Origin of the sequence: Amycolatopsis sp. NPDC051106 (assembly GCF_040682775.1) — a bacterium.
Lineage (GTDB): Bacteria > Actinomycetota > Actinomycetes > Mycobacteriales > Pseudonocardiaceae > Amycolatopsis.
In genome coordinates this window covers 1-46,520 of sequence record NZ_JBFBBQ010000068.1, presented here as the reverse complement: position 1 = coordinate 46,520, position 46,520 = coordinate 1, and the positions used below count along the sequence as shown (strand labels likewise).

Genomic DNA, 46,520 nt, shown 5'->3' with positions numbered 1-46,520 from the left:
CCCGTGCCGGTTTCGCCTGCCTGGGGCCGCCGGCCGGGTTCCGTTTGTGGGCGCCCGGTCCGCGCCCCACTGTGGCTTTGGGTGCGTCACCCGCACCCAAAGCCACATTGGGTGCGTCTGACGCACCCAATGTGGCATTGGGGCGCTGGCAACCGGCCAACAGCACGGCACCAGCGCAGCGACAAGTCCGACACCATGAGCTGATATGTCTGACATATCATGCTACCGTCGGCGGCATGGAGACCACCGCCGGACTCCGGATCGCCGTCGAGATGCGAGCTCGCGTCGACGACGGGCGCTGGCCCGTCGGCACCATCCTGCCCACCGAACTGGAACTCGCCCGCGAGTTCGAGGTCAGCCGGCCGTCGGTGCGCGAAGCCCTCAGCGCGCTCCAGTTCGCCGGCTACGTCGAAGCGCGGCGCCGGCGCGGCACCGTCGTGCTCGGGAGGTCGCCGGTCCCCGGGGCCGCCCGGCACGTCCGCGCCGCGCGGACCTTCGAAGAGGTCGTCGACCTCCTCGAAGCGCGGCTGGTCCTCGAACCGGCCGTGCTGACCCTCGCCGCCGCCGATCCGGATCCCGCCGCGCTCGACCTGGCGCACGAGGCCGTCGCCGGGATGGCCCTGGTCACCGGCGGCGACGCGATCCCCGCCGACACCGACCACCGGCTGCACGCCGCGATCGCCGGGGTCTGCCGGAACCCGGACCTGCGCGAGCAGGTCGCCACCCTGCTCGAACGGGCCTCCGGGCCGGTCTGGCGGGAAACGCAGGCGACGGCGTGGGTATCGGACACCAAGAGCCGGTGGACCGACGACCACCGCGAGATCGTCGCCGCGCTCGCCCGGGGCGACGGCCCGGCCGCGGCCGCCGTCTCGCGACGGCACCTGCTGTCCGCTGTGGACAATGCCGCCGGCTGCGCCGCCGTTCCCCCGTCGCAGCTTCGGCGGCTGCACCGGCTTCGCGAGCACTTCGGCCCGTGTTAGCCGTCCTGCTGCTGGCGGTGCCGGTCGGCGTCTTCATCGGGGCGATCGGCATCGGCGGCGTCCTCCTGCCGCCTGCGCTGACCTGGCTCGCCGGGCTCGACATCCACGCGGCGGCGGGCACCAGCAGCTTGTGCTTCCTGTTCACCGGCATCGTCGGCACCGTCGCCTACGCGCGCCACCAGGCGATGCCGTGGCGCTTCGGCGGCTGGCTCACCCTCGGCGCGGCACCCGCCGCGGCAGCCGGCGCGCTGGTGAACAGCGTCGTCCCGGCGACCGTCCTCTGGCTGTTCCTGGCCACCGTGACCGCCGGCTCCGGCGCCTTCAACCTCTGGGCACGGCCCCGCGAAGCACGCGAACTGCCCGCGCCCGCCGCCGTCGCGGTCGGGGCGGCCGTCGGGTTCGGCTCGGCGCTGACCGGCACGGGCGGGCCGGTGCTGCTCGTCCCCGTGCTGCTGGCCCTCGGCGTGCCGGCGTTGACGACGATCGCGGCCGGGCAGCTGATCCAGCTCCCGCTCGTCGGCTTCGCGACGCTGGGCTACGCGGCGCAGGGCTCCGTCCACTTCGGACTCGGCAGCGTCCTGGGCGTGCTGGCCGGCGCCGGCACCCTGCTCGGCACGCGACTGGCCCGGAAACTGCGCGGGCGCCACCTCCACCGCGTCGCCTCGGGCGCCCTCGTCGGCTTCGGCGCCTTCCTCTTCGTCCTCCCGTTCCTCCCGCGCTAGAAGGGAAAGACATGGACCTGGCCGCCCGGCTCGAGCGGTTCCCCCGCGAAGACCTCGCCCTCACCCCCACGCCGCTCGACGTCCTCGCCCGGCTCGGCGAGCGGCTCGGCCCCCGCGTCCTCCTCAAGCGCGACGACCTCACCGGCCTCGCCCTCGGCGGCGACAAACCCCGCAAGCTCGAGTACGAACTGGCGCGGGCCCGCCAGGCGGACGCGGACGTCGTCGTCACGTGCGGGTCGATGCAGAGCAACCACGCCCGCCTCACCACCGCGGCCGCGCGCCGGCTCGGGATGGACTGCACGGTCGTGCTCAGCCGGGACGCCTACGACGAGTTCCAGGGCAACCTCCTCACCGTGCGGCTGCTCGGCGCCGACGTCCGGGTGGTCGACGTCGAGGACCACTGGGCCCTCGGCGAGCACGTCCGCGCGGTGTGCGACGAGCTGCGCGCGGCGGGGCGCCGGCCGCACGCCGTGCCGATCAGCGGCACCACGCCGCACAGCTGCCTCGGCTACGTGCGGGCCGGGCTGGAGCTCGCCGCGCAGCTGCGGGAATCCGGCGACCGGCCCGACGCCGTCTACCTGCCGTTCGGCACCGGCGGGATCTTCACCGCCCTGACGCTCGCTTTGCGGGACCAGGGGTTCGGCTGCCCGATCATCGGCATCAGCGTCAACGAGGACCGCACCGGCTGCCAGGCTGGGTACCGCCACTGGTGGGCCGAGCTGACCCGGCTGCTCGGGCTCGGCGGCGAGCCGCCGGAGGTCGAGCTCCACGACGAGTTCGTCGGGCGCGAGTACGGCGACCCGACCGAGGAGTGCCTCGACGCGATCCTGCTGCTGGCCCGCACCGAAGGCGTCCTGCTCGACCCGGTCTACAGCGGGAAGACCTTCGCCGGGTTCCTTTCCCACCACGCGGCCGGGCGCTGGACCGCCGGGCACCGCGTCGTGGTGCTGCACAGCGGCGGCGTCCCCGCGCTGTTCGCCTACCACGACGCGCTGGCCGCGCACCTGGCCCGGCGCGGCTGAGCTCAAGCGGGCGCGAGGCGCACGCAGCAGAACCCGGGTTGCGGGTCCAGCCGGGCACGCAGCCGGCCCTCGCCCACACCGTCGACCAGCCCTTCGACCAGCCCGAGGTTCATTTCGCAGACCAGCCGGGTGTGCGTGCGGGCCAGCCGCTGGAACGGGCAGTTGCCGAGCAGCACCCCGTCGCCCTCGACGCGCGGTTCGAACCCGTGCTCCTCGAGCGCGGCGACGATGTCCGGCGCACCGGCGGCCACCTCGGCCCCGTGGTCGCGGGCGCGGCGGCCCAGAATCTCGCGCGCCGAGCCGCCGGTCTCGTCGGCTTCCTCGATCGCCGACGCGAGCAGCCCGCCGGCCAGCTCGTAGTGCCGCTCGGGCACCGAGACGCTCACCTGCCGGTCGGACCGGCGGTAGAGCTTGGCCGGGCGGCCCGCGCCCGGCCCGGTGCGGCCGCTGCGGCGCTCGTACTCGACCACCAGGAGCTGCTCCTCCACCAGGCGGTCCAGGTGGAAGGCGACGGTCGCGCGGGGCACGCCGAGGGCCGAGGCGACGTCGTCGCGGCTCACCGGCGCCGGGCGCCGGACGACGTACTCGTACAGCCGCCGGCGCGTCGGCTCGTCGAGGGCCGCGACCGCGGCCAGCGCACCGGCCTGGGACTTGTGCATCTCCGCACTCTAAAACAAATAATCGTTGACGAAAACCCGCGCGGGCTTCTAACGTCGGCTCGACTTGGTTTTAGAAGGAGGCCTCCGTGACCGTCGATCCCGTCCGCGACCCGGTGCCGCTGCGGCACCTGGGTGTCGTCCACGACCGCGACACCATGGACCTGCGCGCGGCGGAGCGCGCGGTCGCCGACCTGCTGCGTGCCCTGGGCAAGGACCCGTCGTCCGAGCACCTGGGCGACACGCCGCGGCGGGTCGCCAACGCCTACGCGGAAATGCTGCGCCCGCGCGACTTCAAGCTGACGACGTTCCCGAACGACGAGGGCTACGACGAGCTGGTGCTGGCGAAGAGCATCCCGGTGCAGTCGCTGTGCGAGCACCACCTGCTCCCCTTCCGCGGTGTCGCGCACGTCGGCTACCTCCCCGGCGAGCGGATCCTCGGCCTGTCGAAGCTCGCCCGCGTCGTCGAGCTGTTCGCGCGCGACCTGCAGGTGCAGGAACGGCTGACCAAGCAGGTCGCGGACTGGCTGCAGGAGCACCTGGCGCCGAAGGGAGTCGGCGTCGTCATCGAAGCCGAGCACCTGTGCATGTCGCTGCGCGGGGTGCGGGCGACCGGCGCGCTCACCGTGACGTCGGCCCTGCACGGGGTGCTGCGCGAGGAACCCAAGTCGCGGCAGGAGTTCTTCGCGCTGACCGGTGTGATCTCCTGATGGACACCCACGTCGTCGTCGGCGGCGGGCTCACCGGCGCGAAGGCCGCGGAAACACTGCGCGCGGAAGGGTTCACCGGCCGCGTCGTCCTCGTCGGCGCGGAGCCGGACCTGCCGTACGAACGGCCGCCGCTGTCAAAAGGCTACCTGCTCGGCCAGGACGACCGGGCGTCGGTCTTCGTCCACGACGAGAAGTGGTACGCCGAGCAGGACATCGAGGTGCTGACCGGCCGGCGCGTCACGGCGCTGGACCGCGCCGCCCACGAGATCGAGCTGGCCGGCGGCGAACGCCTCGGCTACACGAAGCTGCTGCTGGCGACCGGGGCGTCGCCGCGGCGGCTGCGGGTGCCCGGCAACGACCTGAAGGGCGTCCACTACCTGCGCCGGCTCGCGCACGCGGACCGGCTGCGCGAGGCGCTGGCTTCAGGCGGCCGGGTCGTCGTGGCGGGCGCGGGCTGGATCGGCCTGGAAACCGCGGCGGCGGCGCGGACCTACGGCTGCGAGGTGACGATCGTCGAGCCCGCTCCCTCCCCGCTGCACACGACGCTCGGGCCGGAACTGGGCGAGTACTTCGCGAACCTGCACCGCCGGCACGGCGTCGACCTGCGGCTCGGCACCGGTGTCACGGGCTTCGCCGGCGACACCGCGGTCACGGCGGTGACGACGGACGCGGGCGACATCCCGGCCGACGTGGTCGTCGTCGGGATCGGCGCCCGGCCGGAGACCCAGCTGGCGTCGGACGCGGGCCTGGCCGTCGACGACGGCGTCTGCGTGGACGCGGCCCTGCGCACGGAGGACCCGGACGTGTTCGCGGCGGGCGACGTCGCGAGCGCGTGGCACCCGGGCTACGACCGCCGCATCCGCGTCGAGCACTGGGCGGCGGCGACGAACGGCGGCCCGGCGGCGGCGCGGTCGATGCTCGGCCACGAAGTGGTCCACGACGAGCTGCCGTACTTCTTCTCGGACCAGTACGACATGGGCATGGAGTTCACGGGCTGGTTCCCGCCCGGCGGCTACGACCGCGTGGTGAAGCGCGGCGACGACGAGGCGTTCCACGCGTTCTGGCTGGCGGGCGGCCGGGTGGTCGCCGGGCTGCACGTCAACCGGTGGGACGAAGGCCTCGACGCGGTCCGCGAGCTGATCCGCGGTGGACGGACGGTGGACCCGGACGCGCTGGCGGACCCCGCGCGTCCCCTCACGAGCTAGCCGCGCCGGCTGATGCAGTGAATGACTCATTCCTGGCGTCCGGCGCCAGGAATGAGTCATTCACTGCATCGTCGAAGAGCCGTCCGATCGGGACCGGCCGTCAGTTGTCCCGGCGGTGCCGTCCGCCGCGTGCCCCGGCGATTGCCCGCACCCGCAGCGCCAAGTCGCCCCGGCGGGCGCGGCGCGCGTACTCCAGCAGCGCCTCCACCTGCTCCTGCGGCAGCCACCCCTGGTCCGCCCCGGCTTCCAGCCGCAGCAGGTGGGTCACCAGTTCCCGCGAGTCCTCGTCGTGCTCGCCGGCCAGTTCCGCGAACCGGCAGGCCGCGTCCGCCTCGCCGTCGCACCACGCCGTCATCGCCAGGAGCGTCGCCGTCGCCGTCAGGATGTCGCCGCGGTGGATGCCCCCTTCCGCCGCCAGGTGCTCGGCCAGCTGGAAGCTGTGCGTGCCGAGGCCGCCGGCACCTTCCCGGCGCACGGCTCTGGCCAGCGCCTTGATCTGCTGCGTGACGTAGTCCCCGCTCGACAACCCCGACATGCTGTCCCCTCTGCCGCGCACGACAGCTCGTGCGTCACCCGACAGGTGTATCGCATGGGGGACCAGATACGTCGGATGCCGCACGGGTTTCCGCCGAGTGGGCGCGTGATCAGGTCGAACGGCCGCCGTCGGCGCGTCGCTGCGACACGTACACCGCCGCCGAGGTGCGCCGCTCGACCCCGAGCTTGTGCAGCACCGACGACACGTAGTTCTTCACGGTCTTCTCCGCCAGGAACAGCCGCTCCGCGATCTGCCGGTTGGTCAGGCCTTCGGCGACCAGGTCCAGCACCCGCCGCTCCTGCGGGCTGAGCTGCTCGTACCGGGGGTCCGGGGCCGCGACGTCCTCGCCGCGCAGCTTGTTCATCACCGACGCGGTCAGCGTGGCGTCCAGCAGCGAGCCGCCGACGGCGACCGTGCGGACCGCGTCGACCAGCGACCGGCCGGACACCTGCTTGAGCATGTACCCGGCCGCGCCCGCCATGATCGCGCCGAAGAGCGCGTCGTCGTCCGAATAGGACGTGAGCATCAGGCAGGCCGGCGCCGGCTCGACGGTCGAGCGGATTTCGCGGCACACCTCGACACCCTGGCCGTCCGGCAGCCGGACGTCGAGGATCGCGACGTCCGGGCGGGCCTGCGGGATCCGGACCAGCGCCTCCGCCACCGTCCCCGCCTCGCCGACCACCTCGATGTCCTCTTCGGACTCGAAGACGGTCTTCAGGCCGGTGCGGACCAGCTCGTGGTCGTCCAGCAGGAACACCGAGATCGTCATCGTCCACTCCCCTGCTCGCCGGCCCGGGCCGGCAGCTCCACGGTCCATTCCAGCCGGGAGCCGCCGCCCTCGGCGGCCACCAGCTCGCAGGTCCCGCCCCACCGGGCCGCGCGGGCGGCCAGGTTGACGAGCCCGCTGACGCGCTCGCGTTCCGGCGGCGGGCCGGTCCCGTCGTCGCGCACGAGGAGGCTCAGCCGCCGGCCGGCCCCGTCCACGGTGACCTCGACCGAGGACGACGTCGCCCCGGCGTGGCGCGCCACGTTCGTCAGCGCCTCGCGCAGCGACGCGATCAGGTCGGACCGGACGGCGTCCGGCACCGCCGCGTCGAGCGGCCCGTCGAAGCCGACTCGCGGCTCGAAGCCCAGCGTGTCCCGCGCGTCGACGGCGACTCGCAGCAGTTCGGCGCGCAGGCTTCCCTGCGCCTGCGCGGGCGCCTGCAGCGAAAAGATGCTGTTGCGGATCTCGCGGATCGTGCCGTCGAGGTCCTGGGCGAAGCCGGCGACGCGCCCGCCGACGGCCGGATCGGCGATCAGCCGGCTGACGCCCTCCAGCCCGAGCCCCGTCGCGAACAGCCGCTGGATCACCAGGTCGTGCAGGTCGCGGGCGATCCGGTCGCGGTCCTCGAACACCGCCAGCTGCTGGCGCGCCTCCTGCGCCCGGGAGAACTCGACGGCGAGCGCTGCGTGCCCGGCGAAGGTCTCGGCCATCTGGACCTCGGCTTCGGTGAACGGCGTCTTGTCCCGGAACTTCGCGACGACCAGCACGCCCAGCGTCTCGTCGCCGACGAGCAGCGGTACCGAGATCGCCGAGTCCAGGTCCTTGATCATCGCCGGCATCGGCCCGGCGCGGTCTCGCTGTTCCTCCTGCACGTGGTCGCCGTAGTCGCGCACGACGACCGGACGGCGGGTGGTGAACGCCATCCCGGTGGCGGTGCCTTCGGTCGGGACGGTCAGCCCGGCGAGCCGGTCGGCGTCCTCCCCCGGCGGCTCGACGACGTCGAAGACCAGCTGTCCCGGACCGGCCGGCAGCGCGATCGCGCCCCCGGTGCCGCCGGCCACCACGCGAGCGCGTTCGGCGATCAACCGCAGGGTGGCGCGCAGGTCCTGGGCGCCGAGCAGCGCCCGCGTGACGTCGTAGGACGCTTGCAGCCAGCGTTCGCGGCGGCGCATCCCGTCGACGAGCACGGCCTTGTCGACGGCCATCGCGGTCGCGGCGACGAGCGCACCCAGCACCTCCCGCTCGCGGCGGCCGAACTCGCGACCGGGAGCGGGCTCGACCTCGAACCGGCCGATCGTCTCCGGCCCGGCCCGCATCGGCAGCTCGACCACCCCGTTGCCGGCGGCCCGGCCGTACTCGGCGACGGCGCCTTCGGGACCGGTCAGCTCGACGCGGCCGTGCCGGGCGCCGACCAGTTCGCACACCGCCGTGACCCCGGCGGCCAGTACCGCCGGCACCTCCAGCTCACGCGCGATCCCGGCCACCGCGGCCAGGATCGCCGGCATGCCGATTTCGTCCGCCACTTCCCGCCGACCCCACGTGAGCCCGATCCCGGGGTGGTCCCCGGGCCGTCAAGGGTCCCACAGGCGACTGCCCGTGTCGGCCCAATCCGGTTCGTCCATCCGGTGGGTCGATCGGCGGAGCGGCTTCGTTACCCGGCGTGGCAGGCGATGCGGTGACCGGTCACGGCCTCGACCGGAATCCGCAGGAAGCGGCGGCCGGCGAGCGAGGGGCACGGGCACAGGCAGGCGATCGCGGCGTCGTCGCCCGGGGACTCGGCGGCCCGGCCCAGGATGCTGACGTACCACCCGGCGCCGAAGTCCGCGGAGAAGTCGTCGGCCTCGAACGCGACGACGGCGTCGCGCACGCCCGCGTACAGAGGACTGCCGGTCGGGACGGCGAACACGACGGCCTCGCCGACGACGGTGAAGCGCACCGGCCGGACGGCCGGCATGGCCCGGTGGGTGAAGATCACCCGGCCGAGGCTCGCCGTCCGCAGCAGGGTCAGGCACTGCTGCCGGTCGAGCAGCAGCCCGAAGCCCACGTCGTCCACCATCGCGTCCCTGCGTTTCTGCCCGTGAAAAATCCCGATCGCCAGCGTGAGTGGTGGGCCGAGGCGGCCGGTAGGGCCGTTCGGCCCGGCCCGGCCGGGGGGTCCCGGCAGGCACGCCGCGTGGTCTCGCGCCAGGGCCGGAAGACCCGGGCCGCGGCGGCCGCCCGGCCGGTGTGGCGGCCACGCGGTGTCACCTAGCGTCGTGACCGTCAGTCGCCGAGGAGAGGTGAGACCCGATGCCGCCGCAGTCCGCCACGGGTGAACCCGCTCCCACGGCGACGTTCAGCCTCGACCCGGAGCTGGTCCGGTCCGCGATCGCCGGCCACCGCGCCGGGATAGCGGGTGTGCTGCGCGCCCTGCGGCCGACGGTGTTCCGCTACTGCCTCGGCCGGCTCGGCACGTGGCAGGACGGCTCGTCGGACGCCGAGGACTGCGCGCAGGAGGTGCTCCTGGCGGTCGTCGGCGCGCTGCCGGGCTACCGCTACGAGGCCGACAGTTTCCTGGCGTTCGTGTTCGGCATCGCGGCGCACAAGGTTTCCGACTTCCACCGCCGCCGGGCCCGCGACCGCACGAGCCCGGTGGCCGATCCCCCGGCCGAGCGCGGGACGGGCGGCGACCCGACGGGTGAAGAGGTCGAGCGCGCCGCGGGCCTGGACTGGTCGGCGGACTTGCTCGACACGCTTCCGCCGCGGCAGCGGGAGATTCTGGTGCTGCGCATCATCTTGGGCCTTTCGGCCGAGGAGACGGCGGCGGCGGTGGGGCTGGGCAGCGCGGGAGCGGTCCGCGTCGCCCAGCACCGGGCACTGACCACCCTGCGGCGCGGCTTGGTGGCCCAGAAGCGGGCGGCCTCCTGACGAGGCAGCCGCATCGAGGGACTTGGCCTCTTCCGATGCGGCGTTCCCGGCCGCGCGGCATCCCGTGCCCGCCGCGACCCGGTTCGCTCCACCGGCCACCGATCCGCCGCCCGCACCAGCCATGCGCCGCACCGCCACCGGTCCGGCTGCGACCGCTTTCGCTCCCCCCGGACCGCGTGACATCCCGCACCGGCCACGACCGGCTTGATCTGTCGGGCACAACCGATCCGCCGCCGGCCCCCAGCCGGGGCCGCGCGGCCGCGCCGTCTCTCCGCCGCCGCGGCGTGCGATCATGCGGCCGTGCCTCCGCTGCTGATCGTCGTCGGCGGGCTGCCCGCCACCGGGAAGACCACCGTCGCCACGGAACTGGCCCGGCGCACCGGGTTCTCCTTCCTGCGGGTCGACACCGTCGAACAGGCCATCGTCCGCGCCACTCCGCTGGTACAGCCGCTCGGGCCCGTCGGCTACGTCGTCGCGCGGGAGGTCGCCGCCGATCTGCTGCGGACCGGGGTCAGCGTGATCGCCGAGTGCGTCAACCCGCTGGCCGTCACCCGCGATGCCTGGCGGGACACCGGTCTCGGCCACGGCGCGCGGGTGCTCGAAACCGAAATCGTCTGCTCGGACCCCGCCGAACACCGGCGCCGCGCGGAAACGCGCGACGTCGGCATCCGGGATCTCGTGCCGCCGACGTGGCAGCAGATCGTGAGCCGGGAGTACGAGCCGTGGACCCGCGACCGCCTCGTCGTCGACACCGCCCGGTTGCCGGTCGGCGAGGCCGTCGCGGTCATCGAAGCGGCGGCGCGGCCTCGTCGTTGACGCTCTCCAGGCGGCGGCCGGTCGTGCGCGGGCCGAGCACCGCGATGTCCACCGCCACCACCACCAGCGCTCCGGCCACGACCAGGAACAGCGCCGTCGGGCCGCTCGAGTTCAGCAGCGGCACCAGCACGAACGGCATCGCGCCGCTCGCCAGCCGCGAAAGCGAATAGGTGCCGCTCGACGCCGTCGAGCGCAACGCCGTCGGGAAGATTTCGGCCTGGTAGATGTGGTAGGCGTTCGAAAACACGTTGCTGGTCGCGGTGTAGAGGAAGCCGAACACGAGGATCAGCGCCATCGAACCCGAGTAGCCGAACGCGATGCCGAACACCGCCATCGCCAGCACCGAGGCGACCACGAGGTACTTGCGCTCGAAGCGTTCCACGAGCGGCAGCGACAACGCCGAGCCGACCGGGTAACCGAGGTAGGTCAGCGCGGCGAACAGCAGCGACTGCGAAAGCGCGTACCCCTTGGCGGCCAGCACGAGCGGCACCAGCGTGCCGAAGCCGTAGTAGCCGAGCGTCTGCAGGATCTGGAACACGACCATCATCCAGGTGCGGCGGCGCAGCGCAGGGCCGAACAGTTCCCGCACCGGCGCGGCGGCGCGCCTGCGGGTGGTGCCGCGCGGCGGGGCGGGATTCTCATTGACGCCGCCGCGTGCCTCGGCTTCGAGCCCGGCCACCAGGTGCTCGGCCTCGTCGGTGCGGCCGACGGACTCCAGCCACCGCGGCGACTCGGGCAGGCCGCGCCGCAGCAGGAACACCGCGCCCGCGCCGAGCGCGCCGATCACGAACAGCCAGCGCCAGCCGGCGATGCCGAGGATCTCGTGTTCGGTCAGGCCGCGGGCGAGGAAGCCGACGACCGGGAAGCCGCAGAACGCGAGCGTGTACGCCCAGGCGATGAACCGGCCGCGCTTGCGCGCCGGGAGCAGGTCGGTGAGGTAGGTGTCGGCCAGCGGCGGCTCCGCGCCCAGCCCGATGCCCGCGAAGAACCGCGTCACCAGCAGCATCAGCGCGCTGCCGCTGAACGCGCCGAGCAGCGAGAAGAGCGAGTAGAGCCCGAGGTTCAGCAGGAACGCGCCGCGGCGGCCGAACCGGTCGGCGAGCCGGCCGAGCAGCAGGGCGCCGAAGAACATGCCGACGAACGTCGACGCCAGCAGCGGCGGCAGCTCCGCCTTCGTGAGGGAGAACTCCTCGACGAGCACCGAGCTGAGCACGCCGGTGAGGAAGACCTCGTAGAAGTCGAAGAACAGGCCGAGCCCGACGGCGACGGTGGCCCGGCGGTGCGTGCGGGTGATGGGCAGCCGGTCGAGCCGGCCCGCGATCGTGCCGGTGTCCGGCACGGCGGCGTCGGGGATGTTCGCCATCCGTCGTCTCCTTTGACTTCTCCACCATGTGGTTGGCCGACCCATAATGTGACGGCGATGGCGCAGAGTCAAGGACACGCGGGACACACCCAGGATCCGTTAACGGGCAACGAGCCGCAGGCCGGGACGAACCGGGCACGACGAGGCGCCCGCGAGACTCAGAGCCCGGCGACCTGCTCGACACCCGGCCGGTACCCGAGCCGCTCCGAGGCGCGCCGGCTCGCTTCGACCACGATCGGCGCCAGCCGCGGCACGTCCGCCGGCGTCATGCGCTGGGTCGGCGCGCCGATCCCGATCGCCGCGCTGACCTCGCCGTTCAGGCCGAACACCGGAGCACTCAGCGACGCCGCGCCGAGGTCTCGCTCCTCGAAGCTGACCGCGTACCCCGCCTCGCGGATTTGGCCGAGCTGCTCGGTGAGCAGGTCGATGTCGACCGTCGTGCGCGGGGTGAACCGGGCCAGGCCGTGGCCGATCGCGTCCTTGACCGCCAGCTTGTCCCAGGCCAGGAACACCTTCCCGGCCGAGCCCGCGTGCAGCGGCATCACCATGCCGACCACGAACAGCCGCACCACCGGGTGCCGGGACTCCGCCAGCGAAATCACCGTCCGGTACGCGCCGTCGCGGACGTACAGGCAGGCCGTCTCGCCCGTTTCGTCCCGCAGCTGCTGCAGCACCGGCCGGGTCAGCCGGACCAGGTCGAGGCCGAATGTGCCCGGCGCCGCCCAGCGGACCAGGCCGAGCCCGACGCGGTAGGTGTCGTCGTAGCGGTCAAGGAAGCCTTCGCGCACCAGGTTGTGCACCAGCCGCTGGCACGTGCTCGCCGGCAGCCCGGTCGAGCGGGTGATCTGCTGCAGCGTGAGCTCGGGGTCGTCGATCGTGAACGACTCGAGGATCTGCTTGAACTTGCGCAGTACGAGCACCGGCGTCGTGCCGCTGCGTTCTTCCTCTGCCATCGCCCCGCCCCGTGCCCGTGGTGTGCCGCACAGTCTATCCACGCTCGACGCCGTTGACTCCGCGACACTCACCCGTATTCTGGGTATACAACTCACATCGTGGTTTGGAGTCGGGCATGAGTCAGCAAACCGGGCCCCTGGCGGGCATCCGGGTGGTCGAACTGGGGAACTTCATCGCCGCGCCGACCGCGGGCCGGCTCCTGGCCGACTTCGGCGCCGACGTCGTCAAGGTCGAACGCCCGGGCACCGGGGACGAGCTCCGGCGCTGGCGGCTGCACGACGGCGACACATCACTGCTGTTCCGCACGCTCGGCCGCAACAAGCGCTCGGTGACCGTCGACCTGCGCCGCCCCGAAGGCCAGGAGCTCGTCCGCGCGCTCGCCGCCCGCAGCGACGTCCTCCTGGAGAACTTCCGCCCCGGCACCCTCGAACGCTGGGGTCTCGGCCCCGGCGAGCTGCGCGCGCTCAACCCGCGGCTGGTCGTCGTCCGCGTCTCCGGGTACGGCCAGACCGGCCCGTACCGCGACCGGCCGGGCTTCGGCGGCGTCGCCGAGGCGATCGGCGGCCTGCGCGCGCTCACCGGCTACCCCGACCGGCCGCCCACGCGCGTCGGGGTCAGCCTCGCCGACTCCGTCGCCGGGCTCTACGCGGTGATCGGCGCGCTGATGGGCCTGCTTCGGCGCGACCGCGAGCCGGGCGCCACCCCGGGTGAAGTCGTCGACGTCGCGCTGTACGAAGCCGTCTATTCGCTGATGGAGTCGCTGCTCCCGGACTTCGAGGTGTCCGGCGTCGAGCGCGCCCCGGCCGGCTCCGCGCTGCCCGGGGTCGCGCCGTCCAACACCTACCGCTGCGCCGACGGCAAGTACATCGTGGTCAGCGGCAACGGTGACGCGATCTTCCGCCGGCTCATGCGCGCCATCGGGCGCGACGACCTCGCCGGCGACCCGCGGCTCGCGGACAACGCCGGCCGGGTCGAGCACGCCGGGCTGCTCGACGACGCGATCGGCGCGTGGACCGCGACGCTCACCCAGGAAGCCGCCGAAGCCGTGCTGCGCGGGGCGTCCGTCCCGTGTGGACCGATCCTGACCGCCGCGGACATCGCGAAGGACCCGCACTTCGAGGCCCGCGGCATGCACGAGCGGCACCGCGTACCCGGCCACGACGGCGAAGTCACGTTCCCCGGCATCGTGCCGACGCTGACCGAGCGCCCCGGCCGCACCCGCGCGCTCGGGCCGGAGCTCGGCGAACACACCGAGGCCGTGCTCGCCGAGCTCGGCGTCACCGGCGAGGCGGTCGCCCGCCTCCGCGAGAACGGAGTGATCTGACCATGACCGAAGTGCTCCTCACCGAGGTCGTGCTGCGCGACGGCCTGCAGGACGAGGCCGTCACCCTGCCGACGCACGAAAAGGTCCGGCTCGCGCGCGGCCTCATCGACGCGGGCGTGCGATCCCTCGAAGTCGGGTCGTTCGTCTCCGCGCGCCGGGTGCCGCAGATGGCCGGCACCGGCGAGGTGCTGAAGACGCTGCTGGACGCGCCGGCGGCGCTGCACACGCTGGTGTTCACCGAACGCGGGGCGCGGCAGGCGATCGACGCGGGCGCCCGGACGGTGCGGCTGGTCGTGTCCGCGAGCGACGGGCACAGCGTCGCCAACGCGGGCGTGCCGACGGCCGCGGCGCTCGACCGGCTGGCCGGGTGCGCTTCGCTGCTCACGGAGGCGGGAGTGGCCATCGAAGCTTCGGTGGCGACGGCGTTCGTCTGCCCGTTCGACGGCGACACGGACCCGGACCGCACCGCCGACGTCGCCGCGCGGCTGGGCCGGCTGGGCGCCCGCGTGGTCCACCTCGCCGACACGATCGGCGCGGCTCGGCCGAGCCAGTTGCGCACGGTCGTGTCGGCGGTCCGCGACGAGCTGCCGGACGTCCCGCTCGGCCTGCACCTGCACAACACGTACGGGCTGGCACTGGCGAACGCGTGGGAAGGGCTGGGCCTGGGCATCCGCCGGTTCGACGCGGCCCTGGGCGGCCTCGGCGGCTGCCCGTTCGCGCCGGGCGCGTCCGGCAACGTGGCGACGGACGACTTGGTCGACTTCTTCCACCGTGAAGGCATCGCGACGGGCCTCGACGTGGTGAAGCTGGCCGAGCTGCGCGATCAGATCGGGCTCGCGGTGGGCCACCGCCTGGGCTCGGCTCTGTCCGCGATTCCGGCGGTCCCGGCCGCGCTGCGCTGACCCGGATGTCATGAACGGGTCGTTCACCGCGCCGGACGAGGTGAATGAGTCGTTCATGGCTTTTCGGGGCGGCGGTCACGGGCACGGATTCTCCCGCGTCGGCGGGTATTCGACCGGCGGGCATTCGGAAGGCCTCACTCTGGTATACGGATGCGGGTTCAGGTCGGTTCAAAGTTTTTCGCCACACCCGCCGAAGCTGGACAACGCCCCGGTCAGCGGCCCAGGATGGGCGCACACCCGAGTACGCCGGAGAGGGACACGCGCGGCAACCCAGCGTGATCCAGGTGCGGGCCGTCGCGCCCGCGTTTTTCGCGTACGCCATTCTTCCGCTATTTCCGGCGCCTTTTCGCGAGCACTCGCGACTACGGAAACGGAACCCCGGCCTGACGGTTGGTAATTGCCGATAATTTCTTCTTGCCCGGTGTCAAACCCCGGTGTAGCTTCCATCACGGAACGATAACCAGCCGGTTGACGGCGCGGCCACGGGCAGGTGGCGGCGCACCCACTGATGTCGGGTCAGTGGCCGGCCGGGAATCGTCCGTCCCGCCGACGCTGCTTTCGAATGTCTCAGTCTGGTGAGCACGAGCCTGGGCTCGTGCCGCCAGTGTCGCGCATTCCCGCCAGCCCGACACCCCGGAGGATCCACCCATGTCCCGCACCCAAGGGCGCCATCGCATTTCCCGCAGAACGAAGATCGCGACCGGCGGCCTCGCCCTCGCGGTCGCGGTCGGCGGTATCGTCGTCGCGACGACCACCGGCAACACCGGTGAGGCGAGCGCCGACGAGGCCAACCCCGCGTTCTTCGTCGACATCCTCACGGTTCAGCCGAACCAGTTCGACCCGCGCCCGGTCTACGGCGCGTCGACCGGCACGTTCACCGTCGACTGCGGCCGCAACGAGAACGGCCACTTCAACCCCGACAACTTCATCGCGCAGCCCGGCGTCCGCAACGGCGCGCAGCACCTGCACGACTACGTCGGCAACCTCTCGACGAACGCCGACTCGAACAACAAGAGCCTCGTCAAGGCCGGCACCACGTGCCGCAACGGCGACAAGTCCGCCTACTTCTGGCCCGTCGTGCGCATCGACACCGGCGAGGAAGAGAAGAACGAGCCCGCCAAGGCGCCAGACAACGAACGGGCGCAGGCCGACCAGGAGGCCAAGACCGTCCAGGTCGCGTGCCCGGACGTCGCCAGCAAGCTCACCGACGTCCCCGACCCGGCTATGGCCGAGGTCGGCGACAACCTCGACCAGCTCGACACGCAGACCGACGAGGCCAACAAGCGCGTCGCGCAGACGCAGGGCCAAGGCGGCGCGAACTTCGTGCAGAACGCCATCCTCGGCCCGCTGAAGGACCGGCGCGCCGCGATCCTCGAGCGGATCGCCACCATCATCGCCCGGTTCGCGCCGAAACCGAAGGACCTCGGCGGCCTCGCGCCGTGCGCGCCGAAGCCGGGCAAGGACACCGGGACGCCCACCCCGCCGCCGAGCAGCACCGCGGGCGGCGCGCTCCCCGGGCAGGACGAGAACAACGAGCTGCCGGGCAACGACGGCGAGATCCTGCGCCCGCAGAAGGTGCAGATCACCTTCCGCGGCAGCCCGGCCGGCAAGGTCGTGGCGATGCCGAAGTTCCTGCGCGTGCTCTACGGCGACGCGAAGGTGTCGACCAACGGGCCGGCCAACGCCCGCGCGAGCTGGACGTGCAGCGGGTTCGAGAACCGCGTCACGGACAAGTACCCGATCTGCCCGCAGAACAGCAAGGTCAAGCGGATCCACACGTTCCCGAGCTGCTGGGACGGGCAGAACACCGACAGCGCGAACCACCGCACGCACATCGTGTTCCCGGACCAGTTCGGCCGGTGCGCCAAGGGGTTCAAGGCCGTCCCGCAGCTGCAGATCTCGCTGACCTACGACATTCCGCACGACATCCAGGTCAAGAAGCAGTACAAAGTGGACGCTTTCCCGCAGGAGAAGCACAACCCGGGTTCCGACCACGACGACTTCGCCAACGTGATGTCGCAGCGGATCATGAGCGGGCTCGTCAACTGCGTGAACCGCGGTAAGACCTGCCGGGCGTGACACTCCCGGGAATCGGCGGCGCGGAGCACCCCGCGCCGCCGGTTCCTGCGGTTGAATGACCGGCATGGTCACCGGTGACGAGGTCCGCGCGTTCGCCTTGACGCTCCCCCGCGCCTACGAGGCGGTCGTGCGCGACCGGGCCAAATTCCGCGTCGGGCAGATCGTGTTCGTCGCGCTCTCGCGGGACGAGACCGAGATGGGCTTCGGTTTTCCCCGCGACCAGCGGGAAGCGCTGGTCGCGGGCGAACCGGAGAAGTTCCTCATGCCCGAGCCGTCGGATCTGCGCTACCAGTGGGTGCGCTGCCGCCTCGCGGCGATCGACGCGGACGAGATGCGCGAGCTCGTCCTGGACGCCTGGCGGATGTGCGTGCCGAAGAAGGTCTGGGCGGCCTACGCGGAGACCCACCCGCTCTGATCCCGCTCGGCGGCGGCGAGCGCGTCTTCGGTGATGACGAGCAGGCCCGCGAGCACGGCGAAGGCCGGCACCGCCATGAGCACGAACACCGCGTGCAGCCCGAAAGCCTGCGCGATCACGCCTCCCGCGAGCGCCCCGAGGGACTTGGTCCCCCACGCCACGAGCCGGTAGCTGCTGTTGAGCCGGCCCAGCAACCCGTCCGGGGTGAGCCGCTGGCGCAGCGAGACCATGACGACGTTGGACACCATGACGCCCGCGCCGCCGACGAAGAAGCCACCCGCGACGGCGTACGGGTTCGCGGTCACCGCGAGCGTGCCGACCGAAAGCCCGCCGGTGAGCCAGGAGATCCAGAGCGTGCGGACGCGGCCCAACCGGCGTTCCACCACCTCGGCGACCAGCGACCCGGCCAGCCCGCCCGCGGCGCTCGTGGCCATCAGCAGCCCGAAGGCCGGTGCGGACAGGCCCATCGGCGAACCCGGGCCCACCGCGTAGAGGACCACGACGGCGAAGGTCGCGCCGGTGGCGAAGTTGAACGTGCCGACCATGGCCGAGAACGTCCGCAACACCCTATGGCGCAGCAGGAAACGCACGCCTTCGGCGATGTCCGCACGCAGGGTGGTGTGCTTCTCGCGCGGGATCCGGTACTCGCCGCGCACGAGCAGCAGCGCCGCGACCGCGACGGCCCACAGCGCCACCGGCGTGCCGAGCGCGGCGACGACCCCGGCCGCGGCCAGCACGCCGGCGAGGGGCGGGCCGGCGAACTCGTTGGCCGTCTGCTCGGCGGCGAACATGCGGCCGTTGGCGCGGGCCAGCTGCTCCCGCCCGACGACCTGCGGAACGATCGACTGCGCGGCGGTGTCGTAGATCGTCTCGGCACACCCGACGCCCACGGCGGCGACGTACAGCACCCAGATCGATCCCCCGCCGAACACGGTCAGCAGCGTGACGCCGGCGAGCAGCGCGCCGCGCACGAGGTTGGCGACGAGCATCGCGCGTCGGCGGTCGAGCCGGTCGACCAGCGCGCCGGCGGGCAGCGCGAACAGCAGCCACGGCACGCTGAAGGCGAAGGCGAGCCCGGCGATGAGGGCGGGCTCCCGGGTGTAGCCGACCGCGACCAGCGGCAACGCGACCTTGAGGACGCCGTCGGCGAGGCTGGACAGGCCGGCGGCGGACCACAACCGCCAGAACACGGAGTTCATTGGTGGAGGATCGCACATCGATGGGCTTTTCTCCATCGATGTGACCCGATTCCATCGATGGACTACGCTCCGCTCATGACGGAACCCCGCCGCCGGCGCCCGGCGACGCCGGAGGAGGCCAAGGCCCTCGGCCACCCGCTGCGGCTGCGCATCATGCGGATGTGCCTGGTCGAGGAGCTGACGAACAAGCAGCTGGCCGACCGCCTCGGCCGCGACCCCGGCACGGTCCTGCACCACGTCCGCCAGCTGGTGTCGGCGGGGTTGCTGGAGCAGGCGCCGGTCCGCACGGGAGCGAGCGGCGCGCTGGAGAAGCCGTACAAGTCGAACAACGAGACGTGGTGGTTGGACGGTCCCCTGGCCGAAGCCGACGCCGAGACGCGGTTCGCGCCGATCGAGATCTTCCAGGAGGAGATCCAAGCGGCGGGACCGGAGTCGGTGGCGGTGCACGAGAAGTTCCTGCTGCACCTGTCCCCCGACGAGATCGAGGAGCTGGACCGGCGGATCCTGGCGGTGCTGGACGAGTACGTGGCAACCGACCACGAACGGTCGGACCGCCCGGCGGTGGGCGGGATTTTCGTACTGCACCACGTGAAGCGCGAGGCCTCCGAACGCAGTGAATGACTCATTCCTGGCGTCCGGCGCCAGGAATGAGTCATTCACTGCAGCGGCCCACCCGCGGCGAGCCCCAGTGCGGTCAAGGCCAGGGCACGCGCGAAGGCCCCCTGCCCGGGGGAGGTGGGCAGGGGGCCGGCTCGCTCGCCCCGGCCGGGGATGGTGGCCGGGGCCGCGGTGACGCTGTGGCCGCCGAGCCGGGGATCGCTGCCGGTCCCGCCGGAGTGGCGGGGCTTGGCCCTGCCACTCGGGAGTCCCCGCGCAGCCGAAGAGAGACATCCCTCTCGGCTCGCCGAGCGGGATCCACCGCTCGGCGAAGTGGTCTCCGACCGGCGCGGTTCTCGCCCACCCCCAGGGCCGGCGAGAGCCGCGTCGGTGATGCGTCAGTGGTTCACCTTGAACCACGGCTGCGACCAGCCGAGGTAGGTCTGGCCCCACTTGCTCTTGATCTGCGCGATCGTCGTCTCGGTGTACGTGCCCGCGCCATTGATGTCGTTCGACAGGAACTTGCCGCCGCCGATGGAGATCATCGTGTGGCCCGCGCCGCCGTTGGAGAAGAACGCCAGCCCGCCCGCCGGGACGTCCGTGCTGTTCGGGTGCTTGTACGCGCTGGGAATCTGCGTCCAGTGCACGTACGCCGTGGTCGAGCCGCTCGCGGAGAAGCCGTAGTTCTGGGCGTTGATGCGGTCGCACCAGCCGTCGTAGGACGAGTCGTAGTTCGTGTGGACCCGCGACTTCGCCTTGGTGACCGCCTGGGCGCAGGTGTTCAGGTCGCCCAGCCCGGAGGTGCTGCAGGTCGCGGCCGGCGGGGTCGGCACGTCGGTGCAGTCCGGCGCGATCCGGCCGTCGGAACCGGTGTAGACGTAGGTGTCGGTGATGTAGCCGCCCGGCACGTGGTCCCAAATGTTGCTGGTGCCGTACTTGCCGGTGACCGTCTCGCCGGTGGTCTGGCAGTCGATGTCCACGGCGGCGCCGTCGGCGACCGTGCCGGCCGAGCTCGCGCCGGTGCTCGGGGCCGAGCGCACGGTCAGCGGCGCGCCCGAGTCGGTGTGCACCGTGCCGGTGGCCGCCAGGGCCGGGGTGGCGCCGGCGAGCACGATCGCCACGGCGATGCCGGCCACGCCGGCCGCCCGCTTCCCGATCCGAATTCTCATTTGTCCGTCCCTCCGGGATTCGTTGTGGGGACAGCATGGCGACCGCCGGTACAAGGCCCGTACAAACGCGCGAACGCGCTGTGAAGATGCGGCGAAAAGGACGAAGCCCCGCCGGAACACCGGCGGGGCTTCACCACGGGGAACTCAGGCCAGGTACTCGGCCGCCGCGCGCAGGCTGACGTAGGAGCCGCTGAACGTGTCGATTCGCGGGCCGTCGCCGTCCGCGGGGCCCGGCACGCCGGTCTCCACCCGGATGTAGTCCACAGTGGACAGCGCGCTGAGCAGCTCGCGCACCCGCGGGTGCCGGTGCGCCTCCCGGGTCACCACGACGACACTGCGGAAGTCCCGGGCCGCTTCGAGGACCGCGTCGGCGTCGCCGGGTGTCGCGGTGAGCGTCCGCGTGCCCGGCACCAGCTCGGCCAGGTGCGCGCCGAGGCCCCACGGCATCGGGCCGGCCGCGATGGTCGGCTCGGTCTGGACGTCGACGACCAGCGGCGGCCCGTCCAACCGCGGCTCGCCCTGCACCCGAAGCGCCTTGCGGGCCGCCTCCAGGCCGAGCCGCCGGTCCACCGGGCCCACCGAAGCCGGCGCCGGGTCGGTGCCCAGCGCCGCCGTCCGCGACGCAGCCTCCGCCAGCCGCTCCAGGGGCAGCTCCCCCGCCGCGACCGCGGCCACGATCGCCGCGACGCACGCGTCCAGGTGCTCGGCCTCGAACGCCGCGCCCCCGAGGCAGAGCGCGTCCGCGCCCGCGGCCAGGGCCCGCACGGCCGAGCGGCCGAGGCCGTCGTGCTTGCCGTACGCGCCCGAAACCGCACCCATCTCCAGGGCGTCGGTGATCACCGCGCCGGTGAAGCCGAGCTCGCCGCGCAGGACGTCGGTGAGAGCTGTCCGGTTGAGCGTCGCCGGCTCGTCGCCCCAGGCCCGCACGACCAGGTGGCCCGACATCACCGACCGCACCCCGGCCCGGATCGCCGCGGCGAACGGGACCAGCTCGATCTCCCGCAGCTCTTCGACGGTCCGCGGCAGCACCGGCAGCGCGACGTGCGAGTCCTCGGTCGCCGCGCCGTGGCCCGGGAAGTGCTTCGCGCACGCCGCGACACCGTACTTCTGCAGGCCGGTCACGTAGGCCGCGACGTGCGGCGACGCCTTCGCCGGGTCGGATCCGAACGCCCGGACGCCGATGATCGGGTCCTCGGCTGCCAGGGTCAGGTCCGCGCACGGCGCGAGGTTCAGCGTCACCCCGCACGCAGCCAGCCGCTCGCCGAGCGCGGCGGCGACCGCCGTGGTCAGCTCCGGGTCGTCGGCCGCGCCGAGCGCCAGCGGGCCCGGCACGAACGACCCGGTGTTGACGTCGAGGCGGGTGACGTCGCCACCCTCTTCGTCGATCCCGACCACGACGCCGTCCCGCTCGCCCCGCAGCTGGGCGGTGAGCGCGGCGACCTGCTCGTCGTCGACGACGTTGCGGCCGAACAGCACCACCCCGCCCAGGCCGCCGGCGATCCGGCGGCGCAGCCAGTCCGGCGCGGTGGTCCCGGCGAACCCGGGCAGGAGGACTGCCTCGGCGAGCTTTGCCACATCCGAAGACAACGGCTACCCCTTCACGGCGCCGGCGGTCGCGCCGGACACGAGCTTGCGTTGCACGAGCAGGAAGAACACCAGCGCCGGGATCGCGTAGATGACCGACGCGGCCATGACGCCACCCCAGTCGGTGGCGAACGCCGTGCGGAAGGACGCCAGCCACACCGGCAGCGTCTCCTTCGGCTTGTCCCGGATGAACACCAGGGCGAACAGGTACTCGTTCCACGCGGTGATGAAGCTGAACACCGACGTGGTGACCAGGCCCGGGCCGAGCAGCGGCAGCGTCACCCGGCGGAACGCGCCGGTCTGGCTGCAGCCGTCGATCATCGCGGCTTCTTCCAGCTCGTACGGGATCCCGTTGACGAAGCCGTAGAGCATCCAGACCGTGAACGGCAGCGTGGTGGCGAAGTAGATCAGCAGCAGCGACGGCAGCGTGTTGAGCAGCCCCGCGTCCCGCATCAGCAGGAACAGCGGGATGAACAGCGCCGACACCGGCGCCAGCTGCGCCACCATGACCAGCACCAGGAAGCCCTTGCGGCCGGTGAAGCGCAGCCGCGACAGCGGGATCGCCGCCAGGGTCCCGGCGACCAGCGCGCACAGCACCGAGCCGACCGTGACGATCAGGCTGTTGAGCAGGTACGTCGGGAAGTTGTCCTTGCCCAGCGCCGTGGCGAAGTTGCCGAACGAGAAGGACGTCGGGATCAGGTCGTACTTCGGCGAGAGGATCTCGCCGGGCGTCCGCAGCGACGTGACGAACATCCAGTACGTCGGGAAGACGATCGCCAGTGCCACGAGCACGCCGACCACCGAGAGCACGATCCGCTGCGAGAGCGACTTCTTCACGACAGATCACCTTCCCGGGTCCGGGTGAGCAGCTGGATGTACCGGCCCGTGATGAGCGCGAGCACGATCAGCATCAGCGTCGCGATCGCGGCCGCCGCGCCGAAGTGGTTGCCCGCGATGCCCTTGAGGTAGAGCACGACGGCCAGGGTGGTGCTTCCGCCGTCGGGGCCGCCTTCGCGGATCGCCCAGATCTGGGCGAACGCGTTGAAGTCCCACAGCACGGACAGGAAGGTGACCATGGTGGTGATCGGCTTGATCGCGGGCCAGGTGACCGCGCGGAACGTCTGCCACGCGCTGGCGCCGTCGATGCCGGCGGCCTCGTACTGCTCGCGCGAGACGCCGATGATGCCCGCGTACAGCGAGAACGTCACGAACGGCACGGCCTGCCACACGATGAGCAGCCCGATCACCGACAGCGTGCTGGCGCCGCTGGAGAACCACGAGAAGCCGATGAAGCCGTGGAAGCCGAGGCGGTCGAGGGTCTTGTTGAGGATCCCGTACTGCTCGTCGAAGATCCACTGGAACACCGTGGTCGTCGCGATCACCGGCGTCGCCCACGCCAGGACCAGCGTGACCTGCACGATGATCCGCACGACCGGGCCGAGGTGGCGCATGAGCACCGCCAGCAGCAGGCCGCCGAGGATGGTGGCGGCCACGATGGCGGCGGTGAAGACCAGGGTCCGGAAGGTGACCGTCCAGAACTCCGGGTCCGAGAGCGTGTTCGTGTAGTTGTCGAACCCGATCCAGACGGTCTTGCCGGAGACCAGCTGGCCGATGTCGAGCTTGCGGAAGCTGATCGCGAGCACCTGGACCAGCGGCCAGGCGAGCAGGACCAGGATCGCGGCGAGCGCGGGAAGCAGCAGCAGGTACGGGAGCACCCGGTCGCCGAACCGGCCCCGCCTGCGCTTCTTGGCCCGCGTGTCGCGCGGCGATGCCGGCGGGGTCGCCCCCGCCGGCATCGTCACATTGGCGGTCGCTGTCATCCGCCGATGAGCTTGTTCAGCGCTGCGTTGGCGTCGGCGGTCGCCTGGTCGAGCGTCTTCTTGCCGGTCAGGTACGCGGTCAGCATGTCCTTGACCGGGTTCTGGCCGGACTCCACGTCACCCCACTGCGGGCTGGCCGGCACGGCCTTGCCGTTGGTGGAGGCCTTCGCCATCACGCTGCCCAGCGGGTCCTTGTCCAGGCCGGTGAGGTCGGTCGACGTGCCGGGCACGACGCCGGCGGCGGCGAGCTGGCTCTGGTACTTCGGGCTGGAGAGCAGCTTGATGTACTCCTTGGCGGCGGCCACGTTCTTGCTGTTGGCCGGGATCGCCAGGTTGGAGCCGCCCAGGAAGACCGGGGCGGTCTGGCCGGCGGTCTTGCTCGGGATCGCGAACGCGCCGGTCTTGGCGGTCAGGCTCGGGTCCGTCTTGGCGGCCGTCGGCAGCTCCCACGGGAGACCGATCATCATGGCCACCTTGCCGCCGCCGTAGACGGTCGCCTGCTGCGGCTTGGCCTCGTCGGCGTCCTTCGGCGCCTTGGTGCCGGAGGTGTCGACGAGCTTCTTGTAGAACTCGAGGCCCGCCTTCGCGCCGGCGCTGTCCAGCGTCGCCTTGAACTTCTTGCCGTCGGGCTGGGCGATGTCACCACCGTTGTCCCAGATGAACGACAGCAGCGAGTACCAGTTCTGACCCGGCATGTAGAGGGCCTGGAAGTCCGGGTCGGAGCCGAACTTCGTCTTCAGCTTGGTGATCGCGTCGATCCACTCGTCGTTCGACGTCGGCGTCTTGGTGATGCCGGCCTGCTCGAACATGTCCTTGCGGTAGATGACCTCGCGGTTCGCCGCGTAGAACGGGACGCCGTAGACCTTGCCTTCGTAGGTGCCCGAGTCCGCGAGCCCCTTCAGCCACTGCGCGCCGTTGAAGCTGTCCTTGTCGGCGGTCAGGTCGGTCAGCACGCCTTCGTTCGAGGCGAACGCCGCGGTCTGCGTGTTGCCGATCTCGATGACGTCCGGCGGGGTCCCGCCGGCGAGCGCGGTGGTCAGCTTCTGCTGGATGCCGTCCCACTGCTGGATTTCGTACTTGACCTTGACGCCCGGGTGGGCGGCTTCGAACTCCTTGTTGAGCGCGTCGGTCAGCGTGGCCGGCGCGGAGCCGGTCATCAGCCAGACCGTGACGTCGCCGGTGATCGGCGCGGGAGCACCGCTCGACGAAGCGGCCGTGTCGGTGCCGCTGGAGCCCGCGCAGCCTGCGGTCGCGAGGGTGACTGCGGCGGCGCCCGCCGCCAGCTTGAGCCAGCGTTTCACTCGATGCCGTCCTTTCCATGCCCGGCCACCGTGGCCAGGCGCCCCAAATGGTGTAGACCAATGTTGGGGTTAGAGTGGTACGTACCACAGGCCCTGTCAAGGCGGTTGCCGGAACGTTGTAAACGCACCGGGGAGTCTGACGCGGAGTAGCCGGACGGTCACCGGCCTCGCCGCGACCTGCGGGGGAAGTCGTCCGAATAGGAGGGTGTCCGGAACGTTTTTCACCGGTGGCCACGCGCGATTCACCCCACGGCCACCCGGTCGGCGCAACGAAATCCGCCCTGGGAACGGCTCCCCCGGGCGGCGGTCTTGCGCGAAGTCGCGGTTCGGCCAGCCTCCACCGCGGCCGGATTCGAACGTCTTGAATGAGTCATTCAGGTCTTGGGAGGTCCTGAATGACTCATTCAAGACGTCTGACCGGGGCACCACGCCCGTCGGCCGGTGCCGGGGCGGCCAGGTCGGCTTACTCCGCCGGAACCCGCGGGTTGTGGACGGCAGCGGCCGCTGGGCGCCTTCGGACGGGGGCGCCCGACGGACCGCCTGTCCAGAGGCGGTGAGTTCGCGCGGAATCACCTCGAGCGGAAGCGGCGTGGCCGCGCCTTCCGCCGGCGGGCGAGCACGACGCCGAGCACCGTCACCAGCAGGCCCGCCGCCAGCAGGGCGGCACCGAACTCCGGCCCGGCGCCGAAGTGCCGCAGCACCCGCACCGCCCCGAGCGCGAAGCCGGTCACGACCAGGACCGGCCCGAGCACCAGCGCGACGGTACCCGTCCGCTCCGCGGGGACGACCTCGAACACCGGCCGCTCTTCGCCGGCCGCGCCGACGTCCGAAAACACGGTGGTGATCGGCCCGAAGGACACGCGGTCGCCGTCGTGCAGCAGCCGCGCCTGCCTCGGGGCCAGCGCCTCGCCGTTGACGAGCGTGCCGGCGCGCGAGCCCGCGTCGGACACCCAGGTGCCGCGCGCGTCCCGCCGGAGCCACGCGTGCCGCGGGCTCACCCGGTCCGAATACAGCTTCAGGTCCGCCTCGGGGGCGCGCCCGACCAGCCACGAGCCCCGCCGCACCTCCAGTCGCGCGACCGCGCCGCCGAGCGTCTCGATCGTCGCTGTTCCCCGCTGCCCCATCGCCCCTCCCACCACGTCCCGACTCCGGACAGAGCCGCGCCGCGGCGGAAAGATGCGCCCCGAACGGGTGAACCGGGCGGCTTTCGGGCGACGATCATCCTCCCTCGACCGACTGGGTGCGTAAGCCGATCCGGCCCCAGAAACCGGGAGAACGATGAAGTCAGCTTGGCAAGTCCGCGCGGGCAGGCAGGGCGAGCGCGACCAGGAGTCCCTCGCCGAAGGTCTCGCGATCGTCGGCTGGGGCGGCGTCCCCGCTCTCGGCGGGTTCGCCACCCGGGAAGCGCTCAAGGCCGGGCTTCGGGAGTGCTACCCGCAGCGGTCGGACTACGTGGTCGGGAACTGGGCCGGGCAGCTGTGGCGCTTCTACCGGGAAATGAGCGAGGGCGACCTCGTCGTCATGCCGCTCAAGAACGTCCGGCGGTTCGCCATCGGGGAGGTCACCGGGTCGTACCACTTCCGCCCCGGCGCGACGCCGGACTGCCGGCACGCACGGCCGGTCCGGTGGCTCCGGACCGACGTCGACCCCGGCGAGTTCGGCCCCGACCTGCGCGGCAGCCTCGGTTCCCTGCTCACGGTGTGTCGGCTGAGCCGCCACGAGGCCGCCCGGCGGATCGGGGAAATCGCGGCCGCACGGTCGGACCCGGGCTGGCGGCACGCCGCGGCGAACCTCGATCCCGACGCCACCCAGGCCGACCTGTGGGAAGCCGTCGAGACCGGCACGGCACCGGTGAAGCTGACCGTCCGGGCCCTGCTGTCCCTGTGGGGCTACCGGCGGCGCACCGCGACGTCCCTGGTGACCGTTCAATCCGAGCTGGCCGAGCACGGCGTCACGACCAAGCCGGCCTTCACCACGTCCCGGATGGACGCGGTCGTCGAACTGGTCCCGGTCGCCGACGAGCCGGGCACGACGGACTCCGAAGCGGATCCACCCGAGGTCGAGGCGCTGGACGACCTGCCGGCCAAGTGGATGGTGCGGGCGGTCCTGCCGGACCAGCCCGCCATCGTGGCCGTCACGGCCGGGAAGCCGCTCTCCACCGCGGTGACGCTCATGCTGGCCAAGAACTACTCCCAGCTGGCGGTGACGGATGAGGACGGCTTCTGCGTCGGCGCGGTCAGCTGGGAATCGATCGGCCGGGCCCGCTTGACGAACGCCGAGCCGACGTTGCGGGACGCCACCACCCAGGTCCGGGTCATCGACTTCGATGACGAGCTGTTCGCGCAGATCGACGAGATCTACCGGCACGGTTACGTCTTCGTCCGCGGAGAAGACCGCCGGAGGCTCATCGGGGTCGTGACCGCCAACGATCTCGCCCGCCAGTTCGGCGCGCTGGCCCGCCCGTTCTCCCTGCTCGAAGAGGCGGAGCTGCGGCTGCGCCGACAGACCAAGCGCAGCCTGCCCGAGGACCTGCTCGACCGCGTCGCGCCCAAGTGGGCGAACGGGAACCCGACGTTCGGCAACTACGTGCGCCTCTTCGAGGAGCAGCACCACTTCGATCTGCTGGACTGGCCGCTCGACCACGGGGCGTTCCTCGACCTGCTCAAGGAAGCGCGCCGGATCAGGAACGACCTCATGCACTTCTCCGGCGACGAGGTCCCGGAGCAGGACCTCGCCGCCATCGAAGGGTTCTGCGCGACGATCAAGGCCGTCGACCAGTGAGCGTCAGGGTTTCGGCGCCGGCGCCTTCACCCGCTCCAGCAGCAGCTGCGCCACATCGCGGACGTCGACGTTCTCGGCCTTCTGCTCGCTCTGCCGCTGCACCAGCCCATCGGTCAGCATCACCCGGCAGAACGGGCAGCCCGTCACGATCGTCTCCGCGTCGGTCGCGATCGCTTCGTCCACGCGCTCGAGGTTGATGCGCTTGCCGATCTGCTCCTCCATCCACATGCGCGCGCCGCCCGCGCCGCAGCACAGGGCCCGGTCCGCGTGGCGGGGCATCTCCTCGAGCGTCGCGCCCGTCGCGCCCACCAGCTCGCGCGGCGGCGTGTAGACCTTGTTGTGGCGCCCCAGGTAGCACGGGTCGTGGTACGTCACGCGAGGGCCGTCCTCGACCGCCTTGACCGGCGTCAGCTGGCCACCGCGCACGAGCCGGTTGAGCAGCTGCGTGTGGTGGACGACTTCGTAGTGCCCGTCCAGATCCGGATATTCGCGGCCCAGCGTGTTGAGGCAGTGCGGGCACGTCGTGACGATCTTGCGCAGCCGCGGCTCGCGGCCCTCGAACACGGCGTTGAGCGTCTCGGCGGTCTGCTGCGCCATCATCTGGAAGAGGAACTCGTTGCCCGCGCGCCGCGCCGGGTCGCCCGTGCAGGACTCCTCCTTGCCGAGCACCACGTACTTCACGCCGGCGATGTGCAGCAGCTCCGCCGTGGCGCGGACCGTCTTGCGGGCCTGGTCGTCGAACGCGCCCGCGCAGCCGACCCAGTAGACGTATTCGACGTCCTCCGCGAGCTCGCCGTCGAACACCGGGACGTCGAAGTCCAGGTCCTTCGTCCAGGCCAGCCGCTCGGAGTTGTTCTGGCCCCACGGGTTGCCCTTGGTCTCCAGGTTCTTGAACAGCCCGCCCAGCTCGGTCGGGAACGCCGACTCGACCATCACCTGGTAGCGGCGCATGTCGACGATGTGGTCGACGTGCTCGATGTCCACCGGGCACTGCTCCACGCACGCGCCGCAGGTGGTGCACGACCAGAGCACGTCCGGGTCGATGACGCCGCCATCGTCCTCGGGGCCGACCAGCGGGCGCGCGCCCTCGTGCTCGGTGCCCGCGAGGATGTAGGGCGCCTCCTCGAAGAGGTTGTCGCGCAGGTTCATGATGACGAGCTTGGGCGACAACGGTTTCCCGGTGTTCCACGCCGGGCACTGCGACTGGCAGCGGCCGCACTCGGTGCACGTGGCGAAGTCGAGCATGCCCTTCCACGTGAAGTCGCCGATCTTGCCGCGGCCGAACGTGTCGTCCTCGCCCGGGTCCTCGAAGTCGATCGGCTTGCCGCCGGACTCCATCGGCAGCAGCGGCCCGAGCCCGTCCGGCAGGCGCTTCGCCGAGACGTTGATCGGCGCCACGAAGATGTGCAGGTGCTTGGAGTAGAGCACGATCGAGAGGAACACCAGCATGACGCCGATGTGCAGCATCAGGCCGATCGTCTCGAGCACCTCGGTGGTCGAATGGCCGAGCGGCTCGAGGAGGTTCCCGACGCCGAGGGAGACGTACGCGCCGTTGTCGTACGGGAAGTTGCCGGACGCCGCGGACGCGCCGCGGAAGAAGAACATCGTCCAGACGACGTTGAAGATCATGAAGAGGATCAGCCACGCGCCGCCCGTGTGGGAGCCGTAGAAGCGCGACGCGCGGTCCTTGCGCGCGGGGGCGTTGCGGATGCGGATCACCGTGAACACCCCAAGCGAGACGGCCACGGCGACGGCGATGAAGTCCTGCAGGAAGCCGAGCACCGGCCAGTGCCCGATCCACGGGATCGCGAACTTCTCGTCGAAGAGCGCGCCGTACGCCTCGAGGTACACCGAAGCGAGGATCACGAAGCCCCAGAACGTGAAGAAGTGCGCCAGGCCGGGCACGGACCACTTCAGCAGCTTGCGCTGGCCGAACACCTCGCGCACCTGCGCGAACACGCGGGCGCCGAGGTCGTCCGACCGCTTGGTGTCGGGCTGGCCGGCCTTGATCAGCCGGTACAGGAAGGCCACCCGCTTGCCGGCGACGGCGAGGCCGACGACGGTCATGAGCAGGCCGAGGATGAGGCGAACGAGCACGAGTCCTCCGTGACGTGCTTGAAGGAACGGCTCAGTGCGAGCCGGTGTAGTAGCGGCACGCCTGGCACGCGTACCGCATCTTCGCGACCCGCCAGTGTTTCCGGTACAGATCGAGGTCGGGCGACCGCCGGACGCCGAGGCGCTGGTAGCGCCCGGGACGGCGGCGGCCGGTTTCGTACTGCTCGGTCGCGCGGCCGAGGTGGGCGCGCCGCAGCACGCACCCCCGCGTCCGGCAGCGCCCGAGCGCGCCGCGGCAGAACCGGTGCAGCAGCACCAGTTCCCCGGTGACTTCTTCGACCACGCCGTAGCCGGGGTGTGCCCCCGGCCCGGTGAGCCGCACCGGCAGCCCGCAGTACCCGCACTTGAGGGTGCAGGAGAGGCAGCCGGCGATGTGCCTGAGCCGTAGTTCGCGCCGGTCTTCGGAGCCGGGTCCTCGGACGCGCGACGCCATGGGGCCTCCTCCGGCGACTGTGATCGGCACCACTGATCTACTGGAGGGTAATGAGGAGGTCACTGCACGCGACAGGACCGAACAGCCTAGTTCTTCTGGTCTGTTCGACGTAAAAATCGAGGGAAGGATGACCTTACTGTCCGTACAGCGAACGCGGCTGTTTCGCGGATCGCACGATCGGCCCTGATGGCGCACCGGTGTTCCCCGCCACAATCCGGCCATGACCTATCGACCCGTCCCGTACCGGCCGGCCCGCGTGCCCGCCGCCGAAGCCGTCGCCGAGGCCGCCGCCCTGCGGCAGCGGATGGAAGCGCGGCGCTCGGTCCGGATGTTCTCCCCCGACCCGGTCCCCGAGCGCGCGGTGCTCGACGCGATCGCGGTGGCCTCCACGGCCCCCAGCGGCGCTCACCAGCAGCCGTGGACGTTCGTCCTCGTCACCGATCCCGCGGTACGCGCGAAGATCCGGGAAGCCGCCGAAGCGGAGGAACGGATTTCCTACGAGGGCCGCCTCGGCGACGAGTGGCTCGACGCGCTACAACCCCTGGGCACGGACGCGGTGAAGCCCCACCTGACCGACGCGCCGTACCTGATCGTCGTGTTCCAGCAACGGTTCGCCCTCGACGACGGCGGTGGCGTGCACAAGCACTACTACGTCGACGAGTCGGTGGGCATCGCGGTCGGCATGCTGCTGACGGCGTTGCAGGTGGCCGGGCTGGCGGCGTTGACGCACACGCCGTCGCCGATGCGGTTCCTCGGCGAGCTGCTCGGCCGGCCCCGCAACGAACGGGCCTTCGCGGTCATCCCGGTCGGCTACCCGGCCGACGACTGCGTGGTGCCGGACCTGCGGCGCAAGTCCCTCGACGAGGTGCTGGTGCGGATCTGAGCGGGTTCAGCAGGCGGGCAGGCCGTCCGGCACCTCGGTGAACAGCGTCCCCGACAACCGGTCCGCGCCCCGCTCACGCCACCACTGCGCCTGCTCCGCGCTGTCGATCCCGGTCACGGCGACCTCCGCGCCGGCCAGGTGCGCCGCTTCGACCAGCGCCGTCAGCGAACGATCCACCAGCGGGTGCTCGCGGCGGGCCACGAGGTTCGCCGCCACGCGGACCGCCCGGGCCGGGAACTCGACGAGGGAGGTGACATCGCCGAAGCCGTGGATTTCGGCGTCCACGCCGATTTCCGCCAGCACCTTGAGGTTGTCGGCCGCGTCGCCGGAGTCGGCGAGCAGCGTCGCCGAGGGGAACCCGGGCCGCAAGCGGCCGGGCGCCAGGCCGGTGGACTCGAGCACGCCGCGGATCTCGCCGACCAGCTCCGCGTCCGCGGCCTGGTGGGCTGTCAGCTCCACGGTCAGCGGCACGGCGACCTCGGCCGCCGCGAACCGTTCGACCGCCGTGCGCAGGAGCCACGTGCCCGAGGGCAGTCCCGTCTCCCCCGCCAGCCGCACGCACGTCTCGTGCGGCAGCACACCTTCGGTGGGGTGGTTCCAGCGCAGCCGCGCCTCGACGCCCACGACCGAGCCGTCGACCGCCGCCACCAGCGGCCGGAAGCCGACCTCGAGCTCGCCGTTTTCCCAGGCACCCGCCATCGCCGCCGCGAGGCCGAAGTCGTGGCGGTCGCGGCGATCCAGCTCGCGGTCGAACAGGCCCCACTGGGCCCCGGCCCGCTGCACGCGGCGCAGCGTCAGGTCGGACGCGCGCAGCAACTCGGCCGGCGTGATGTCGCGGGGCGGCCGGTGGACGACGCCGATGCTGGCCGACACCGCGACCCCGCGGTGCCCGTCCACGTACTCCGGCTCCGCGAGCTCGTGGGTGATCCGGCGGACGAGCGCCAGCACACCCGGCGTGTCCGCGGTGTTCTGCACCAGCACGCCGAATTCGTCGCCGCCGAGCCGCGCGACGAGCGCCTTCTCTCCTTCGAAGGCGGCCTTCAGCTTCGCGGCGACCGCGCGCAGCACCCGGTCGCCGAGGTCCTGGCCGAGCCCGCCGGTGATCTGCGAGAAGCCGTCGAGGTCGAGGTGGAAGAGCGTGACACCCAGCGACGCGTCGGCGTCGCGCAGCAGGTTCTCCAGGCGAGTGCTGAAGAACTGCCGGTTCGGCAGCGCGGTCAGCACGTCGTGCAGGGCCTGGTGGGACAGGCGCCGCTGCAGCAGCGACACCTCGGTGTCGTCGTCGACGATGGTGATCAGCTGCCGGGGCGCGCCGACCGCGTCGCGGATCACCGACGCGGCGAACGTGGCCCACATCGGCTCGCCGTCCTTGCCGATCAGCCGGCGTCCGGCGCGCAGCCGGTGCAGCCGGCCGGCCACCAGCTCCGCGTAGGCCTCCCGCAGCTGTTCGACGTCCTCCGGGTGGACCAGGTCGAACAGGGTCACCGAGGCGATCTCGGCAGGCGTGCGGTTGAGTGTCTTGGCGAGCGCCGCGTTGGCGCGCAGCACGCGGCCGTCCAGCTCGGTGAGCGCGACGCCGCTGGCCGAGCCGGAGAACACCTCTTCGAACTGCGCGCGCGTGATGGCCTGCTTCTGCCGCGTCTCCTGCTCGACCTTCAGCAGCGCCCGGCTGAGGCCTTCCTGGCGCTTCTGGATGTCTTCGCGCAAAGTCTCGCCGTAGCCCGAGCTGAGCGCGCCGAGCACCAGCACGACCCGCTCGGCCAGCCCGTCGACCCGGCGCAGCTCCGGCTCGCGCAGCAGCGCCTTGCCCAGCACCTCGAGGGTGCGGCGCAGGCTGTCCGCGCCGACGCAGCGCAGCTCGACGAGCCGCGCGCCCGCGGCCGCGGCCTCCTCGAGCTCCGGCGGGTCACTCGCCACCGCTTCGAACAACCGGCCGGCCAGCACCGCCAGCTCGCGCTCGATCTCCTCGGGCGTGTGCGGCAGGTACGCGGTCGTGCTGATCAGGTAGCCCCACTTGCGCGCCACCGTGCCGAGCCGTCTCGCCGCACGTTCGGCGGACGGCTTCTTCCGCGGGTCGTCACCGCGGGGATGGGGAGCAGTCACCTCAGCCTGTCCTGGGTCCGGTCAGCACTCCGGTCGGGTAGCCGATATATCTTGGCGCGGAATTGCGTCCGGTGCACGAAACAGCATTCATCCAATCGAGTGATAACCCTGCGGAGCGATCGCCAGGCTGTCCCGCAGCCACGACCGGGTGGCGTCACGGTAGGCGGCCGCGTTTTCGTGCAACGCAACGGAATGGCCGGCACCCGGGAGAACGTACATCGACAGTTTCGACGGGTCGGCGTAGTACGGCGCTTCCTGCGCGCGCAGCGCTCCGGCGTTCGAACAGTCACGCAGCGCGAGCAGTCCGCAGAAAAGAACGTCCTTTTCTCCCACCACCTGGAAAACCGGTGCGGTGATTCCCTTCGTGGCCGGCAGCACGATCCCGAACAGCGCCACCGTGCCCATGCCGGGCACCGAAACCTGGTCCTTGGCCGCTTCGTCGGCGGCGATCACGGCCGGGTCGGCATCGCCCGCCGCGTAGAACAGCCCGGTCCGCGCACCCGGTTTCGTCGTGAAGTACAGCGGGTCGCTGCCGAGGCGGCCCAGCTGACCGTCGAGCAGTGCGGGCTGCAGCCCGAGGGCCGCGCCGAGCGCCAGCACCGGCAGCGCGGGCAGGTGCGTGATGCCGGTGAGGACCACGCCGTCGACGTCGTGGTAGGTCGACGCCTCCACGGCGACGACCCCGGACCCGACCGAGTGCCCGACGATGACGACCTTCGCGAACCGCACCCCGCCGACGTGCCCGGCGCGCAGGTGGCCGACCACCTCGTGCGTCGACTCGGCGGCCGCCCAGACCGACAGCGGCAGGCTCAGCGGACGGCTGCTCCGCCCGGCGCCGAGCTGGTCGGCGGCGAAGGTCGCGTAACCGTGCGCGGCCATGTCGCGCTGGTAGGAGTAGCGGTCGGGCTGGTACGGCAGGTCCCAGTAGGCGCTGTTGTACGTGCCGCCGTGCACGAGCAGCTGGACGGTGTCCGGCGCCTCGCCGGCGGGCAGGCACAGCCGGCCGTGCATCGTCGCCGGCGCGCCCGGCACCACCGGGGGCAGGCCGGGGCCGCTGACCGGCAGGTCCGTGTCGGTGCAGGAGATCGCGGCGGCCTCGGCGGGCATCGCGGCGGTCAGCGAAGCGAGCAGGACACCGCAGGCGAACAGGGCCGTCGTCACCCTGACGGGCAGCTTCACGCCGCACTCCCTCTGAACTCGGACAGGTGAGAGGAACTCCGGAACACTACACCGGTAGCCGAACGGGTACCGTCAGGTCCGCGGCACCACGGTCATCGGCAGCCGGTTCGGCTGCATGGTGGCCTTCAGCTGCGCGCGGACTTTCTTGCCCGGCACGGGAACCAGCCGCCACCGTGCGCCGATCGTGGCGGCGACGATGCCGATCTCCGTCGGCGCGAAGACGTGTCCCGGGCACAGCCGCGCACCCGCCCCGAACGGGATGTACGCGCCCTTCGGCAGTTCGGCGGTGTGGCCGGGCGTCCACCGGTCGGGGTCGAAACGGTCCGGCTCGGGGAACCAGCGCGGGTCGCGGTGCAGGGTGTGCTGGCTGACCGCGACCTCGCTGCCCGCCCGGACGGTGACGCCGCCGAGCACGACGTCCTCGCGGGCGCGGCGCATGAGGATCAGCGGCGGGGTGTGGCGGACGATTTCGTTGACGATCTGGTGCGTGTACACCAGATCCGGCAGGTCCTCGAACCGCGCGGGCCGGCCGCCGAGGACGTCGTCGACCTCCGCGTGGAACCGGCGTTCGACCTCCGGGTGCTGCCCGAGCTCGTGGAAGAACCAGGCCAGCGCGACGGCGGTGGTCTCGGCGCCGGTGGTGAGGATCGTGATGACCTCGTCGTGCACCTGCCGGTCGGACATGCCCTCGCCGGTGTCCTCGTCGCGGGCCATGAGCAGCGTCGACAGCAGGTCGCCGTGGTCGGCGCCCTGTTCCCGGGCGGTGACGACGGTTTCGCCGATGACGTCGCGCAGGCGCGCGGCGGCGGCGTCGAACTTGCGGTTCGGCGGAATCGGGAGTTTATCCACGAATTTCGGAGAAAACGCTCGGAAGAGGACGTATTTCAGCATGATCGGGATCGAGCGCTGGATTTCCGCCAGTGCTTCGTCGCCCAGCGCCGTCGAGAAGAGCGTCTGGCCGGCGATGGTCAGCACGAGATCCTGCATCCGGCGGTCGAACTCCACGACTTCGCCCGGCTGCCACGAGCTCGCCAGCTCGTCGGCCAACTTCGTCATCGTGGTCTCGGCGTAGCCCGCGATCCGCGTCCGGCCGAAGGCGGGCATCACCAGGCGGCGCTGACGGCGGTTGAGCTCGCCGTTCGAAGTGGCCAAGCCGTCACCGAAGAGCGGGCGCATCTTGTCGAAGACCAGGCCCTTGTCGAACTTGTCGGCGTCGGTGGCCAGTACCTGCCAGGACAGTTCCGGGCTGGTGACCACGTGCACCGGCAGCGGCCCGAGGCGGAGTTCGACGACATCTCCGTGTGCCGGAAGGGAAGTGAAGAGCTTCAGCGGGTCGCGCAGCAGGGGCACCGTGTGCCCGAGCACGGGCCACCGGCCGGGAACGGGACGCGCGTCGGTCATGTCTCGTCTCCTCGCGACCGGGCCACCCTAGCGGTGCGGCGGAGGCGCCGAGCGCGGGTCCACACGAACGGAGGATGGCGTTAGACTCCGGCCCTTCGAGATTCCGCGAAGGGTGGAGGCCACGGTGACCGGGGAACTGAGCTGGGTACCGCCGGAGATCGACACCACGGTGCCGAACCCGGCGCGGGTGTACGACTTCTGGCTCGACGGCGACCACAACTTCGCCGCCGACCGCGCGCTCGGGGAGCAGATCCTCAAGATCATGCCGGGCGTGCGCGACGCGGCCCGCCTCAACCGCGCGTTCCTGCGCCGCGCGGCCAGGTTCATGGTCGACTCCGGCATCCGGCAGTTCCTGGACATCGGCTCCGGCATCCCGACCGTGGGGAACCTGCACGAGATCGTCCAGCAGGCCGACCCGTCGTGCCGCGTGGTGTACGTCGACCGTGAGTCCGTCGCGGTGGCGCACAGCGAACTGCTGCTGCAAGGCAACGACAACTGCCTGGTGCTGCAGGCCGACCTGCGCGACGTCAACGACGTCTTCGCCGGCGCCGGCAAGCTGCTGGACCTGGACCAGCCGGTCGGCGTGTTCATGTTGCTGCTGCTGCACTTCGTGCCGGACGCGTGGGACCCGGCGGGCATCCTGGCCCGCTACCGCGACCGGCTGGCCCCGGGCAGCTTCCTGGCGGTCACGCACGTCGCGGCGGACTCCGAGGCAGGGCGGCTCGACGAAGCGGTCGAGGTGTACAAGAGCAACCAGAACCAGCAGAACCAGCCGGTCCCCCGCACGCACGACGAGGTCCTCGCCTTCTTCGACGGCTTCGAGATGGTCGAGCCGGGCGTCGTCGGCTGCGCGATGTGGAAGCCGGAGGGCGCCGGCGACATGTCCGACGACCCGGCGATCAACGCCCTCCCGTACGCCGGGGTGGGCCGGAAACCCTGAGTCCGGGCCGACCGGAGCACGGCGGCTCGCCGAACGAAGTGAACGACCCGTTCATCGCGCCGGACGAGGTGAACGAGTCGTTCACTGCACCCCGGTCGTCGCACCCACCTGAATCCGTCGCAGTGAATGACTCATTCACTGCACTCGGGCGACGCGACCGCCCGACCCCGGCGAGCACCGCCGCGGCCACGGCTCCCTTTCACCGCAGGGAGAACGTCGCCAGGTTCACCGGTCCGTCGAAGGTCAGGTACACGTCGTGGCGGCCGGTCACCTTCGCCAGCGCCGCGGTCACCGTCGTATACGCGTACCGGTCCCCCGTGGACGGGACCGAAGCCGTCCCCAGGACGCGACCGGTCGGCGAGTCCACCCGAACCGTGACGCGCGCCGGCTCCACTGTGGACACCGACGCCATGAACCGCGCGGGCCCGTTCAACGCGACGTCGCGATAAGCCAGCCAGCTCCCGGCCACCGCCGCGGCCGACGTGCCCGATGCCTTGGACGTGTCCGTCAACGTCGTCCCTGCGTAGTCGTCGAAGTTCTGCGCCTGCGTCGGACGGCTCAGGTCGCGCGGCGGGATCCGCTCCCCCGGCACGAAGACCGGCTGCGCCGCGGAGAGATCCGAAGCGTTGCGACCCACCGAGAAGCCGTACGTCCCCTGCTCCACCACGGACCGGTCGAGCCCTGCATTCCACGTGGCCAGGTCAGCCACCGGCACGGAGAACCGCACCGTCCGCGTCTCGTGCGGTGAAAGCGTCACGCGCGAGAAGTCCCGCAACCGCTGCACGCCGGACTTGCCCGAGTACAGCTGGACGACGTCGGTCCCCGCGCGGCTGCCCGTGTTCGTCACGTCCACGCTCACCTGCACCGCGCCGCCGACCCGCGAAGCCCGCACGGCCCCGTACCGGAACGAGGTGTAGCTCAGCCCGTACCCGAAGGGGTACAACGGCTTCCCGCGGTAGTACTGGTACGTCATCCCGGTCTTCGCGATGTCGTAGTCGAGGATGCTCGGCAACCCGGCGTCGGAGGCGTACCACGTCTGCGTGAGCCGTCCGCTCGGGTCGTGGTCGCCGAAGAGGACGTCCGCGACCGCGTGGCCGGTCTCCTGCCCCGCGTGGCTCGTCCACACGATCCCCGGCACGGACAGCGTGTCCCAGCCGGTCGTCGGGTAGCTGTTCTCCACCACGACGACCGTGTGCGGGTTCGCCTTCCGCACCGCTTCGATCAACGCGCGCTGTGCCGGCGCCAGCTCCGTGCTCGTCCGGTCGTTCGCCTCCCGGCCGTTGATGAACGGCATGCTGCCGACCACGACGACCGCGGTGTCGGCACCTCGGGCCGCGGCGACCGCCGAGGAGACCCCGCTCGTGAGCACTTCGCGCCCGAACTTCGTCGCGTGCGCCGCGTCCGGCGACGAGATCGTCAGGACCCCGTCCGCACCGACGACGGCGAAGCGGTTCGGGCCGAACCACGGCTCGGTGACCTCGTTGCCCGCGTACTCGAGCACGTAGCTCCCGTCGGGCTGCGGGTCCAGCTTGAGCTGCTGCTGCACGAACCACCCGGTGGGCTGGTCGGCGTCGTTCACCAGCGCGCCGCCGGAGTAGCTCAGGTACTTCCCGTTCGCCGCCGCGCGCAGGGTGTTCTTGCCCGCGCCCCAGTCGAAGACGTCGAAGGACTCCGCCGCGCCCGCCGTGGTCCCGCCCGCGGTCACCTTGCCGGGGGTGGCCGGCGCCGTCAGGTACCGGCCGGTGGCGAGGTCCTTCAGCGCGATCCGGTCGACGCCCTCGGACGACGCCACCGAGGTGCCGAGCCGCTCCTCGATGCCTTGCTTCGGCGTCACGCGATAAGGCATCGAGCCGCTGTACCAGTCTTCGTACAGCGTGTCGGACAGCGGCCCGACGACGGCGACCTTCTTCTTGGAGGCGTCCAGGGGAAGCGCGTTCGCGTCGTTGCGCAGCAGGACGACCTGCTCGTCCGCCACCTTGCGGGCGAGCGCCCGGTGCGCCGGCGAGTCGATGACCGCCGGCGTGATCTTCGCGTACGGGTTGCGGCCCGGCGGGTCGAACTCGCCGAGCCGGAAGCGCAGCGACAGCAGGTGCCGGTCGGCCTTCTCGACGTCGCCCATCGTCAGCAGCCCGCGGGACAGCGCTTCCTTGACGGCTTCGACGGTGATCGAGCCGTTCGTGTCGTTGTCGGTGAAGCTGTCGAGGCCCGCTTTGATGGCCGCCGCGTCCGCTTCCGCCTTGGTGGCGTAGTACTTCTCCGAGTTGACCAGGTTCGACGGGGCGCCGGCGTCGCTCACGACGGCGATGTCCTGCGGCGCCCACTTCCGCAGCAGGCCCCCGAGGTCGGGGCTCACGGTGTTCGGCCGCCCGTTGACCAGGTTGTACGACGGCATGACGGCGTTGGCCGCGCCTGCCCGCAACGGGATCTTGAACGCCTGTTCGTCGTAGTCGTGCAGGATCTCGGGCGGCACCGAAGAGTTGCTGGTGTCGCGGCTGACCTCGTTGTTGTAGGCGAGGTAGTGCTTCAACGTCGGAGCGGCTTGGAGGTAGCGCGGGTCGTCGCCCTGCATGCCGCGGCCGTACGCCGTCGCGAGCTCACCGGTGAGGTACGGGTCCTCGGAGTAGCCCTCCTCGTTGCGGCCCCACCGCGGGTCGCGCAGCAGGTTGACCACCGGCGCCCACAGGTTGAGGCCCCACAGCGTCGGGTTGCGCGCGTTGAAGCCGCGCGCCTCCTGCCCGACGGCCGTGCCGACCTGCTTCACCAGCGCCGGGTCCCACGTCGAAGCCAGCCCGATGGCCTGCGGGAACACCGTGCCGTCGGCTTTCACCACGGCACCGTTGTCGTCATAGTCCGTCGACCAGGCGACGCCGTGGAGCGCCTCGGTGCCGGTCTTGAACACGCCGATGCCCAGCCGCGGGATGGCGGGCTCGTACTGGTGCAGCAACGAGATCTTCTCGTCCGCCGTCAACCGCGACAGCAGGTCGTCGATACGCGTGGCGAGGGGCAGCGCCGGATCGCGGAACGGCGGCGGTGGCGCCGCGAGCGCCGGCGCGGGCGCGAGCAGCAAGGTGGCGGCCACCACCGGGACGAGGGCACGGCGGAACGGGGACTGGCGCACGGACGGCCTCCCGGATTCGTCGAATCGTTTCGACAGTGCGGCGCGGAACATTCGCGTCGAAGGTGAGGATGGGGACGACTATTGCAGTCGGGTAAGCACGAGGTCAAGACTTTCTGGGAGCGCACCCAGGACCTCCGAGCACCGTCGGAAACTGTGCGCTGAGCTGCGGGAAGATCTCTCACCAGGTCTGTTCGACAGATTCGACGCGAGGGGTGCTCGTCGAATGCGAATCGAATATGTGCCGATGGCAAATCCTGCTTGTGTTTCGGGCGGGTGTCACTTACCTTCGTGCCATCGTCGATGCGCTTCGACAGCCTTCCGCCCCACCAGTCCCCAGGAGGCCGCCCGTGGTCACGATCAACGACGTCGCGACGGCGGCGGGCGTGGCACCCAGCACGGTGTCGTACGTGATCAGCGGTAAGCGCTCGATCTCACCGAAGACCCGTCGGCTGGTCGAGGAGAGTATCCGCAAGCTCGGCTACCACCCGCACGCCGGGGCCCGGGCGCTCGCCAGCAGCAAGACCAACGTGCTCGCCCTGGTCGTGCCGCTGCGCACGGACCTCAACGTCGCCGTGGTGATGGAGTTCGTCGCCTCGGCGGTCACCGCGGCCCGCGCGCACGACCACGACCTGCTGCTGCTCACCAAGGACGAAGGCCCCGCCGCGCTGCAGCGGGTGGCGTCGTCGGCGATCGCCGACGCGCTGATGGTGATGGACGTCGAAGCCGCCGACCCGCGGGTGCCGATGCTCATCGCGCTCGACCTGCCGGTGGTGCTCATCGGCGTGCCCGACCACCCGGCCGGGCTGAGCTGCGTGGACCTGGACTTCACCGCCGCCGGCTCGGCGTGCGTCGCGCACCTGGCCGAGCTCGGCCACCGCTCGATCGCGCTGATCGGCCCCTCCCCCGCCGTCTACCGCCGCGGGACCAGTTACGCGACACGGTTCCTGCGCGGGTTCGACGACGCCGCGAAGACCCACGACGTGCGGGCGGCGAACCGGCCGTGCGCGCATTCCTACGAAGCGGTGAGCGCCTGCCTCGACGACCTGCTCGCCGCCGCCCCGGACCTGACCGGCCTGGTCGTGCACAACGAGGCCGTGCTGCCCGGGCTTCTTTCGGACCTGCGCCACCGCGGCCTGCGGGTGCCCGAGGACATCTCCGTCGTCGCGGTTTGCCCGGACAGCATGGCCGAGCACCACCCGGTCGCGCTGACCACGGTCGCCATCCCGGCCGAAGAGGTCGGGGCCCAGGCCGTCGAGATGACCATGCGCCGGCTCGCCGGCCACACCACCCCGGAGGTCCGGCTCCTCGGGCCTCGCCTCACCCAGCGCGACAGCACTTCCGCGCCGCGCCCCTGCTCTGCTGATCGTTACCAATCCGACCACAGTCACGGCCGAATCGTCCCGTAGCAACGGTTACGTCGCACTCGGGGGCCGGCCTACTTCATGGCCGGATCGGTAACCCGGTTCTGCTCCGCCGCCGAAGGAGAATCGCCATGTCCGTAGCCCGTCGCGCCCTGATCCTGGCCGCGAGCGCCGCACTGCTCGCCGCGTGCAGCCCCACCCCCGCCGCCCCGCCGGCCGGCACCGGAGCCGCACCCGCCTCGTCCATCACCGAACTCGACTACTACGCCGACGAGCAGGGTTCCGCGGCGTGGCAGAAGATCCTCGACACCTGCGCGTCGCAGACCGGGATCAAGATCCAGCGCCAGACCGTGCCGACCGCGCAGATGCTGCCGAAGGTGCTGCAGGGCGCCAGTTCGAAGACGCTGCCGGACCTGCTCTTCACCGACAACCCGACGCTGCAGCAGGTCGCCGCGACCGGCGCGCTCACCCCGCTGGACGGCTACGGCATCTCCACCGACGGCTACTACGAAAGCATCGTCAAGGCCGGCAGCTACCAGGGGAAGGTGTACGGCGTCGCGCCCGGCGTCAACGGCCTCGCCCTCATCTACAACAAGGACCTCCTCACCGCGGCGGGCGTGGAGCCACCCAAGACCTGGGACGAGCTGAAGGCCGCCTCGGCGAAGCTCACCAAGGACGGCAAGTACGGTCTCGCCTTCTCCGCGATCCCGTCCGAAGAGGGCACCTGGCAGTTCCTCCCGTTCTTCTGGAGCAACGGCGCCGAACTGTCCCAGCTGGACTCCGCGCAGTCCGTGAAAGCGCTTCAATTCGTCACGGACCTGGTGAACTCCGGGTCGGCGTCGAAGTCGGTGGTGACGTGGAACCAGAACGACGTGGCCGACCAGTTCGTCGCGGGCAACGCGGCGATGATGGTCAACGGGTCGTGGAACCTGGCCCGGCTCGACGAGCAGAAGTCCCTGCACTACGGCGTCGTGCCGATCCCGGTGCCGCAGGCGGGCGCGAAGCCGGTGGTCGCGCTCGGCGGCGAGGTCGGTGCGGTGCCGGTCACCGGCGGCCCCACCCAGCAGGCCGCCGGCAAGGTGCTCTCCTGCATCCTCTCGGAGCCGACGATGCTCGAGTGGAGCAAGGCGCACGCCTACATCCCGTCGAAGACGGCCACGGCGGCCAAGTTCGGTGCCGGGCAGCCGGCGATGCAGGCGTTCGTCGACGAGGTCGGCACCGCCCGTTCCCGCACCGCCGAACTCGGCGAGAAGTACCCGAAGGTCTCGCAGGCGCTGGCCGACGCGCTGCAGGCGGCGCTGACCGGGAAGCAGCCGGCCGACCAGGCGCTGAAGGCCGCTCAGCAAGCGAGCGGATCGTGACGCTGGTCGCCCCGGCCGTCGCGGCACCGCCCCGCGCCGGCCGGAAACCGCGGCGGGACAACCGGTTCGCCGCGTGGCTGTTCCTGCTGCCGGCGCTGGCCTACATCGTCGTGTTCTTCGGCTACCCGCTGGCCGCGAACGTGGTGATGAGCACGCAGGACTACACGGTGAAGTCGTTCTACACCGGCGAAGCGCCCTTCGTCGGCTTCGCCAACTACTCCGCCGTGTTCGGCAACTCGCTCTTCTCGACGGCGGTCCTCAACACGGTGCTCTTCACGGCCGGGTCGCTCGTCTTCCAGTTCGGCATCGGCCTGGCACTGGCGGTCTTCTTCAGCGGCCGCTTCCTCGGCAGCGCGCTGCTGCGGTCGCTGCTCCTGCTGCCCTGGCTGTTGCCGCTGGTGGTCAGCGGGGCGATCTGGCGGTGGATGTTCGACCAGGACCACGGCGTGCTGAACGCGGCCCTGCGGTTCGTGGGCCTCGACGCGGTGCCGTGGCTGAGCAGCACCGGCTGGGCGCTGCCGGCGGTGATCCTCACCAACATCTGGATCGGCATCCCGTTCAACCTGGTGATCCTGCACGGCGGGCTGCGCGCGATCCCCGCGTCGCTCTACGAAGCCGCGTCGCTGGACGGCGCGGGCGCGTGGCAGCGGTTCCGGCACGTCACCTGGCCGCTGCTGCGGCCGGTCACCGGGATCGTGCTCATGCTCGGGCTGGTCTACACGATCAAGGTGTTCGACGTGATCATGGTCGTCACCGGCGGCGGGCCGGCCAACGCGACGCAGACGCTCACGACGTGGTCCTACCGCCTCTCCTTCCAGGACTTCGCGTTCGGGCAGGGTGCCGCGGTCGGGAACGTCCTCATCCTGGTGGCGACGGTGTTCGGCCTGCTCTACCTGCGCTCGGCGAAGGCGACCCTGGCCGAGGCGGCGGCATGAAGACCTCTTCGTGGCCGCGCACGGTCTTCGGCGTCCTGATCGTCGCGGTGCTGCTGTTCCCGCTGTACTGGATGGTCAACGCCTCCCTGCAGCCCGGCGGCGCGCTGCTGCGCCCGGACCCGGCGTTCTTCCCGGTCGGCGGCACCCTGGACGGCTACCGCAAGGCGTTGTCCTCCCAAGGGCCGCACCTGCTCTCCAGCGTCGTCGTCGCGCTCGGCACCGTGCTCGTGTCGCTGGCGATCGCCGCACCCGCGTCGTACGCGCTGGCACAGCTGAAGTTCCGCGGCGGGCCGGTGCTGGTGTTCGTGCTGCTCATCGTGCAGATGATCCCGGGCATCGTGATGGCCAACGCGCTCTACACCGTGTTCAGCAACCTCGGGCTGATCGACAACTACCTCGGGCTGGTGCTCGCGGACTCCACCGCGACCATCCCGTTCGCCGTGCTCCTGCTGCGGGCGTTCATGATCTCCGTGCCGAAGGAGCTCACCGAAGCGTCCCGGGTGGACGGTGCCGGGTACTGGCGGACGTTCCGCTCGATCATCCTCCCGGTCAGCCGCAACGCGCTCGTCACCGCCGGATTGTTCTCGTTCCTGTTCGCCTGGGCGGACTTCCTGTTCGCCGTCACCCTGACCACCGGCCAGTCGTTCGAGCCCATCACCGTGGGCATCTACCGGTTCGTCGGCAACCAGTCCGCCGACTGGAACGGGATCATGGCCACCGCCGTCCTCGCCGCGGTCCCCGCGGCCGTCCTGCTCGTCGTCGCCCAGCGGTACGTCGTCGCCGGGCTGACCAGCGGCGCCGTCAAAGACTAAGGAGACCGCGTGATCACGTCCGAAGACGGCCGCTCGCTGGAAGTCACCGTGCGGCACGAGGTCCTGCGCGTCGAACCGTGGGGCGACGGCAGCCTGCGGGTGCGCGCCGGCCGGCACCGCATCCTCGACGACGTACCGGGGGCGCTGCTGCCCGCGAAGCCGTCGGCCGCCACCGCATCCGCCGACGGGCGCACCGGCCGGGTCGTCAACGGCCCGATCACCGCGATCGTCGAGATCGCCGACACCGACACCGGGATCGACGCGCAGCTGAGGTTCGTCCGCACGGACACCGGCGAGGAGCTGCTTTCCGAGCAGCGCGCGCACTTCTGGTGGCCCGGCGCGCGGCTGTTCATGCCCTCGCGCAACGGGTACGGCCGCCTCGAACAGCGGTTCACCGCCTACGACGACGAGCGGCTCTACGGCCTGGGCCAGCACACGCACGGCCGGCTCGACCAGAAGGGCCTCGTGCTCGACCTGGTGCAGCGCAACGCCGAGGTGTCGGTGCCGTTCCTGCTGTCCAGCCGCGGCTACGGGTTCCTGTGGAACAACCCGGCGGTCGGCCGGGTGGAGCTGGCCGCCAACGGCACCCGCTGGGTCGCCGACGACGCCCGCCAGCTCGACTACTGGGTCACCACCGGCGACGGCCCGCGGGAGATCCTCGGCCACTACGCCGACGCGACCGGGTACGCGCCGATGCTGCCCGAATGGGCGGCCGGGTTCTGGCAGTCGAAGCTGCGGTACCGCACTCAGGACGAGCTGCTGTCCGTGGCGCGCGAGTACCACGCGCGCGGCTTGCCGCTGTCGGTGATCGTGGCGGACTTCTTCCACTGGACGCACCTCGGCGACTGGAAGTTCGACCCGGCCGAGTGGCCCCACCCGGCCGGGCTGGTGCGAGAGCTCGGCGAGCTGGGCGTCAAGCTGATGGTGTCGGTGTGGCCGTCGGTGAGCCCCCTGTCGTCGAACTACCGGGCCTTGCACGAACAGGGTCTCCTGGTCGCCGCCGAGAACGGCGTCCCGGCGCACGCACCGTGGAAGGACAAGGGGTTCGACGTCGAGATGCCGGTGGCGTTCTACGACGCGACGAACCCGGCGGCCCGGCGGTTCGTCTGGAGCAAGGTCAAGGAGAACTACTACGACCTGGGCGTGCGCGCGTGGTGGCTGGACGGCGACGAGCCGGAGATCCAGCCCGGCCACCCGCACAACCTCGGCTTCCACGCCGGCCCGGGGTCGGAGGTGTTCAACCTCTACCCGCAGGCGAACGCGCAGGCGTTCCACGACGGCATCCGCGCCGAGGGCGACGACGAAGTGGTGCTGCTCAGCCGCTCGGCGTGGGCGGGCAGCCAGCGGTTCGGGGCGGCGCTGTGGTCGGGTGACGTCCCGGCGACGTGGGCGTCGCTGCGGACGCAGGTCCGGGCGGGGCTGAACGTGGCGCTGGCCGGGATCCCGTGGTGGACCACGGACATCGGCGGCTTCCACGGCGGCGACCCGTCGTCGGACTCGTATCGGGAACTGATGGTCCGCTGGTTCCAGTACGGGGTGTTCTGCCCGCTGTTCCGCCTGCACGGCTTCCGCGACCCGCGCCCGCCGTTCGGCCCGGAGATGACCGGCGGGCCCAACGAGGTCTGGTCCTACGGTGATTCGGCGTACTCCTCGATCGTGGAGTCGCTGAAGCTGCGGGAGCGGCTGCGGCCGTACTTGATGGAGCAGATGCGGGTGGCGCACGAGCAGGGCGTCCCCCCGATGCGGCCGCTGTTCGTCGACTTCCCCGGCGACGCCGCGTCCTGGGACGTGTCCGACCAGTTCCTGCTGGGGCCGGACGTGCTGGTGGCGCCGGTGCTCTCGCCGGGGGCCACCTCCCGTTCGGTGTACCTGCCCGCGGGTGCTTCTTGGACCGACGCGGTCACGGGCTCCCGGCACGACGGCGGAGTCACCGTCGAGGCGCCGGCCCCGGCGGACCGCATCCCGGTGTTCCTCCGCGACGGAGCCGAGGTACCGATCCGGCCGATGCAGTGAATGACTCATTCCTGGCGTCCGGTGCCCCGCCGGGGGCAATCACGGCCCGGGCACCCCGC

General features: G+C 71.5%; 40 protein-coding genes. 20 read left to right on the top strand and 20 right to left on the bottom strand.

What is annotated here, in order from left to right:
* Window positions 1–236: 236 nt before the first annotated feature.
* Genes AB0M83_RS35885 through AB0M83_RS35875 form a run of 3 tightly spaced genes read left to right on the top strand, consistent with a single transcriptional unit; the run spans window position 237 to window position 2,724 of the window.
* Window positions 237–980, top strand: a complete 744-nt coding sequence (locus tag AB0M83_RS35885; protein ID WP_364524044.1) for an FCD domain-containing protein — start codon at window positions 237–239, stop codon at window positions 978–980.
* Window positions 974–1,702 carry a sulfite exporter TauE/SafE family protein gene (locus tag AB0M83_RS35880; RefSeq protein WP_364524042.1) on the top strand — a complete coding sequence of 243 codons (729 nt, stop codon included), beginning with the start codon at window positions 974–976 and terminating at the stop codon, window positions 1,700–1,702. The genes AB0M83_RS35885 and AB0M83_RS35880 overlap by 7 nt, the downstream gene beginning before the upstream one ends.
* Before the next feature lie 11 nt (window positions 1,703–1,713).
* Window positions 1,714–2,724 (top strand): D-cysteine desulfhydrase family protein, encoded by a 1,011-nt coding sequence (locus tag AB0M83_RS35875; RefSeq protein ID WP_364524040.1) that lies wholly within the window; start codon window positions 1,714–1,716, stop codon window positions 2,722–2,724.
* A gap of 2 nt (window positions 2,725–2,726) precedes the next feature.
* On the opposite strand, the gene AB0M83_RS35870 is transcribed toward AB0M83_RS35875, so the two are convergent.
* Window positions 2,727–3,383: a helix-turn-helix domain-containing protein gene (locus tag AB0M83_RS35870; RefSeq protein WP_364524038.1), complete on the bottom strand. Its 657-nt coding sequence runs from the start codon at window positions 3,381–3,383 to the stop codon at window positions 2,727–2,729.
* A 155-nt stretch (window positions 3,384–3,538) separates the two neighbouring features.
* On the opposite strand from AB0M83_RS35870, the gene folE reads away from it, so the two are divergent.
* Both folE and AB0M83_RS35860 read left to right on the top strand, forming a co-directional pair.
* Window positions 3,539–4,090 (top strand): GTP cyclohydrolase I FolE, encoded by a 552-nt coding sequence (folE, locus tag AB0M83_RS35865; RefSeq protein WP_364524050.1) that lies wholly within the window; start codon window positions 3,539–3,541, stop codon window positions 4,088–4,090.
* The gene (locus AB0M83_RS35860; protein ID WP_364524036.1) at window positions 4,090–5,295 is read left to right on the top strand and encodes an FAD-dependent oxidoreductase; all 1,206 of its coding nucleotides are present in this window, start codon (window positions 4,090–4,092) and stop codon (window positions 5,293–5,295) included. Before folE ends, AB0M83_RS35860 begins: the two co-directional genes overlap by 1 nt.
* Window positions 5,296–5,395: 100 nt before the next feature.
* Here AB0M83_RS35860 and AB0M83_RS35855 read toward each other — a convergent pair whose 3' ends face one another.
* The 4 genes from AB0M83_RS35855 to AB0M83_RS35840 form a co-directional block, all read right to left on the bottom strand.
* Complete coding sequence (locus AB0M83_RS35855; protein WP_364524034.1) at window positions 5,396–5,830, bottom strand: hypothetical protein; 435 nt, start codon at window positions 5,828–5,830, stop codon at window positions 5,396–5,398.
* 109 nt (window positions 5,831–5,939) lie between these two features.
* Window positions 5,940–6,599 (bottom strand): response regulator transcription factor, encoded by a 660-nt coding sequence (locus AB0M83_RS35850; protein ID WP_364524032.1) that lies wholly within the window; start codon window positions 6,597–6,599, stop codon window positions 5,940–5,942.
* Complete coding sequence (locus AB0M83_RS35845; RefSeq protein ID WP_364524048.1) at window positions 6,596–8,101, bottom strand: GAF domain-containing protein; 1,506 nt, start codon at window positions 8,099–8,101, stop codon at window positions 6,596–6,598. Before AB0M83_RS35845 ends, AB0M83_RS35850 begins: the two co-directional genes overlap by 4 nt.
* Window positions 8,102–8,247: 146 nt before the next feature.
* Window positions 8,248–8,652 carry a pyridoxamine 5'-phosphate oxidase family protein gene (locus tag AB0M83_RS35840; RefSeq protein WP_364524030.1) on the bottom strand — a complete coding sequence of 135 codons (405 nt, stop codon included), beginning with the start codon at window positions 8,650–8,652 and terminating at the stop codon, window positions 8,248–8,250.
* Between the two features lie 233 nt (window positions 8,653–8,885).
* Between AB0M83_RS35840 and AB0M83_RS35835 the strand changes: the two genes are divergently transcribed.
* Window positions 8,886–9,503, top strand: coding sequence for a sigma-70 family RNA polymerase sigma factor (locus AB0M83_RS35835; protein ID WP_364524028.1), 618 nt, complete (start codon window positions 8,886–8,888; stop codon window positions 9,501–9,503).
* Window positions 9,504–9,803: 300 nt separating this feature from the next.
* Window positions 9,804–10,319: an AAA family ATPase gene (locus AB0M83_RS35830; RefSeq protein ID WP_364524026.1), complete on the top strand. Its 516-nt coding sequence runs from the start codon at window positions 9,804–9,806 to the stop codon at window positions 10,317–10,319.
* Here the strand turns inward: AB0M83_RS35830 and AB0M83_RS35825 are convergent.
* Entirely contained in the window at window positions 10,288–11,682 is a 1,395-nt protein-coding gene (locus AB0M83_RS35825; RefSeq protein ID WP_364524024.1) for an MFS transporter, read from the bottom strand. The genes AB0M83_RS35830 and AB0M83_RS35825 overlap by 32 nt on opposite strands.
* A 158-nt stretch (window positions 11,683–11,840) precedes the next feature.
* Window positions 11,841–12,635 carry an IclR family transcriptional regulator gene (locus AB0M83_RS35820; protein WP_364524022.1) on the bottom strand — a complete coding sequence of 265 codons (795 nt, stop codon included), beginning with the start codon at window positions 12,633–12,635 and terminating at the stop codon, window positions 11,841–11,843.
* Between the two features lie 116 nt (window positions 12,636–12,751).
* On the opposite strand from AB0M83_RS35820, the gene AB0M83_RS35815 reads away from it, so the two are divergent.
* From AB0M83_RS35815 to AB0M83_RS35800, 4 genes are all read left to right on the top strand, one after another.
* Window positions 12,752–13,960, top strand: coding sequence for a CaiB/BaiF CoA-transferase family protein (locus AB0M83_RS35815; RefSeq protein ID WP_364524020.1), 1,209 nt, complete (start codon window positions 12,752–12,754; stop codon window positions 13,958–13,960).
* Between the two features lie 2 nt (window positions 13,961–13,962).
* Complete coding sequence (locus AB0M83_RS35810; protein ID WP_364524018.1) at window positions 13,963–14,862, top strand: hydroxymethylglutaryl-CoA lyase; 900 nt, start codon at window positions 13,963–13,965, stop codon at window positions 14,860–14,862.
* Between the two features lie 648 nt (window positions 14,863–15,510).
* A complete protein-coding gene (locus AB0M83_RS35805) occupies window positions 15,511–16,941 on the top strand; it encodes a DUF1996 domain-containing protein (protein WP_364524016.1) in 1,431 nt (476 codons plus the stop codon).
* A 64-nt stretch (window positions 16,942–17,005) separates the two neighbouring features.
* Window positions 17,006–17,356, top strand: coding sequence for an MmcQ/YjbR family DNA-binding protein (locus AB0M83_RS35800; RefSeq protein ID WP_364524014.1), 351 nt, complete (start codon window positions 17,006–17,008; stop codon window positions 17,354–17,356).
* Here AB0M83_RS35800 and AB0M83_RS35795 read toward each other — a convergent pair.
* Window positions 17,332–18,555 (bottom strand): MFS transporter, encoded by a 1,224-nt coding sequence (locus AB0M83_RS35795; protein WP_364524012.1) that lies wholly within the window; start codon window positions 18,553–18,555, stop codon window positions 17,332–17,334. The two genes, AB0M83_RS35800 and AB0M83_RS35795, sit on opposite strands and share 25 nt — an antisense overlap.
* Window positions 18,556–18,630: 75 nt before the next feature.
* Here AB0M83_RS35795 and AB0M83_RS35790 point away from each other — a divergent pair, with 75 nt between their 5' ends.
* A complete protein-coding gene (locus tag AB0M83_RS35790) occupies window positions 18,631–19,176 on the top strand; it encodes a winged helix-turn-helix domain-containing protein (RefSeq protein WP_364524010.1) in 546 nt (181 codons plus the stop codon).
* A 374-nt stretch (window positions 19,177–19,550) separates the two neighbouring features.
* Here the strand turns inward: AB0M83_RS35790 and AB0M83_RS35785 are convergent, their stop codons facing one another.
* The 6 genes from AB0M83_RS35785 to AB0M83_RS35760 all read right to left on the bottom strand — a co-directional run bounded on the left by AB0M83_RS35785 (window position 19,551) and on the right by AB0M83_RS35760 (window position 26,150).
* Window positions 19,551–20,321, bottom strand: a complete 771-nt coding sequence (locus tag AB0M83_RS35785; RefSeq protein ID WP_364524008.1) for a hypothetical protein — start codon at window positions 20,319–20,321, stop codon at window positions 19,551–19,553.
* A 144-nt stretch (window positions 20,322–20,465) separates the two neighbouring features.
* On the bottom strand, window positions 20,466–21,896 hold the full coding sequence (locus AB0M83_RS35780; RefSeq protein WP_364524006.1) for a glycoside hydrolase family 3 N-terminal domain-containing protein: 1,431 nt from the start codon (window positions 21,894–21,896) through the stop codon (window positions 20,466–20,468).
* Between the two features lie 15 nt (window positions 21,897–21,911).
* Window positions 21,912–22,742 (bottom strand): carbohydrate ABC transporter permease, encoded by an 831-nt coding sequence (locus AB0M83_RS35775; RefSeq protein WP_364524004.1) that lies wholly within the window; start codon window positions 22,740–22,742, stop codon window positions 21,912–21,914.
* Window positions 22,739–23,725, bottom strand: coding sequence for a sugar ABC transporter permease (locus tag AB0M83_RS35770; protein WP_364524002.1), 987 nt, complete (start codon window positions 23,723–23,725; stop codon window positions 22,739–22,741). Before AB0M83_RS35770 ends, AB0M83_RS35775 begins: the two co-directional genes overlap by 4 nt.
* On the bottom strand, window positions 23,722–25,026 hold the full coding sequence (locus AB0M83_RS35765) for a sugar ABC transporter substrate-binding protein (RefSeq protein ID WP_364524000.1): 1,305 nt from the start codon (window positions 25,024–25,026) through the stop codon (window positions 23,722–23,724). Before AB0M83_RS35765 ends, AB0M83_RS35770 begins: the two co-directional genes overlap by 4 nt.
* Window positions 25,027–25,595: 569 nt before the next feature.
* Window positions 25,596–26,150: an FHA domain-containing protein gene (locus AB0M83_RS35760; protein WP_364523998.1), complete on the bottom strand. Its 555-nt coding sequence runs from the start codon at window positions 26,148–26,150 to the stop codon at window positions 25,596–25,598.
* A 154-nt stretch (window positions 26,151–26,304) separates the two neighbouring features.
* Here AB0M83_RS35760 and AB0M83_RS35755 point away from each other — a divergent pair, with 154 nt between their 5' ends.
* Complete coding sequence (locus tag AB0M83_RS35755) at window positions 26,305–27,807, top strand: CBS domain-containing protein (RefSeq protein WP_364523996.1); 1,503 nt, start codon at window positions 26,305–26,307, stop codon at window positions 27,805–27,807.
* A gap of 3 nt (window positions 27,808–27,810) precedes the next feature.
* Here AB0M83_RS35755 and AB0M83_RS35750 read toward each other — a convergent pair whose 3' ends face one another.
* Both AB0M83_RS35750 and AB0M83_RS35745 read right to left on the bottom strand, forming a co-directional pair.
* On the bottom strand, window positions 27,811–29,904 hold the full coding sequence (locus AB0M83_RS35750) for a (Fe-S)-binding protein (protein ID WP_364523994.1): 2,094 nt from the start codon (window positions 29,902–29,904) through the stop codon (window positions 27,811–27,813).
* Window positions 29,905–29,935: 31 nt separating this feature from the next.
* Window positions 29,936–30,355 (bottom strand): hypothetical protein, encoded by a 420-nt coding sequence (locus AB0M83_RS35745; RefSeq protein ID WP_364523992.1) that lies wholly within the window; start codon window positions 30,353–30,355, stop codon window positions 29,936–29,938.
* Between the two features lie 220 nt (window positions 30,356–30,575).
* On the opposite strand from AB0M83_RS35745, the gene AB0M83_RS35740 reads away from it, so the two are divergent.
* Window positions 30,576–31,238: a nitroreductase family protein gene (locus AB0M83_RS35740; RefSeq protein WP_364523990.1), complete on the top strand. Its 663-nt coding sequence runs from the start codon at window positions 30,576–30,578 to the stop codon at window positions 31,236–31,238.
* 6 nt (window positions 31,239–31,244) lie between these two features.
* Here the strand turns inward: AB0M83_RS35740 and AB0M83_RS35735 are convergent, their stop codons facing one another.
* From AB0M83_RS35735 to AB0M83_RS35725, 3 genes are all read right to left on the bottom strand, one after another.
* Window positions 31,245–33,341 carry a diguanylate cyclase gene (locus AB0M83_RS35735; RefSeq protein ID WP_364523988.1) on the bottom strand — a complete coding sequence of 699 codons (2,097 nt, stop codon included), beginning with the start codon at window positions 33,339–33,341 and terminating at the stop codon, window positions 31,245–31,247.
* An 87-nt stretch (window positions 33,342–33,428) separates the two neighbouring features.
* Window positions 33,429–34,520, bottom strand: a complete 1,092-nt coding sequence (locus AB0M83_RS35730) for an alpha/beta fold hydrolase (protein ID WP_364523986.1) — start codon at window positions 34,518–34,520, stop codon at window positions 33,429–33,431.
* 72 nt (window positions 34,521–34,592) lie between these two features.
* Window positions 34,593–35,921: a cytochrome P450 gene (locus AB0M83_RS35725; protein WP_364523984.1), complete on the bottom strand. Its 1,329-nt coding sequence runs from the start codon at window positions 35,919–35,921 to the stop codon at window positions 34,593–34,595.
* 124 nt (window positions 35,922–36,045) lie between these two features.
* Here AB0M83_RS35725 and AB0M83_RS35720 point away from each other — a divergent pair, with 124 nt between their 5' ends.
* Entirely contained in the window at window positions 36,046–36,861 is an 816-nt protein-coding gene (locus AB0M83_RS35720; protein WP_364523981.1) for an SAM-dependent methyltransferase, read from the top strand.
* A 199-nt stretch (window positions 36,862–37,060) separates the two neighbouring features.
* Here AB0M83_RS35720 and AB0M83_RS35715 read toward each other — a convergent pair whose 3' ends face one another.
* On the bottom strand, window positions 37,061–39,979 hold the full coding sequence (locus tag AB0M83_RS35715; RefSeq protein WP_364523978.1) for a glycoside hydrolase family 3 C-terminal domain-containing protein: 2,919 nt from the start codon (window positions 39,977–39,979) through the stop codon (window positions 37,061–37,063).
* 347 nt (window positions 39,980–40,326) lie between these two features.
* Between AB0M83_RS35715 and AB0M83_RS35710 the strand changes: the two genes are divergently transcribed.
* The 5 genes from AB0M83_RS35710 to AB0M83_RS35690 all read left to right on the top strand — a co-directional run bounded on the left by AB0M83_RS35710 (window position 40,327) and on the right by AB0M83_RS35690 (window position 46,461).
* Entirely contained in the window at window positions 40,327–41,385 is a 1,059-nt protein-coding gene (locus AB0M83_RS35710) for a LacI family DNA-binding transcriptional regulator (RefSeq protein ID WP_364523976.1), read from the top strand.
* An 86-nt stretch (window positions 41,386–41,471) separates the two neighbouring features.
* Complete coding sequence (locus AB0M83_RS35705) at window positions 41,472–42,701, top strand: sugar ABC transporter substrate-binding protein (RefSeq protein ID WP_364523974.1); 1,230 nt, start codon at window positions 41,472–41,474, stop codon at window positions 42,699–42,701.
* Between the two features lie 2 nt (window positions 42,702–42,703).
* On the top strand, window positions 42,704–43,636 hold the full coding sequence (locus AB0M83_RS35700) for a sugar ABC transporter permease (protein ID WP_364524046.1): 933 nt from the start codon (window positions 42,704–42,706) through the stop codon (window positions 43,634–43,636).
* On the top strand, window positions 43,633–44,448 hold the full coding sequence (locus AB0M83_RS35695; RefSeq protein WP_364523972.1) for a carbohydrate ABC transporter permease: 816 nt from the start codon (window positions 43,633–43,635) through the stop codon (window positions 44,446–44,448). Before AB0M83_RS35700 ends, AB0M83_RS35695 begins: the two co-directional genes overlap by 4 nt.
* Window positions 44,449–44,457: 9 nt before the next feature.
* The gene (locus tag AB0M83_RS35690) at window positions 44,458–46,461 is read left to right on the top strand and encodes a TIM-barrel domain-containing protein (protein ID WP_364523970.1); all 2,004 of its coding nucleotides are present in this window, start codon (window positions 44,458–44,460) and stop codon (window positions 46,459–46,461) included.
* The last annotated feature ends 59 nt before the right edge of the window (window positions 46,462–46,520 follow it).

Excerpts from the sequence above, each read along its gene's own strand:
- AB0M83_RS35885 (WP_364524044.1), top strand. The coding sequence starts at position 237 with ATGGAGACCACCGCCGGACTCCGGATCGCCGTCGAGATGCGAGCTCGC.
- AB0M83_RS35875 (WP_364524040.1), top strand. The coding sequence starts at position 1,714 with ATGGACCTGGCCGCCCGGCTCGAGCGGTTCCCCCGCGAAGACCTCGCC.
- AB0M83_RS35870 (WP_364524038.1), bottom strand. The coding sequence starts at position 3,383 with ATGCACAAGTCCCAGGCCGGTGCGCTGGCCGCGGTCGCGGCCCTCGAC.
- folE (WP_364524050.1), top strand. The coding sequence starts at position 3,539 with ATGGACCTGCGCGCGGCGGAGCGCGCGGTCGCCGACCTGCTGCGTGCC.
- AB0M83_RS35860 (WP_364524036.1), top strand. The coding sequence starts at position 4,090 with ATGGACACCCACGTCGTCGTCGGCGGCGGGCTCACCGGCGCGAAGGCC.
- AB0M83_RS35855 (WP_364524034.1), bottom strand. The coding sequence starts at position 5,830 with ATGTCGGGGTTGTCGAGCGGGGACTACGTCACGCAGCAGATCAAGGCG.
- AB0M83_RS35850 (WP_364524032.1), bottom strand. The coding sequence starts at position 6,599 with ATGACGATCTCGGTGTTCCTGCTGGACGACCACGAGCTGGTCCGCACC.
- AB0M83_RS35845 (WP_364524048.1), bottom strand. The coding sequence starts at position 8,101 with ATGCCGGCGATCCTGGCCGCGGTGGCCGGGATCGCGCGTGAGCTGGAG.
- AB0M83_RS35840 (WP_364524030.1), bottom strand. The coding sequence starts at position 8,652 with ATGGTGGACGACGTGGGCTTCGGGCTGCTGCTCGACCGGCAGCAGTGC.
- AB0M83_RS35835 (WP_364524028.1), top strand. The coding sequence starts at position 8,886 with ATGCCGCCGCAGTCCGCCACGGGTGAACCCGCTCCCACGGCGACGTTC.
- AB0M83_RS35825 (WP_364524024.1), bottom strand. The coding sequence starts at position 11,682 with ATGGCGAACATCCCCGACGCCGCCGTGCCGGACACCGGCACGATCGCG.
- AB0M83_RS35820 (WP_364524022.1), bottom strand. The coding sequence starts at position 12,635 with ATGGCAGAGGAAGAACGCAGCGGCACGACGCCGGTGCTCGTACTGCGC.
- AB0M83_RS35815 (WP_364524020.1), top strand. The coding sequence starts at position 12,752 with ATGAGTCAGCAAACCGGGCCCCTGGCGGGCATCCGGGTGGTCGAACTG.
- AB0M83_RS35810 (WP_364524018.1), top strand. The coding sequence starts at position 13,963 with ATGACCGAAGTGCTCCTCACCGAGGTCGTGCTGCGCGACGGCCTGCAG.
- AB0M83_RS35805 (WP_364524016.1), top strand. The coding sequence starts at position 15,511 with ATGTCCCGCACCCAAGGGCGCCATCGCATTTCCCGCAGAACGAAGATC.
- AB0M83_RS35800 (WP_364524014.1), top strand. The coding sequence starts at position 17,006 with ATGGTCACCGGTGACGAGGTCCGCGCGTTCGCCTTGACGCTCCCCCGC.
- AB0M83_RS35795 (WP_364524012.1), bottom strand. The coding sequence starts at position 18,555 with ATGAACTCCGTGTTCTGGCGGTTGTGGTCCGCCGCCGGCCTGTCCAGC.
- AB0M83_RS35790 (WP_364524010.1), top strand. The coding sequence starts at position 18,631 with ATGACGGAACCCCGCCGCCGGCGCCCGGCGACGCCGGAGGAGGCCAAG.
- AB0M83_RS35785 (WP_364524008.1), bottom strand. The coding sequence starts at position 20,321 with ATGAGAATTCGGATCGGGAAGCGGGCGGCCGGCGTGGCCGGCATCGCC.
- AB0M83_RS35770 (WP_364524002.1), bottom strand. The coding sequence starts at position 23,725 with ATGACAGCGACCGCCAATGTGACGATGCCGGCGGGGGCGACCCCGCCG.
- AB0M83_RS35760 (WP_364523998.1), bottom strand. The coding sequence starts at position 26,150 with ATGGGGCAGCGGGGAACAGCGACGATCGAGACGCTCGGCGGCGCGGTC.
- AB0M83_RS35755 (WP_364523996.1), top strand. The coding sequence starts at position 26,305 with ATGAAGTCAGCTTGGCAAGTCCGCGCGGGCAGGCAGGGCGAGCGCGAC.
- AB0M83_RS35745 (WP_364523992.1), bottom strand. The coding sequence starts at position 30,355 with ATGGCGTCGCGCGTCCGAGGACCCGGCTCCGAAGACCGGCGCGAACTA.
- AB0M83_RS35740 (WP_364523990.1), top strand. The coding sequence starts at position 30,576 with ATGACCTATCGACCCGTCCCGTACCGGCCGGCCCGCGTGCCCGCCGCC.
- AB0M83_RS35725 (WP_364523984.1), bottom strand. The coding sequence starts at position 35,921 with ATGACCGACGCGCGTCCCGTTCCCGGCCGGTGGCCCGTGCTCGGGCAC.
- AB0M83_RS35705 (WP_364523974.1), top strand. The coding sequence starts at position 41,472 with ATGTCCGTAGCCCGTCGCGCCCTGATCCTGGCCGCGAGCGCCGCACTG.
- AB0M83_RS35695 (WP_364523972.1), top strand. The coding sequence starts at position 43,633 with ATGAAGACCTCTTCGTGGCCGCGCACGGTCTTCGGCGTCCTGATCGTC.